Below are 53,460 nucleotides of genomic sequence, written 5' to 3'. Positions count from 1 at the left end.
GGCGGGGCGACTCACCCGGGGGACGAGCGGCGCGGCGGGGCTTCCACGGAGCAGAATGGGCACATGATCCCGCCGCTCGCAGACCTGATCGACTCGGCCAGGGTCGTCGCCCTCCCGATGCACAGCCGCTTCCGCGGCGTCGAGGTGCGGGAGGCGCTCCTCTTCGAGGGCCCGCGGGGGTGGGCGGAGTTCTCGCCGTTCACCGAGTACGAGGATGCGGAGGCCGCGACCTGGCTCGCCGCCGCGATCGACTTCGCGTGGCGCGAGCAACCGGCGCCACTGCGCGACCGGATCGGCGTGAACGCGACGATCCCCGCGGTGGATGCCGCCCGCGTCGCCGAGGTGCTGGACCGGTTCCCCGGATGCCGCACCGCCAAGGTCAAGGTCGCCGAACCGGGTCACAACCTCGCCGACGATGTGGCGCGAGTCCGCGCCGTGCGTGAGGCGATGGGACCGGAGGGACGCATCCGCGTGGATGCCAACGGCGCCTGGAACGTCGACGAGGCCGAGCACGCCGTACACGCCCTGGGCGAGTACGACCTGGAGTACGTGGAGCAGCCCTGCGCGACCGTGCCGGAGCTCGCGGATCTGCGCAAGCGGGTCAAGTACATGGGCATCCCGGTCGCCGCCGACGAGAGCGTGCGCAAGTCCTCCGACCCGCTCGCCGTCGCCCGCGCCGGTGCGGCCGATCTGCTCGTCATCAAGGCGCAGCCGCTCGGCGGCATCACCCACGCGCTGCAGATCGTCACCGCGGCGGGGCTCCCGGTCGTGGTCTCGAGCGCACTCGACACCGCGATCGGCCTGTCGCAGGGTGCCGCACTGGCCGCAGCCCTCCCGACGCTGGATTACGACTGCGGGCTCGGTACCGCGTCGCTCTTCCTCGACGACGTGGCGGACCTGCGTCCCGTCGACGGCTCGATCCCGGTGGGTCGGGTGACGCCGGATGCCGATGCGCTCACCCGTCTCGCGGCCTCAGATGAGCGCCGTGAGTGGTGGGTGGCACGGCTCGCCCGCTGCCACTACGAACTGACGTCCGCCGCGAACTGAACCGATACGGCGCGCGACATCCCACCGGTGGTCAGTGCGTCTCCACCTGCTCGCCGAGCATCTCGGCGAGGTGACGCGTCGCAAGGTCAGCGCCCCGCGGGCCATGGTCACCATCCGTGCCGAAGATGGTCAGTATCTCCGCATCCTGTTCGCCGTCGGCGCCGAACCAGTGCGGGGTGCGCGTGTCGAACTCCGCGACCTCGCCGGCTTCCAGAATCACGTCGCGGTCGCCGACGATGAGCCGGATGCGGCCGGTGAGCACGTACATCCAGGACGAACCTTCGTGCGCGGTGAGCTTCGGCTCCGACGCCTCCCGCGGCACGATGATCTTCCACGCATGCCTCTCCCCCGGCTGGCGAGTGAGCGCCACCACGGTCCGACCGTTGACGCGTCGCGGGCGCAGCCGGACACGGGGATCTCCGGTCTCGGGAGCACCGACGAGGTCGTCGAGGGAGACCCGATACATCCGCGCGAGGGGCAGCAGCAGCTCCAGGCTCGGCCGCCGCTGACCGGTCTCCAGGCGGGAGAGCGTGCTCTTCGAGATCCCGGTGGCCGTGGCGACCTCGGCGAGCGTCAGGCCTCGGCGAGCGCGCAGCGACTGGAGACGGGGGCCGATCTGTTCCAGTGTCGCGTCGAGCACCGATTCCTGTTCTTCCATGACTTCATAGGACCACAGGCGTCCCGGTTTCGGCAACACGAGTTGCTGGTGGGACGTTCCGCGATCGATGCTGACGGCATGACGGAGACTTCCACCCCCACACCCCTCCTTCGCGCGGGCACGGCCGGGCTCGCCCTCAGCGTCCTGGTCGCATCGCTGGGGACGAGCGCCGCGAATGTCGCGCTCCCCACGATCGCCGTCGAACTCGACGGCACCTTCGCGCAGGCGCAGTGGGTGGCCCTCGCCTACCTGCTCACGATGACGGCGACGAGCCTCACGGTGGGGCACCTGGGCGATCTGATCGGGCGCCGTCGGGTACTGCTGCTCGGCATGGGTGTCTTCACGATCGCGGCGGCACTGAGTGCGATCGCGCCGTCGCTGTGGATGCTGATCGCCGCCCGCGCACTGCAGGGCATCGGTGCCGCCGTCATGATGGCACTCCCCCTGGCGCGCGCCCGCGACCTGGTCCCGCCGGATCGTCTCGGCCGCGTCATGGGCCTGCTCGGCACCACGGCCGCGGTGGGGACCGCCTCCGGTCCGGTGCTCGGCGGGCTCCTGATCACGGTGGCCGGTTGGCCGGCGATCTTCGCCGCCATGGTGCCGCTCGGACTCCTCGCCGCAGCCCTGGCGGCGGTGACCGGAGCGGAAGCACGGCAGGCAGGCAGCCCCCGACGCGGCTTCGACCTTCCGGGCATGGTCCTGCTGACGGTGGCGGTCGCCCTCTACACGCTCGGCGTCACCGCACCGGGCGATCAGGCCTCGTGGCCGACGCTGCCCCTCCTCGGCGGAGCGGTCGTCGCCACCGGACTGTTCGTGATGCGCGAGCGTCGCGCGAAACACCCGTTGCTGCCGCCGACCCTGCTCAGGAACCGCCGCGTCTCGCTCGGCGCAGTCCTCAACCTCATCGTGGGCACCGTCATGATGAGCACCCTCGTGGTGGGCCCCTTCTTCCTCGCGGGCGCTCTGCACCTGCCGCCCGCGGCGATCGGCGCCGTCATGGCGGCCGGTCCGCTCGCATCGATCTGCACCGGCGTGCTGGCCGGACGCGCGGTCGACCGGTTCGGCACGCACCGGATGACATCGGTCGGACTCGGCGGCATGCTCCTCGGGGCGCTCGCGCTCGCCCTGCTCCCCGGGTGGTGGGGGCTGCCGGGATACATCACGGGCACCGTGCTGCTCGCTCCCGGTTACCAGCTGTTCCTCGCCGCCAACAACACCGGCGTTCTGAACTCGACCCCCGCCGACCGTCGCGGTGCGGCCTCGGGCCTCCTGGGACTCTCCCGCAATCTCGGTCTCGTCACCGGCGCCTCCGTGCTCGCCGCGCTTTTCGCGGCAGCATCCGGCTCCGGCGAGATCGCAGCCGCCTCCCCGGACGCGTTGACCTCTGCGTTGCGGACGACGTTCCTCGTGACGGCCGCGCTCCTGGCAGCCGGCGCCCTGCTGTCGCTCGCGCCGAACCGCGCACGATCGAGCGATTCCGCGACCGATGCTCCGGCGACGCGCGCTACGACTCGATGATCAGCTGCACGAGACGGCCGAGCTGCTCGCTGCCCGCCTGGCGCAGCTGCGCGTCGTCCTGGCCGGCCATCGCCCCGCGCACGGTCATGCCCTCCCAGAGGATCATGAGCATGCGTGCCGCGGTCTCGGCCGGCAGGCGCAGCTTCAGCGCACTCACCGAGACGATGTCGTCGATGATCTGCGCGATGCTCGCGACCATCTCGCTCTCCTGCGCGAGGTACGCCTCGCCGAACTTCGCGTCGCGCAGAGCCCGGATGCGGATCTCGCTCAGCAGCATCACGCCGAGGCGGTCATCGCCGCCGAGCTCCATGATCTGCTGCACGAGCTCGATCGGATCGCACCCTTCCACCAGGGCACCCTCCGCCGTCAGTTCCTCGACGCGGGTGCGCACTCCCCTCACGCGCACGTCGGAGACGCTCGCGGCGAGCATCAGGAACAGCTCGTCCTTGGATTCGAAGTTGGAGTAGAACGCACCGCGGGTGAATCCGGCTCGCTCGCACACGGCCTCGACAGAGGCGCCGTCGAGACCGACCTCGGCGAAGACCTGCGCGGCGGCCTCGAGCAGACGGGCACGCGTGTTCTCACGGCTGCGGGTTGCGGGTGTCGACATCGAAACCTCCTGACCCTTCACTCTCGCACGATTCACACCCGGCACACAGATTCCGACGTGCCGGTCAATTTACGATACATGTATGTATCGGATACACCTGTGTATCCAATCAGTACCCCTCGGAGGAACGCGTGTCCACACTCCTGTCCTCGCTCGGCCGCTGGTCCTTCCGGCACCCCTGGCGAGTCCTCGTGTCCTGGCTGCTCGCGCTCGGCATCGCCGGAGCCGGAGCACTCGTGCTGGGAGCGGGCACCGACAACACGTTCTCGATCCCCGGCACTGAATCGCAGGCCGGCCTCGAGCAGCTCTCGCGGTCGTTCCCGCAGGTGAGCGGCACGAACGCGCAGTTCATCGTCGTGGCAGCCGACGGCGACGAGATCACCGCCGACGACTACCGCGACCACATCGAGGATGCCGTCGACGAACTCGGCGACCTCGACGGCGTGCTCGCCGCCACCTCGCCCTACGACGAGATGGTCGAGGGCATGATCAACGACGACGACACCGCCGCCATCGTGCGCGTGCAGTTCGACGGCGAATCCACCGATGTCTCGGACGAGACGAAAGACGCGCTGCGCTCCGTCGTGAGCGACCTCGACGCCGAGCTCCCGGACGGCGCAGAGACCTCGCTGGGCGGCGACCTCTTCGCGATCTCGATCCCCGGTGTCACGCTCACTGAGGCGGTCGGCCTCCTGATCGCACTGCTCGTGTTGATCGTCACCTTCCGCTCCTTCGTCGTGGCCGGTCTGCCGCTGCTCACGGCCATCCTCGGTGTCGGCATCTCGATGGCGGGCATCTTCACCGCGACGGCCTTCGCGACCGTGTCGTCCACCACCCCGCTGCTCGCACTCATGCTCGGGCTCGCGGTCGGCATCGACTATGCGCTGTTCATCATGGCGCGACATCAGGATCAGGTCCGCGAGGGCGTCGATCCCGAAGAGTCCGCCTCGCGTGCCGTCGGAACGGCCGGATCCGCGGTCGTGTTCGCCGGCGTCACGGTGCTCATCGCACTGATCGGCCTCGGCTTCGCCGGCATCCCGTTCCTGACGACCATGGGCATCGCGGCCTCCGTCTCGGTCGCCGTCGCGGTCGCGATCGCGGTCACGCTGACCCCGGCATTCCTCGGCTTCATGAAGGGCAAGGTGGTGGGTCGCCCGAGGCGCGCGCCGAAGGCGAAGAAGAACGCAGACAGCGATGATGCGCCCGCCGCTCCGGTGCGCGCGAAGGGCAGCGCGCGGTGGGTGAACGGCGTCACCAAGCGCCCGATCCTCGTCTCGCTCGCCATCGTGATCGGCCTCGGCATCGTGGCCATCCCCGCGCTCAGCCTGAACCTCGCGCTCCCGAACGCCGGCGTGCTGCCGAAGGACTCGGAGGCGCGTCAGACGTACGACCTCGTGGCTGAGGAGTTCGGACCGGGGTTCAACGGACCGATGATCCTCACCGGCACGATCGTCACCTCGACCGACCCGCTCACCCTGATGGAAGACCTCGGGGATGCCGTCGCCGAGGTTCCCGGAGTCAAGGAGGTCGCGCTCGCGACCCCGAACGAGACCGCCGACACCGGGATCGTGCAGATCGTCCCGGAGACCGCCCCGGACGACCCGGCCACGGCAGACCTCGTGCGCGAGCTGCGGAGCCACCACGACGAGTGGCTCGATGAGGTCGGGATCGACCTCAAGGTCACCGGCTTCACCGCCGTCGGCATCGACATCTCCGACCAGCTCGGCAACGCGCTGCTGCCGTTCGGCATCTTCGTGATCGGGCTCTCGCTCATCCTGCTCACCATCGTCTTCCGCTCGCTGTGGGTGCCGATCACCGCAGCCGCCGGCTACCTGCTCTCGATCGTCGCCGCGTTCGGCGTGGTCGGCGCCGTGTTCGAGTGGGGCTGGTTCGCCGATCTGCTGCATGTCGCCAAGGTCGGTCCGATCATCAGCTTCATGCCGATCATCCTGATGGGCGTGCTGTTCGGGCTCGCGATGGACTACCAGGTGTTCCTCGTCTCGCGGATGCGCGAGGACTTCGTGCACGACCCCGACTCGAAGAGCCCTGATCGGGCCACGCGACGCGCTGCCGCGCTGCGCACCGTGCGCAGCGGCTTCACGGGATCGGCCAAGGTCGTCACCGCCGCAGGGCTCATCATGTTCGCGGTCTTCGTGGCGTTCGTCCCCGAGGGCGACTCGTCGCTGAAACCCATCGCCCTGGGCCTCGCGGCCGGCATCGCGATCGACGCCTTCCTGGTGCGGATGACACTGATCCCCGCCCTCATGGCGATCCTCGGCGAGCGCGCCTGGGAGCTGCCCGCGTGGCTGGAGAAGATCCTCCCGCGCGTCGACGTCGAAGGCGAGGCCGTGGAGCGCGAGCGTCACCTGGCCGAGTGGCCGGGAGACGGCTCGATCGTCGCCGCGGATGATCTCGACATCAGCGCCGATGCGCCGATCGTCGAGAACCTGTCGCTGCGCGTCCCCGAAGGCGGAGCGCTCGTCGCGACCGGTGGCGACGTGCGGGCACGACGGGCACTGGCGCTCACGATCGCGGGCCGGGTGACACCTACCGACGGTCGACTCCGCGTCGCAGGCCATCTGCTCGCCGGACGCGGCGCCTGGGTGCGCGCACACGTCGGCTGCGTGCTGGTCGACGACGCCGACGCCGCCCTCGCCGATCTCGCCGAGGCGCTGCGCGGAAAATCGCAGATCGTCGTGATCGACGGGATCGACCGCCTGACCGCCGGCCAGCGCGACCAGGCGGCCGCGATGCTGCGAGATGCCGCAGCTTCCCGCACGCTCGCGGTGTTCGCCACCGCCTCCGATGCCGACGAGGCACAGACCACTCTCGCGGAGGCCGGTTGGCCCGACGCACAGACTCTCGACACGCGCGCTCCTCGCCGGAGCGCCGCAGAATCCACCGAGGTGACCGCATGACCCTCCCCATCGAGCGTGCGCGCTCCCGCAAGCCCATCACGTGGCTGACCATCCTCGGCGTGCTGCTGCTGCCGGCGGCGGTCGGCGGCATCCTGGTCGCGGCCCTGCAGAACCCGACCGAGCGTCTGGATTCGATGACCGCGGCCATCGTGAACCTCGACGAGCCGGTGACCATCGACGACCAGGTCACCCCGCTCGGACGCCAGCTGGCCGCAGGTCTCGTCGAGGGCTCGGACGACCTCGACTCCAACCTCACGTGGGTGATCTCGAACGAGGACGATGCGGCCGACGGTCTCGCCGACGGTTCGTACCAGGCGGTCATCACCATCCCCGAAGAGTTCTCCGCGGCGGCCACCTCGGCCGGTCAGGCGATCTCGGACGGCGGCGGTGAGGCCGAGCAGGCCACCATCACCGTGACCACTCCCGACGACGGCCTCGTCGCCGACGACCTCATCACCGGCCAGATCGCCGATGTCGCGGCCTCGACGATGGGCACCATGCTGTCCGAGGCGACGACCGAGAACATCCTGGTCGGCTTCACCACCATCGGCGACCAGATCGGCGAAGCCGCCGACGGGGCGCTGAAGCTCGCGAACGGTGCGCGGGACGCCGCGACCGGAGCGGCAGCCATCCCCGACGGTGCCACGAAGCTGGCCTCGGGCGCGGGCGAGCTCGGGACGGGTGCGTCGTCGCTCGCCACCGGCCTCGACACGATCGCCGGGAAGACGCGGGAGGCTGCGGCGGGTGCTGCGCAGATCGGTTCGGGGCTGACCGGCGGCGGCAACCAGCTGCAGCAGAGCGTCGGTCAGACCCAGCAGCTCGTCGGAGCGATTCAGGGGGCGTCGACATCGGCGAAGAGTGCAGCGAGCGGATCGGCCGCTCTCGCGCAGAAGCTGGGCGGGCTGGCGCAGACCGCCTGCACGCCGCCGGTCGCCGACCAGGATGAGTGCGACCTCCTGACCTCGCTCGCCACGGATGCGGGCGCGGTCGCGACCTCAGCTGGAACCGCCTCCGGTGTGCTCAACAGCCCGAAGGTCGCCGGCGGAATCGCCGCCCTCCCCGGCTCGCTCAGCACGATCGCCTCGAGCATGACCCAGGCGGGTGCGGGCGCCACCCAGCTCTCCGGCGGACTCACGCAGCTCGCCGACCAGGGCATCGCCGCATCCGCGACCGGAGCCCGCGGCATCGCGACCGGTGCGACCCAGCTGTCCACCGGTGCGACCGCACTGGCCGACGGCACGACCGAGCTGGCGACCGGGATCGACACCCTGGCGACCGGGACCGGCGACCTGGCGGGCGGGCTGCGCACCGCATCCGACTCGCTCCCCTCGTTCAGCGACAGCGACTCGAAGTCGCTCGCCTCGGTGATCGCCGACCCGGTGTCGTCGAACTCCTCGATGGACACGATCTTCGGTCCGACCGCCATCCCGCTGCTCGCCGCCGTCGTGCTGTGGTTCGGCGGACTCGCCACCTTCATCGTGATGCGCGCCCACACCGCCCGCACTCTCACGTCCCGGCGCTCATCCGCCGCGCTGACGCTGCGTGCGTTCGCACCCGCCGCCCTGATAGGCGCGGGACAGGGGCTGCTCGTGTCACTGATCGTGCAGATCGTGGCGAGTTACGACGCCGCCACCTGGTGGGCGTTCGCCGGAACAGCGGTGCTTGCCGGCGTGGCGTTCGCAGCCGTGAACCAGGCCCTCGTGGCCCTGTTCGGTGGCGTCGGGCGCTGGATCTCCGCCCTCGTCGGTGTGCTCGCCGTCGCGACAGGTCTCATCTCGACCGTGCCAGGGTGGCTCTCCAGCATCGGCGCAGCGCTCCCCACCGCTCCGGCGTTCGCCGGCTTGATCGCGGGAAGCGGCTCGGCCGTCGCTGCCCTGGTGGTGTGGGGCGTGCTGTCTCTGGTCGCGACCACGCTCGCGGTCACCCTCCGTCGGACGACCTCGGCCAAGGCGGTCCTCGCCACCGCCTGACCCGCCCCCTCCCCCTGGACCCCTGCCAAAACGGAGACCATCCGCTCCCGGCCCGGCGCGTCGAAGTATGACGCGGCGCGCCGTGCGTGTTTCGGTCTCCGTTTCCGCACAGGAGACGCGCGACCCTAGGCTCTCGGCATGCGCCGACCGTTCATGGACACCACCGAGCAACTCACGAGCCTGGAGGGCCAGCAGTACCTCGTGCTCCGGCCCACCGCGGGCGTCGACGAGGTCTACCGCGAAGTCCAGGATGCTGCGCTCGCGCGCCTCGGCATCCCGACACGGCATCCGCACACCGGGCACGTCACGCTCCGAGGGTTCTACGAACCTGAGCGGCGCGCGGAGCTGGCCGAGCTGATCCGCTCATGGGCAGCACGGCAGTCTCCGATCGAGGTCATCGCCGAGGCCGTCGACGAGTTCCCCGTGCCCTGGCAGATCCTGATCGTCCGCCTGGAACGCACCGACTCCCTCGTCTCGGCCTACTCGACCCTCACCACCGCCCTGGATGCCACGGACTTCCGCCGTCTCGGCGAGCTCCCGCTCGAGGACTGGACGTTCCACCTGTCCGTGCTCTACGGCAAGACCCTCGATGCCGCCGAGTGGGGCGCTCTCGCGCAGGCCGAGTCCCGCGTGCTCCGGCCCGCACCGGCCGAGGTCATCACCGAGGCCGAACTGGTCTGGTACCAGGACGGCATCGAGCACGCCGAGGTCCTGCCACTCGGCGGCTGACCGGCCGCCGGACCGGCGAACCCCTCGGCGACCCCGTCCCCGGCCGTGCAGTCAGGCCTCAGGATGCCGGCGCGAAGGTGCGCGCCGTCTCCAGCAGCAGCCGCGCCCCGAACCCGGTGGCTCCGGCGGTGCGCCAAGAGTCGTCCTTCTCGGTCTGCATCGTGCCGGCGATGTCGAGGTGCGCCCAGGGAGTGCCGCCGACGAAGTGCTCCAGGAACAGCGCCGCCGTCGTCGCCCCCGCGAACGGACCGCCGAGGTTCGCGATGTCGGCAATCTCGGAGTCGAGCTGTTTGCGGTACTTCTGCTCCAGCGGCAGCTGCCACACCGACTCGTCGACGGCCTCGGAGGCCGCGCGCACCAGGTCGACCGTCGCCTGGTCATTGCCGAAGACCGGCGCGGTCGCGGCGCCGAGCGACACCAGCGCGGCTCCGGTGAGCGTCGCGATGTCGACGATGGCATCCACCTCGTCTTCGTTCGCGAGCACGAGCGCATCGCTCATCACGAGGCGCCCCTCGGCGTCGGTGTTCTTCACCTCGATCGTGGTGCCGCCGCGCGCAGTCAGCACATCGCCGAGCTTGTACGCGGTGCCCGAGGGCATGTTGTCGGTGCACATCAGCCAGCCCGAGACCTTGGCCGTGACCCCGGCGTCGCGCAGTCCGACGAAGGCACCGAGCACGGCGGCTGCGCCGCCCATGTCCATCTTCATGAGCAGGTGCATCGGGTCGCTGGGCTTGAGGCTGATGCCGCCCGAGTCGTACATGATGCCTTTGCCGACGAGGCCGAGATGTCCCGTGCCGCCGCCGCCGGGGGTGTAGACCAGCTTGATCATGCGCGGCTCCTCCACCGAGCCCTGGTTCACGCCGAGCAGCCCGCCGCAGCCGAGATCGATGAGCGCCTGCTTGTCGAAGAGCTCGACCTCGAACCCGAAGCGCGCGCCGAGCTCGACGGCGATCTCGCCCATGTTGACCGCCGTCAGATGTCCGGGAGGGGTGTTCGCCAGGTCGCGGGCGACGACAGCGGCACGCACGGCGGTGAGGGCAGCGGCGACGGGCTCGGTCGTCCCTCCGGGGACGTCGATCGTGAACGCCGCGAGCGGGACGTGCTTCGACGACCCGTTCAGCACCGTGTAGCGGTAGCGGGCGAGCAGCGCCCCTTCGGCGAGCGCGCGCACGGCAGCTGCGGCATCCACTCCCGCGAGGTCGTCGATCCGCAGGCCCAGCGTCTCCCGCCGCGAGGCGGCCCTGGCGAGAGTCGCGGCGGCGTCGCGCAGGCCGCCCGCCCCGGCATCGGCCTTCGCCCCGAGACCGACGGCGACGAGGTCGGGTTCTCCCGCGCGCGGAAGCACCATCGTGGTACCCGGCTTCGCCGTGAAGCCGGCGTTCTCGAGTGCGTCGCGATCGAACCCGAGGTCTGCGGGCACCTCACCGTCGGAGTACACCCCGATCCCGATCGCCCCGACATCGGCGGCGACCTCACCCACCCGGATCCGGACCGCATCGACGGCGTCCAGTCCCGGTGTGGTCTTCAGATCGGCGGGGATCAGCTTGTTCGGCCTGCGGTCCATGAGTCTGCTCCTTGTTCTGCGATGCGGCGTCGAGATCCGTCCCTGCACCCTGCGGGACGGGAGACGGGTCAGCCGACCATGTCGACCGGTGAGCCCGGGCCCCAGGGGATGCCGAGGAGGAACCAGACCACGTACAGGGCGGTCCAGGACAGCAGCATCCACACCGCGTACGGGATCATCAGCGCGATGATCGTGCCGATGCCGGCCTCCTTCTTGTAGCGCTGTGCGACCGTGACCATGAACGGCAGGTAGACCATGAGCGGGGTCAGCACGTTCACCGGCGAGTCACCGACGCGGTAGGCGGCGAGCAGCGTCTGCGGTGCCACATCGAGCGACGCGAAGATCGGGATGAAGACCGGGGCGAAGATCACCCACTTCGGCACCAGGCCGGGAAGGATGAAGTCGAGGATCACGATCACGACGATGAACGCGAGCAGCAGCACGATCGCAGGCACGTTCGCCTGCTCCAGCAGTTCGGCGGCCGAGATGGCGGCGACGGTGGGGAGGTTGCTCCAGTTGAACAGCGCGATGAACTGGGCGATCATCAGGAACATCACGAGCAGGCCGCCCAGGCTCCCGAACGTCTTCGCGATCGCACCGACCGCGGCCGAGCCACCGCGCAGCGTCTTCGCCCCCGCCCCGTACGCGAGGCCGCACACGAGGAACGCGAGCGAGATGATGAAGACCAGGCTGGCCATGAACGGCGTGGTGCCGATGATGTCGCCCGTCTCCGGGTCGCGCAGCGGTGCGCCCGGCGGCAGGGTGAGCACGAGGATCACGGCGACGAAGCCCAGCAGCGCCCAGAACGAGAACTTCAGCCCACGGGCCTCGGCGTCGTGGTCGACGTTCTCGGCCTCGTCCGCGATCGTCATCTCTTTGCGATCGTATTTTCCGAGCCGTTTCTCGGTGACGAGGACGGTCACGAGCAGCGCCACCGTCGTGAGCAGGAACGTCGACACGATCCCGAAGTAGAAGTTCTGCGTCACCTCGATCGGCTGCATCCCGGCACTGGTGAGCACCTCGTTCGTGATCTCGGTGAGCATGCTGTCGCTCGGTGTGATGAGGAGGTTCGCGCCGAACGCCGCCCCGACGCCGGCGAACGCACCGGCGAGACCCGCGAGCGGATGCCGCCCCACGGTGAAGAACGCGGCGGCAGCCAAGGGAACCAGGATCAGGTAGCCGGCATCCGTCGCCACCGAGGAGAGCACACCGACGAAGATCAGGATGAACGCGAGCCAGCGACGCGGCGCGACCTTGACCACGCGGCGGATCATCGCCCCCATGAGTCCGGCGTGCTCGGCCACGCCGACACCGGCCATCGCGATGAGCACCACCGCGACGACGCCGAAGCCGGCGAAGTTGTCGACGAAGGACGAGAAGAAGAAGCGGATGCCGTCGATGGACAGCAGGTTGCGCACCTCGAAGGTCTGCTCCTCGATCGTGTAGTCGGGAACTTCCGCGGGCATGCCGGTCGTGGTGTCGTAGATCTCCCAGTTGCCACCGAACTGCTCGTTGACCTGGGAGAACTCGTCCTTCGGGACCGGGATCACGACGTCGTCCGTGACCGACACCCCCACCCAGGACAGGATGGCGGAGAGCACCGCGATCAGACCGATCAGGTAGACGAACATGATCGTCGGATCCGGCACCTTGTTGCCGACCTTCTCGATCCAGTTCAGGAACCCCTTGCTCTCGGCATCCGAGGCACTCACCGACTTCTCCGCAGCCATAGCCCCCATGATCGTGTCGAGCGAGAAGCTCCTGCAAGCACACCCCCTAGAACTAGGGGGGTCGCCGTGATCCGGGGCGCGCCCTATCGTGGGGCCGTGGACCCGATCGTCGCGACCCTCGTCATCCTGCTGTGCGCGGTGATCGCCTTCGTCTCCAACCGCATCCCCCTCGGTGTCGTGGCCGTCGGTGTCTCGGTCGCTCTCTATCTGACCGGCGTGCTCGACCTGGGTTCGGCTCTCGCCGGATTCGGCGACCCGACGGTGCTCTTCATCGCCTCCCTGTTCGTCGTCAGCGAGGCGCTGGAATCGACCGGCATCATCGCGTGGGCCGGGCAGGAGGTGGTCGCCCACTCCGGCACCGGCCGTCGGCGGCTGCTGCTCACGATCGGGCTGCTGACCGCCGCGATGACGGCGGTGATCAGCGTGAACGGCTCGGTCGCGTCGCTCCTGCCGCTCGTCGTCGTGGTCGCCGCCCGCGCGGGGATCCGCCCCTCGCAGATGCTGATGCCGCTCGCCTTCTCAGCCCACGCGGGGTCGATGCTGACCCTCACCGGCACGCCGGTGAACATCATCGTGTCCGAGGTCGCCACCGACAACGGCGCCCGACCGTTCGGCTTCTTCGAGTTCGCGCTCGCAGGGCTCCCGTTGCTCGTCGGCACGCTCGCGATCATCCTGCTCCTGGGCAACCGGCTGCTGCCGGAGCGCACTCCGGCATCCGCACCGATAGACCTCGAGCGCCTCGCGTCCCTGCTGCGCACCGACTATGCGCTCTCCCCGGACCGGGCGCTGGTGTCGGCCTCGCGCGGAGTCGCCGAGGTCGTCGTGCCGCCGCGCTCCAGCCTGATCGGCCTGCACGTGTTCCCCGGCATGTGCACACCGTCGGGCGACCTCGTCGTGCTCGGTGTGCGGCGCGGGCAGGAGGCGCTGGACGAGTCCGGCACCGACCTGCAGGCCGGCGATGCCCTGCTCCTCGACGGCTCCTGGGACGACCTCCAACGGCACACGTCCCAGCGCGACGAGGTCCTGGTGGTCGACGCGCCACTCACCCTCCGCCGCTCCGTGCCGCTCGGTGCGGGGGCCAAGCGGACGGCGGTGATCCTGCTCGCGATGATCGTGCTCCTCGCGACAGGGATCGTGCCGGCCGCGATCGCGGGGCTGCTCGCCGCGGGAGCGCTGATCCTCACCCGTGTCGTCTCGATGACCCAGGCCTACCGCGCGATCTCCTGGACGACGGTCATCCTCGTGGCGGGAATGATCCCGCTCTCCACGGCATTCCAGGAGACCGGTGCCGCGCAGCTCATCGCCGACGGGCTGCGCTCGTTCCTCGGTGACGCGGGTCCGCACGCGGCCGTGGCGGTGATCGTGCTGATCACGCTGGTGCTCGGGCAGCTCATCAGCAACACCGCGACCGTGCTCATCGTGGCTCCGGTGGCCGTCGCTCTGGCGGCCGCGATGGATGCGTCGGTGCTGCCGTTCCTGATGGCTCTCACGATCGCCGGGGCGGCGTCGTTCCTCACCCCCGTCGCGACGCCGGCGAACCTCATGGTGATGGAGCCTGGCGGCTACCGCTTCGGCGACTATGCGCGCTTCGGCTGGCCACTGACGGTCCTGTTCTTCGTCGTCGCGGTGTTCTACGTGCCGCTGATCTGGCCGTTCGCGGGCTGAGCGAGTCCGGCCTCCCTCACCGGTTCTGCAGGACCAGCCCGTCTTCCACGGCCCGCCGGAACAGGTCGACCTTGGTCGGTGCGGCGCGATCGACCGCCGCGTACTTCGCTCGGATGCGACGGATGTGATCGAGCACGGTCTCACGGGACAGGAACAGTGCCTGCGCCACCCTCTCGGCCGTCTCTCCCGAAGCGTAGAGCGACAGCACCTCGGATTCCCGGCGGCTGAGATGCGCAGCGACGAACTGGTGATCCGCGTCGAGGGCGGCCGCCCACTCGGTCGTGGCGAGGATGTGGCCCTGCGCCGCCCGTCGCACCGAGGAGGTGATCACCTCGAGGGAGTCGGACTTGTTGATCATGCCCACGGCACCCGCTCGCGCCGCTTCGCGGAGATGATGCGGCTGATCGCCTGCGGTGTAGGCGACGACGCTCGCGCCGAGGGGTTCGAGGGTGCGCAGATTCTCAGCCGGAGTGGAACCGTCGGACAGCGAGAGATCGAGCAGGATCACGTCGAGCCGCCGAGCGCGGCTCGCGACCTCGGCAGCCGTCGCACCGCTGGCCGCGACCCGGATGCCCCCGCTGCGATTGAGGATCGTGGCGATGCCGAACAGCATCGCAGGGTGATCTTCGACGATTCCGACGAGTACGGGCATGTGGGCTCCTGCCTCCGGCGCGCTCCCCTGCGATGAGCATACAACCGCGTATCCGCGGTTTCGGCGGCATGTTTGCGCACGTGTCGGACGCACGAGACCCGTCCGCGCGGATCGTGCCGCGGACGGGTCTCGGGTGTGCGAGCGGTCGGGACTCAGCTCAGGCCGGAGTAGGCGTGCAGACCCTTGAAGAACACGTTCACGATGGTGAAGTTGAAGATCACGGCCGAGAAGCCGACGATCGCGAGCCACGCCGAGGGGTTGCCGCGCCAGCCGCGGGTCGCGCGCGCGTGGATGTACCCCGCGTAGATGACCCAGATCACGAAGGTCCAGGTCTCCTTGACGTCGAAGCCCCAGAAGCGGCTCCAGGCGTAGTAGGCCCAGATGGATCCCGCGATCAGCGTGAACGTCCAGAGGATGAACCCGATGATCGTGAACATGTACGCCAGGCTCTCCAGGCGCACCGCATTCGGGAAGGTGCGGAGGAAGCCCGGGCCGGTCTTCGCCGCTCCTTCTGCGACGAGACGCTCCCGACGCGATTGCATGAGCTGGATCACCGAGAGCGCGAAAGCGAGGGCGAAGAACGCCGTGGCGAGCGAGGCGACGAACACGTGGATGACGAGCCACACGCTCTTGAGCGGGTCCATGAGCGGCGAGACGTCGACATAGAAGTTCGTCGCTCCGAGGCCGAGCAGCACCACGACGAGCCCGGTGATGAAAGTGCCGAGGAAGCGCAGGTCGAGGCGCGTGAGGACTACGAGGAAGACCGCCACGATGAGCAGCGTGCCCATCATCGCGAACTCGTAGAGGTTCGCCCAGGGCACGCGACCGGCGGCGATGCCACGGGTGACCGCCGCCGCGAGGTGGAAGACGAATCCGAGCACCGTCAGCGAGGTGCCGATCCGCGCCATCACGAAGCGCTGCGGCGGTGCCTCCGCGCCGGCAGCGCCCGAAGCCATGATGGTGGCTCCCCCGCCGGCTCCGACGAGCACCGACTCGCGGACGGTCTGTGCGTCGGCCGTCGCCTGCGAGCGCCGTGCGAGATCGAAGGCGTAGGCCACGAAGGCCGCCGCGTAGATCGCGATCGCCGTCCACAGCAGGACCGGCGAGATCACGTTGAGCTCGAGCATGGTGTCAGTCTACTTTCCGGGTGTCGGGAGCCGGGGCGTCCGGCGCTGCGGGATCCTCCGCGATGTCGTCGTCGGCGGCATCCGTCTCGGCGCGCACGACGGTGCCGCCCGCCGCGTCGAGGAGTCGGGCGTGACCGGCGACGAGATCGTCTACGGCGGCCGCGAGGGTCGGGTCCTCACCGCGAGCGAGCGCGGCGTATTCCAGCGCGATCTCCCCGTCGTGCGCGGTGGCCTTGACCCACACGCGCCGACGCGGCACGAACAGGGCGATCATGAGCCCGCCGAGCGCCAGCAGCGCGAAGCCGAGCACCCACACACCCGACTCGTCACGGTGGATCTGCAGCGACGCGAATCTCTTCACCGATTCGGAGGAATCCGTCGCCCCGGCCGGAGACTCGTCCTCGAAGGTGACCGAGCCGAGGCCGTTCGGCAGCTGGGCCGTCTGTCCGGGGACGAGCTCGATCGATTCGACGTCGGTGCTGCGACCGGTGAGCTTGGTCATGCCGGTGGTGTCGAGCACGTACACAGAGCGCGGCACGCCCTCGTTGATGCCGAGGTCGCCGGTGTACACATCGAGCGTGAGAGTCGGGTTGGTGAGGTCGCCGTAGGCGGAGAAGAAGGCCCCGCTCTCGAGCACACCCGTCGTCGGGTAGAAGAACCCGACCAGGCCGACCTGTTCGGCGAGGCCGTCCGGAATCTTCAGCACACCGAGCGAGGTCATGTTCGTGTCCTGCGGGAGGAACGGCGTGCTGTTGGTGAAGACCACATTGCCGTCCGGGTCGCGCACGGTCACGGTCGGCGCGTAGCCGTTGCCCAGCAGGAACACGTCGTCGTCGGCCACCCCGAGCGGCTCGTTGACCTTGACGGCCCCCGTACGCTCCTCGCCGTTCTCCTGCACCGTGACATTTGCCGAGAAGTCGCCCGCCTGGCCGGAGCCCGGTTCCCCGAAGGGCTGGTAGGTCACGTCGAACGAGTCGAGGCGCATGGAGTAGGGCGAGAAGGCGTCGTCGGCGACGAAGCGGCCGCGGTTCATCGAGTCGTAGTCGAGCAGGGTGTTCGCGAAGGTCTCGCCTTCGACCAGCACGCGCTGGCCCGTGTAGGAGAAGCCGCCGCCGACACCGACAGTGACCAGCACCCCGACGAGCGCGAGGTGGAAGAGCAGGTTGCCGGTCTCGCGCCAGTATCCGCGCTCGGCGGAGACCGAGAACGTGCGGCCGCGGTCGTAGCGCTCCACGCGGTAGCCGAGAGCCTTGAGCTGCTGGGTGGCGACGTCGATCGACGCGGCGGCTTCTGCCTCGGCGTCGCCCGTCTTCGTTCCCGAGTCGGCAGCGGGATCGCGCGTGACGGCACGGTAGTCCTCGAGCCGCTGCAATCGCGCGGGAGTGCGCGGGGGACGGGCGCGCAGCGCCTTGGCGTGGTGCTTGATGCGCGGGATCACGCAGCCGACGAGCGAGGCGAACAGCAGCAGGTAGATCGCCGAGAACCACGGCGACAGGTACACGTCGAACATCTTGAGTCCGTCGAGCACCGGGAAGAGATCCGGGTTGTCGCGTTCCCACTGCGTGACGCCGTTCGGGTCGGCCATGCGCTGCGGGAAGATCGAGCCGGGGATCGCCGCGATCGCGAGCACGAGCAGCAGCACCAGCGCCGTGCGCATCGACGTCAGCTGCCGCCAGCCCCAGCGCAGCCAGCCGACGAAGCCGAGACGCGGCTGGGTGATCGAGTCGTCGCCGTCGACGTGGTCGGACGGGCGGAGCGGATCGCTGGAGTCGCTGTTCACGGCACCCTTGTTCTTCGTGGTGGTCTTCTCGGGGCGGGTCTTCTCGGAGTGGTCAGAGCGGGAGGATGACACTGCCCATCACCGCCGTCAGTCGAGACATGATGTCGGTCCACAGGCCGGTGACCATCAGGATGCCGAGCAGGATCAGCAGCACCCCTCCGATGACGTTGACCACGCGGATGTGGCGGCGGAGGAAGCCGATCGCCTTCGTCGCCCAGCCGAAACCGAGTGCGACGAGCAGGAACGGGATGCCGAGCCCGAGCGAGTAGGCGAGCCCGAGGAACCCCGCGCGCACCGGGTCGCCGGCGTTGAACGACAGCGCGAAGATCGCCGTGAGCGTCGGGCCCAGGCACGGCGCCCAGCCGATGCCGAGCGCGATGCCCAGCAGCGGAGCGCCGATGATGCCGGCCTTCGAGTCCACGTGGAAGCGCAGCTCGCGCTGCGCGAAGCCGAACAGGCCGAGGAAGACCAGGCCCATGGCGATGATCACGACACCGAGGATGCGCGTGATGATCTCGCCCCACTGCAGCAGGAAGACGCTCGCCACGCCCCCGAGAGCGGTGATGGAGACGAAGACCAGGCTGAAGCCGAAGATGAAGAGCAGCACGCCGAGGACGAGCCGGCCGCGAGTCGCGGTCTCGGCCGTCTGCGTCGTGGCGCGCCCTTCGCCGTCGGCGGCGACGGCCGGACGGGGGGCCACGGCCCCCCCGAGGAAGCCGAGGTAGCCGGGCACGAGCGGCAGCACGCACGGAGACAGGAACGAGACGAGTCCCGCCAGCATCGCGACCGGGATCGCGATCCACAGGGCCCCGGAGCCGATGATCGCTTCGGGGTTCACAACGCTACCGGGGTGTTCACGAGTCCTCCGCGAGCGCGTCCTTGACGAGCGTCGAGAGGATCGAGGGGCCGTCGATCGGGCCGATGATGCGCGCGGCGACACGGCCCTGCTTGTCGAGCACGAGCGTGGTCGGGGTGGCAGCGATCGGCGTGACCTTCGCGAACGCGAGCTTGGCCTCGGCCGTGTCGACGTCGATCAGGCTCGGGTACGTGATGTCGTACTCGTCGGCGAACGCGACGGCGGTGTCGGCCTGGTCGCGGGTGTTGATGCCGACGAACGAGACGTCTTCGTCGGAGAAGTCCTGCCACACGGCCTCCAGATCGGCGGCTTCGAGGCGACACGGCGCGCACCCGGCGTACCAGAAGTTGACGACCGTGACGTTGCCGGCGATGTCGGCACTGTCGAACTTCTCGCCGGTCTCGGTGACGCCACCGAACTCCACGGGTTCGTCGCGCTCGGCGACGGGGATCTCGACGATCGCGCCGTCGGCCGCGACGTAGCCGGTGTTCTCGCCACTCAGGAAGGATTGGCTGACCGGATCAGGAGCGCAGGCGCTCAGACCGATGGCGAGCACCGCAGCGAGCGCGGCACCGACCGCACGGCGTGAACGCCGGGTGCGGGAGGAGCGGCCGCTGCGGATCTGACGGACCGTCGAATCGCGTGGCACGACTCCGAGTTTACGCAGAGGATCCTATGCACGAGGTGGATGCGGAAGGGCCTGAGACCCCGGTCAGAACCGCGCCAGGACGTCGTCGACGCCGGCCCGGAACCGCGGACAGGTCGCGATGTCATGAGCCCGGCAGCCCATCGCATGCTCGGTCATCTCGCGTGACCGGCGCATCTCCTCCATGCGCCGATCGAGGTCGTCCAGATGCTGTTGCAGCACCTGATGCCGCCCCGCACTTCCGTCGTCGAGCAGCACGGCGATCTGGTCGAGCGTCATCCCGGCGGCCTTGCTGCGCTGGATCACGGCGATGCGGACGACCTCGTCCTCGCCGTAGCGGCGGCGACCGGCAGAGTCACGCGGCGGCCGCAGCAGACCCACCGACTCCCAGTGCCGCAGCACGTTCGTGGGTAGCTCGAAACGGGCAGCGACATCGCCGACGGACCACGGATGCTCAGCGCTTGACTTCATGGTGACATGAAGTCACAGACTGGCGGAGAACGCAACATCCATCGGGAAGGACCACCATGTACGACGCCATCGTGATCGGCGCAGGACCGGCAGGACTGCAGGCTGCTCTGACCCTCGGACGCATGCACCGCTCGACGCTGCTCCTCGATTCGGGCGAGTACCGCAACGGCACCGTCCTGCACATGCACAACATGGTCGGCGAAGACGGTGCCCCGCCGGTGGAGTTCCGCGCCACCGCCCGCGCCGAGCTCGCCGCCTACGCCGACGTGGAGGTCCGCGACACCGGTGCGACCGGCATCTCCGGAAGCACGGAGGCGTTCCAGGTCGCCCTCGCCGACGGCTCGACCGTCGACGGGCGTCGGGTGATCCTCGCCACGGGCGTCGCGGACGATCTGCCCGCCGTCCCCGGATTGCACGATCTGTGGGGCACGCTCGCGTTCAGCTGCCCGTTCTGCGACGGGCACGAGCACGCGGGCAAGGCCATCGGCATCCTCGGCGCCGCTCCTCGAGCCGAGCACCTCATCGGGCTACTCGGTCGCTTCGTCGGCGACATCACCGTCTTCCCCGTCGACGAGGCGTTCGCCGACGAAGACGTGAGGGGGCTGGAGTCGAAGGGCGCACGGGTGAGCAGCACCCCGGTCGTCTCGGTAGAGAAGGACACCGAGGGCGTGCGGATCCGCACGGACGACGGCGAGCGCGTGGTGGCCGGCATCTTCGTGGCCGCGGGATCGATGCGTCAGCGGGCGCCGTTCGCCGCGGACCTCGGGCTGGCGATGCTCGAGTCCGGCTCGATCGAGATCGACGAGTTCGGCCGCACCTCGATCCCGGGCGTCTTCGCCGCCGGTGACCTCGCCCACCGCGCCAGCCTCCCCGGCCCGATGGCGTCGGTGCTGCTCGCGGCCGCCGCCGGTCAGCTCGCGGCGGTCGGCATCATCCAGTCACTCGCCTGAGCGGGACGTTTCGTCTCGTCGCTGCGCTCCTCGCTCAACGACCGATTCGGTCGTTGAGCGAGCGCAGCGAGACGAAATGCCCACGCGAACGAAAGTCAGACCGCGCCGACGTCGACGGCGGAGCCCGTCGCGGCGGGCTCCGCGTAGGCCACCTCGCGCCACACATCACCGACCCGCTCGAACGAGGTGACGCTCGACAGCGCGCAGCGACGGGTGCGCGGGTCGTGCCGCAACGGCAGACCCGCGACCCGGAGGTGCGTGATCCAGATCGGCGCCTGGTGCGAGACCATCACGAGGTCCCCCTCCGGCGCCGCATCCCAGGCCTCGTTCATCACGCTGAGCATCCGCTCCGCGATCGAGGTGTACGGCTCGCCCCAGCTCGGCACCGAAGGCTGGCGCAGATGCCACCAGTTCATCGGGTTCATCAGGGAGCGACGCATCTGCGTGCCCTCGAACACGTTGGCCGGCTCGATCAGGCGGATGTCCGTCTCGGGCACGAGGCCGAACCGCTCGGCGAACGGCTCCGCCGACTCCTGCGCCCGCTCGAGAGGCGAGGCGTACAGCGCGACGACGGGACGATCGAGCGATCCCACGTGATCGGCCGCAGCCGCCGCCATCCCCCGGCCGGCCTTGCTCAGGTGATAGTCGGGAAGCCGCCCGTAGAGCACGCGAGCAGGGTTGTGCACCTCACCGTGTCGGACGAGGTGCAGACGAGACGCCGTCATGTCACGCCTTGCGGTAGCGGGAGTCGCCGAAACCGAGGATGAAGTATCCGATGAACGAGAACACGAAGAGCAGGAAGAACGAGAAGACCCCGCCCTTGCCGAAGCGCGCGCCGACCTTGACGGCGACGACGATCGCGAGCACCACGTTGGCGATCGGCACCAGATAGAGCAGCACCCACCAGCCCGACATCCCGGCGATCCGCAGCAGGAAGATCGCGTTGACGATCGGGATGAGGGCGAGGATGCCGGGGTATCCGGCCTTGGTGAACACCTTCCACCACGCGACGGCCAGGAGGATGTAGAAGATCAGCGCCACCACGCCGGAGGTTCCGGAGAAGATCTGGCTGACGAAGTCGGGGACGACCGGGACGTCGGCCGCGGGGACGAGGGCGAGATTCATGGGGCACCTTCCGTTCACAGCCACCCTACTGATCGATCGCCCACCCCGCCGGGAGGAGCCGCGCACCCCCGTAGAATGGCCGGGTTCCCCATTTCCCAGATCAGAAGGAATACTCCGTGCTTCGCACCCACTCGGCAGGCTCTCTGCGAGCCGAGCACATCGGTCAGACCGTCACCCTCTCGGGTTGGGTCGACCGCCGTCGTGACCACGGAGGAGTCGCTTTCATCGATCTGCGGGATGCCTCGGGCATCGCCCAGGTCGTCATCCGCGACGAGGAGATCGCCCACCCGCTGCGCAACGAGTTCGTCCTGAAGGTGACCGGCGAGGTGTCGCGACGCCCCGAGGGCAACGCGAACCCGAACCTGCCGACCGGCGAGATCGAGCTCATCGCGACCGACGTCGAGGTGCTCAACGAGTCCGCGCCGCTCCCCTTCCAGGTCTCCACGGCTGTCGCCGACACCGAGACCGTCGGCGAGGAAGCCCGCCTCAAGTACCGCTACCTCGACCTGCGTCGTCCTGCCCAGGCAGCGAACCTGCGCCTGCGCTCGAACGTCTACAAGGCGATCCGCGACGTGCTGCACGCCGAGGACTTCACCGAGGTCGAGACGCCGACGCTCACGCGCTCGACCCCGGAGGGCGCCCGCGACTTCCTGGTGCCGGCACGTCTGAGCCCGGGCAGCTGGTACGCCCTGCCGCAGTCGCCGCAGCTGTTCAAGCAGCTGCTGATGGTCGGCGGCGTGGAGAAGTACTTCCAGATCGCGCGCTGCTACCGCGACGAGGACTTCCGCGCCGACCGCCAGCCCGAGTTCACGCAGCTCGACATCGAGATGAGCTTCGTCGACCAGGAAGACGTCATCACGCTGATGGAGTCGCTCATCGTCGCGATGTGGAAGACGATCGGCGTCGAGGTCGCGACCCCGCTCCCGCGCATCACGTACGCCGACGCCATGGCCAAGTACGGCTCCGACAAGCCCGACCTGCGCTTCGGCCTCGAGCTCGTCGAGGCGACCGAGTACTTCCAGGACACCCCGTTCCGCGTGTTCCAGGCGGAGTACGTCGGTGCGGTCCGCATGCCCGGTGGTGCGAGCCAGCCGCGCAAGCAGCTCGACGCCTGGCAGGACTGGGCGAAGCAGCGCGGTGCGCGTGGCCTCGCCTACGTGCTGTTCAACGAGGACGGTTCGCTCGGCGGCCCGGCCGCGAAGAACCTGTCCGAGGCGGAGCAGGCCGGACTCGCCGCCTTCGTGGGCGCTGAGCCGGGCGACTGCGTGTTCTTCGCCGCCGGTTCCACCAAGGAGAGCCGCGCGCTGCTCGGCGCCGCCCGCGTCGAGATCGGTCGCCGCCTCGGCTACCTGAACCCGGACGAGTTCGCGTTCACCTGGGTCGTCGACGCTCCGATGTTCGAGCCGGCCGCCGACGCCGTCGCCTCGGGCGACGTGGCCGTGGGCGCGGGCGCCTGGACTGCCGTGCACCACGCGTTCACCGGTCCGAAGCCCGAGTTCCAGGACACGTTCGACACCGACCCCGGATCGGCCCTCGCCTACGCGTACGACATCGTGTGCAACGGCTCCGAGCTCGGCGGCGGCTCGATCCGCATCCACCGCGAAGACGTGCAGAAGCGCGTGTTCGAGGTCATGGGCATCAGCGATGAGCAGGCCGACGAGCAGTTCGGCTTCCTGCTCGACGCGTTCAAGTTCGGCGCTCCGCCGCACGGCGGGATCGCGCTCGGCATGGACCGCGTGCTGCAGCACCTGTCCAAGACCGAGTCGATCCGCGAGGTCATCGCGTTCCCGAAGTCCGGCAACGGCTTCGACCCGCTGACGTCCGCTCCCGCGCCCATCACCGACGCGCAGCGCGCCGAGGCCGGCGTCGACTTCGAGCCGGAGGACGACGAGGCCTGACGACCGTTTCGTCTCGCTCCGCTCGCTCAACGACCGGGTTCCTCCCAGGGGCCTCGGTCGTTGATCGAGGAGCGCAACGCCCAGCCAACGCCAACCTCGGTCGTTGAGCGAGGAGCGCAGCGACGAGACGAAACGCCGTTCAGCCGAGGAGCGCGAGCACGGGGACGATGTTCTCGTTCCACACGTCGACCCCGAGCTTGGCGATCAGGCCGACCACGACCACCAGGAAGACGACGCGGATGAAGGTCGTCCCCCGCGAGATCGCCATCCGCGACCCCAGGTAACTGCCCGCGACGTTCGCCACCGCGAGGATGCCGCCCAGCAGCCACAGCACCGCCCCGTGCGGGATGAACAGCATCAGCGCGCCCGCGTTCGTCGCGAGGTTCACGATCTTCGCCTTCGCGCTCGCCTGCAGGAAGTCGTAGCCGAGCAGGGCGACGAGCGTGATGACGAGGAAGGTGCCGGTGCCGGGGCCGATCATCCCGTCGTAGAACCCGATGCCGAGCCCGGCGGCACCCGCCATGATGTGGTGTTTGTGCCCGTGGTACCGCAGCTTCGTCGCCGCGCCCATCTGCGGCCGGAACGCGGTGAACAGAGCGACGACCAGCAGGGCGATCACGATGATGGGCTTGAACGCGGCGGGCGGCAGTACGGTCGCGACGGCCGCGCCCCCGAACGAGCCGAGGAACGCGATCGCCGCCATCGGCAAGGCCGTGCGGATGTCGGGTTTGGCGCGGCGGTAGTAGGTGACGCTGCTGGTCGCGGTGCCGAAGACGGAGGCGAGCTTGTTGGTCGCCAGCGCCTGCACGGGCGAGATGCCGGGGATCAGCAGCAGCGCCGGCAGCTGCAGCAGACCTCCCCCGCCGACGACCGCATCGATCCAGCCGGCGCAGAACGCGGCGATGACGACGAGGAGGAGCATCCCCCAGGTGAGCTGCTCCAGTCCGAGCACGGCGCCGATATCCACTCGGCCATGATTCCAGAGAGTCGGCCGCACGCCGGCATCCGCTCCGCCCGCTGGCAGACTGGTCGCATGCTCGACGCCCTCCCACTGCCCCACTCGTTCGACTCGCGCATCGGGACGGCCGTGCTCCGCCGTGCGGTGGTCGATGACGCGGATGCCGTGATCGCGTTGCTCGCGGACGACCCGATCAGCGCGGCGCGGGGCGATGTGGCATCCGACGAGGATCGCCCCGTGTACGCTCAGGCCCTCACCGAGATCCTGGCCGAGCCCTCGAACGATCTGCTCGTCGTCGAGCTCGACGGCGCGGTCGTCGGCACGCTGCAGCTCACCTCGATCCCCGGGATGTCACGCCGCGGCGCGCGGCGACTGCTGGTCGAGGCGGTACGCGTGCACAGCGGTCTGCGGTCGTCGGGCATCGGATCCGCGGTGATGCGCTGGGTGGGTGAGGCGGCGGCCCCCGCTGTCGGCGCGTCGATGGTGCAGCTCACCTCGGATGCCGCCCGCACCGACGCCCACCGCTTCTACGAGCGCCTCGGCTACGTGGGCTCGCACCGCGGCTTCAAGTACAACGTCCCGCAGGCCTGACCCGCGCTTCCCTCGGCCGATCGCAGCGTCCTCGGCCTGATTCTCGGATTCTGGCCGAGCGCAGCGCGGAAGGCCGAGCGAACCGCGCCCCGCACCCGTCCCGCCACCGCAACGACACTCGCCGTTCACCCGGCCCGGGATGGTCGGCAACCTGCGCCTCATAGTGTCCTCTCGCAACCCGAAACCGGCGCACCCCCGCCGGACACCGAGAGGACACTCATGGCTCGCTTCACCCGCCGCGCGCGCATCGGCGCCGGCATCGCCCTGGCCACCACGGCCGTACTCGCGCTGACCTCCTGCGCGTCCGCCACCGACGCACCGGCTTCGAGCAGCGAGGGGGTCGATGCCGCCGCGGCCACGTCCGTGGAGGACTTCGGCACGTTCGCCGATCTCGAGGCCGCTGCCAAGGAGGAGGGGTCGCTCAACGTCATCGCCCTTCCCCGCGACTGGGCGAACTACGGCGAGATCCTCGACCTGTTCGCCGAGAAGTACCCCGAGATCACGATCAACGAGGCCTCGCCCGACGTCTCCAGTGCCGAGGAGATCCAGGCCGCCGAGACCAACAAGGGCCTCGACACCGCGCCCGACGTGTTCGACCTCGGTCTGACCGTCGCACTGCAGAACACCGACACGTTCGCTCCCTACAAGGTGCAGACGTGGGACGAGATCCCCGACGAGCTCAAGGAGCCGACCGGACTCTTCGTCGGCGACTACGGCGGATACATGTCGATCGGCTACGACTCGTCGAAGTTCGATGCGCCCGCCGAGCTCGCCGACCTGCTGTCGCCCGACTACAAGGGCGCCGTCGCGATCAACGGCGACCCGACCCAGGCCGGCGCCGCGTTCGCCGCCGTGGGCCTCGCCACCGTGCAGTCCGACGGCACGCTCGATGACTTCCAGCCCGGCATCGACTTCTTCTCGGACATGCAGAAGGCCGGCAACCTGCTCAAGGTGGATGTCACCACGGCGACCATCGCGAGCGGCGAGACCCCGGTCGTCTTCGACTGGGACTACCTGAACGCCTCGCACACGGCCGACAACGAGGACTGGAAGGTCGTCGTGCTCGACGGCACCGGATACGCCGGCTACTACAACCAGGCCATCAACGTCGACGCCCCGAACCCGGCGGCGGCCCGCCTGTGGCAGGAGTTCCTCTACAGCGACGAGGTGCAGAACCTCTGGCTGAAGGGTGGCGCGCGTCCGGTGCGCATGGAGGCCATGACCGAGGCGGGAACGATCGACGCCGACCTCGCGGCCGCGCTCCCCGAGGCTCCCGAGGAGACCGTGGTGCCGACCGAGGAGCAGTCGACGAACGCCGGCACGCTGCTCGGTGAGAAGTGGGCCGCGGCCGTCCAGTGACGACCATCTCCGCACCGGGGGTGGATGCTGCGGCATCCGCCCCCGCCACGGCCGCCGGGCCTTCGCCACACGCGAAGGCCCGGCGGTCCGGCCCGTCCCCCGCGTGGCTCGGGCTCGTCCCGTTCGCGGCCTACGTCCTGCTGTTCCTCGCCGTGCCGACCATCCTCGCGATCGGCTCCGGCTTCTTCGACGGCGACGGCGCCTTCACCTGGACCAACGTCGCGGCCCTCGCCGACCCGGTCGTGCTGAACACCTTCGCGAACTCCGCCTGGCTCTCCCTGGTCACGGCCGTCGTCGGCGCGGTCGTCGGCGCGCTCGTCTGCTACGCCCTCCTCGGCATGAACCCCGACGGGGCGATGCGCCAGTCGGTGGATGCTGCGGCCGGCGTGCTCGCGCAGTTCGGCGGGGTCATGCTGGCGTTCGCCTTCATCGCCACGATCGGCATCCAGGGCGTCGTCACCCTGTTCCTTCAGGACTCGTTCGGCATCGACATCTTCGCGAACGGCGCCTGGTTGTACGAGCTGCCCGGGCTGATCCTGCCCTACATCTACTTCCAGATCCCGCTCATGGCCATCACCTTCATGCCCGCCCTCGCCGCGCTCAAGCCGCAGTGGGCCGAGGCCAACCTCACGCTCGGCGGTAGCCGCTCCAGCTTCTGGCTGCGCATCGGCTTCCCCGTGCTCGCCCCCTCGTTCCTCGCCAGCCTGCTGCTGCTGTTCGCCAACGCCTTCTCCTCTTATGCGACGGCCGCCGCTCTCGCGAGCCAGGGTTCGCAGATCGTGCCGCTGCAGATCCGCACCGCACTCACGAGCGAGACGCTGCTCGGGCGGGAGAACCTCGCCGGAGCCCTCGCACTCGGCATGATCGTCGTGGTGGCGGTCGTGATGTCCCTGTACTCGCTCATCCAGCGCCGCGCCGCCCGGTGGCAGTCATGAATCGCTTCGGTCCCTCTCGCACGACTCGGTGGGTCATCGGCATCCTCGTCGGCGCGTTCTTCGCCATCCCCCTCGCCTCGACCTTCCTGTTCACGCTCCGCGGGAAGGAAGGACCGACTCTCGAACACTGGGCCGCCCTCTTCGATCCGGCCGCCTCCGCCGCGATAAAGCCGATCTGGACGGGCCTGGGCAACTCGCTCATCCTCGCCGTCGTCACGGTCGTGATCGTGCTGCTCCTGTTGGCGCCGACCATGATCCTGGTCAACCTGCGCTTCCCGAAGCTCAAGCCCGCATTCGAGTTCGCGGCGCTGCTGCCGATCTCGATCCCCGCGATCGTACTCGTCGTCGGGCTCGCGCCCCTCTATCTGCAGATCGGGCGGACGCTGGGCACGGGCACCTGGACCCTCGCGTTCGCCTACGGCATCACCGTTCTCCCCTACGCCTCCCGATCGATCCAGGCCTCGATCGATGCCGCCGACCTGCGCACCCTCTCCGAAGCGGCGCGCTCACTCGGCGCGAGCTGGCCGACCGTGATCCTGAAGGTGCTGGCGCCGAACCTCCGGCAGGGACTCCTCGCGGCATCGCTGATCTCGATCGCCGTCGTGCTGGGCGAGTTCACGATCGCCTCGCTCCTGAACCGCCCGGTGTTCCAGACCGCCATGGTCGTCGTGCAGAAGCAGGATCCCTACGCGCCGGCGATCTTCACCCTGCTGGCGCTGGCGTTCGTCTTCCTTCTGCTCCTCCTCATCGGCCGCGTCGCCCGCGGCACCGGAAAGGCCCGCTCATGACCCTCGATCAGGCGCTGCCGCGCACCAAGGACAACCTGCTCCTGGCACGAGCCGGTGAGGGGACCCGCGTCGAACTGCAGGGCATCGTGAAGAGCTACGCCGGCACGCGCGTGCTGCACGGGGTGGACCTCGACATCGCGCCCGGCGAGTTCGTCTCGCTGCTCGGCCCGTCGGGATGCGGCAAGACGACGCTGCTCCGGGTGCTCGCCGGGCTCGAGGGCGCCGACGAGGGTGCGGTGCTGCTCGGGGGCGGTGACGTGTCGCGTGTGCCGACGAACAGACGCGACATCGGCATGGTCTTCCAGTCGTACTCGCTGTTCCCGCATCTGCGGGTGGTCGACAACACGGCATTCGGTCTGCGGCGGCGCGGCATCGGCAGGCAGGAGGCGCAGAAGCGCGCGCTCGATGCCCTCGCGCTGGTCGGCCTGGCGGACTTCGCCGACCGCTTCCCGCACCAGCTCTCCGGCGGGCAACAGCAGCGGGTCGCGCTCGCGCGGGCTCTCGTGACCGAGCCCAAGGTGCTTCTGCTCGACGAGCCGCTGTCGGCACTGGACGCCAAGGTGCGCGTGCAGCTGCGCGATGAGATCCGCCGCATCCAGCTGCGCCTCGGCATCACGACGGTCTTCGTCACGCACGACCAGGAGGAGGCGCTGGCCGTCTCCGACCGGATCGCCGTGATGAACGCGGGGCGGATCGAGCAGATCGGCTCTCCCGAGCAGTTGTACACGACCCCTTCGACGGCGGGGGTCGCGGCCTTCGTGGGGCTCTCCAGCGTCGTCTCGGGTGTTGCCGAGGGCGATCATGTGCTGGTGTGGGGGCAGCGCCTGCCGCTGCAGTCGCCGGCAGACGGCCCGGTCGATGTGTACCTCCGACCGGAGAACGTCCACTTCGCGTCGGAGGCGGATGCCGCCACCGACGCCCTGGTCGAGGAGAGCACCTTCCTCGGCAGCATGCGCCGCACCCTCGTCCGCACCGAGTCGGGCGAGCTCGTCCGGGTGCAGCACGCCCCCGGCATCCATCCCTCATTCGGCGACCGGGTGCGCATCGCCGTCGCCCCGGAGCCGGTCGCGGTGCACCCGCGCGGGTGAAGCCGCCCTTCCCACCGATATACCGGGACCGCTAGCGTGAGCCGCGAGGGCGGGTTCCCTCCATCCGAAAGAGAAAGGACGCCTCATGGCAGGCACGTTCGAGCTGTACACCGACAAGTCCGGTGAGTACCGGTTCCGTCTGAAGGCCGGCAACGGCGAGGTCATCGCGACGGGTGAGGGCTACTCGTCGAAGTCCGGCGCGCTGAACGGCATCGACGCCGTCCGCCGCAACGCCGCCGACGCCGAGGTCGTCGAGGTCGACTAGCTCGAGAGCCCACTTCACGACGAGACCCCCTGGTGCAGACGTCTGCACCAGGGGGTCTCTTCGTGAAGGCGGGGCCTCGGCGGACCGTGCCGCCGCAACCTCAGAGCACGCGCGCCAGGAAGTCCTTCGTGCGCGGATGCTGCGGGTTCGCGAGCACCTCGCGCGGGTCTCCTTCTTCGATGATGTGTCCGCCGTCCATGAAGATCAGGCGCGAGCCGACCTCCCGCGCGAAGCCCATCTCGTGCGTGACGACGAGCATCGTCATCCCCTCGTCGGCCAGTGAGCGCATGACCTGCAGCACCTCGCCGACCAGCTCGGGGTCCAGTGCCGAGGTCGGCTCGTCGAACAGCATCATGTCCGGGTTCATGCACAGCGCACGCGCGATCGCGACGCGCTGCTGCTGCCCGCCGGACAGGTGTCCGGGGTAGGCATCCGACTTCTCGGACAGTCCCACGCGCTCGAGCATGGCGCGCGCGATCAGCTCTGCTTCCTTCTTCGAGCGCTTCTTCACCCGCTGCTGGGCGACCGTGAGGTTGCCGAGCACATCCAGGTGCGGGAAGAGGTTGAAGCTCTGGAACACCATGCCGATGCGCGTGCGCACACCGTCGATGTCGACGTCGGGATCGGTGATGTCGATCCCCTCGATCAGCACCTTGCCGGCGGTCGGCTCCTCGAGCAGGTTCACCGACCGCAGCAACGTCGACTTGCCGGAGCCCGATGGTCCGATCACGCAGACGACCTCGCCCCGGGTGACGGTGAGGTCGATGCCCTTGAGCACCTCGTTGTCGCCGAACGACTTCACGAGCCCCTGCACATCGATCGCGGGGGCATGCACATCGATCAGTTCGGTGATCATCGCTGCCTCGCCATCCGACGCTCCAGCCACGCGCTGAAGCGCGTGAGCGGGATCGTCACGATCAGGTACAGGATCGCCGCCATGATCAGCGGCGTTCCGTTCGCGTTCTGGGTGCTCGCGTCACGCACGAAGTTCGTGAGCTCTTTCGACCAGATGAAGGACCCGGCGATGAACAGCAGCGAGGTGTCCTTCAGCAGCAGCACGAACTCGTTGGTGAGCGGCGGGATGATGATCCGGAACCCCTGCGGCACGACGATCCAGAAGGTCGTCTTCATGGGCGACATACCCAGCGACCGCGCGGCCTCCGTCTGCCCCTTCGGGACCGCCTGGATGCCGGCGCGGATCGTCTCGGCCATGTACGCCGAGGCGACGAGGATGAGACCGACGAGACCGAGCACGACCGGTCCGCCGAGCTTCGACCCGGGAACGCCCACGGCGATCGGCAGGATGTAGGCGATACCGAAGATCGTGAGGATCGCGGGGAGTCCACGGAACAGCTCGATCCAGCACGTCGCGATCCAGCGGAACGGGGCGATGACCGACAGCTTCATCAGGGCCAGCAGCACACCGAGCAGCAGGCCGCCGACGAACGCCACGGCCGTGAACCACAGGGTGTTCACGAGTGCGGTCGTGATGATCCCGGGGAACATCTTCGCCGCGACCGCGGGGTTGAAGAACAGCGGTCCGATCTTCGCCCAGTCGGTGGTCACGATCGCCCAGACGGCGATCACGATCAGCACCGCATAGACCGAGTACCGATACAGCTTGCTCTTGGTGGTACGCCTCAACGCCATCGTCGAGGTCCTCCCGCTCTACCGACGCCGCCGGTCACTTGGCCGCGAGGTACTCGTCGTAGATCTTCTGGTAGCCGCCGTCGTCCTGGAGCTCCTTGAGCGCCTTGTTGATGGCTTCACGGAGCTCGTCCTTCTCGCCCTTGGCGAAGGCGAAGCCGTACGACTCGTCGGTCGGGTAGGTCTCGACGATCTTGTAGTCGGAGTCAGCCTGCTCGTGCTCGTAGTTGACGGGCTGGTCCTGCAGGATGGCCTCGATCTGCCCGGCCTGCATGGCCGGCCACAACTCACCGTCGCCGCCGTACTGCACGAGCTGGGCTCCCTTGGCGTTCTCGGTCGCGTAGGTCTCACCGGTGGTGCCCTGCTGCACGCCGACGTTCTTGCCGTCGAGGTCGTCGATGGACTTGATGTCCGAGTCGGTACGCACGAGCAGCGACTGCAGAGACTCGACGTACGGGTCGGAGAAGTCGATGTTGGCCTTGCGCTCCTCGGTGATCGTCATGGCCGACGCACCGATGTCGCACTGGCCCGAGACGAGGATCGCACCCGACTGCAGCGGGTCGAAAGCCACGTCCTGCACGGTGACCTTGAGATCGAGCTTCTCGGCGATCGCGGTGAGGAGATCGATGTCGAAACCGATGATCTTCCCGTTGTCGTCCTCAAACTCGAAGGGCGGGTAGGGAACGTCGGAGCAGACCGTGAGCGTGCCGGCCTCGATCAGACCGTACTCATCGCCCGCGGCGGGAGCGTCACTGCTTCCCGCATCGGACGAACCGGTCGCGCAGCCGGCGAGCGCGAGAGTGGCGGTCGCCACGAGGGCGAGACCGGCGATGAGGTTACGACGAGGCATGTCGGCTCCTGTAAGACGAGGGCGGGGTGTGCCCACGGACGGGTAGGAGAACATCTAAACATGCGGCCCGTCGCGTGACCAATGACATCAGTCGGTCGACGTATCACGTTTGCGTTGCAAGTGCACGTCAGTGGCGACGTGGAACCGAGTGCCGAGAGTTCTGGGACCGGGCGCCACGATTCAGCATTCACGGAGGAAGCGGTGCGCGGCTACCATCCGAGTTCGCTCGCGCACCGCGTATCCACGGCCATTGCCTTACGACCCTTATTCCGCTACCACGCGGCTCCAAAGTATGCGTACTTGTTCAACGGCTTGTACACGGTTACCTTCATCTGGCCCCCGGGAACACTCGGGCACACTTTGGACTTTGTCGTACCCGTACCCTCAAGGGTGCACGTGTAGTTGTACGGACCGAAAAGCGTGACCTTCACTGTCGAGGTCGCGTTGGTGTTGTGCCAGTTGATCGTGACGCTTCCCGATGTCGTATGAGTCTTGATCGTCAGCACGCACGTCGTGACAGTCCCCCCGCAGGACGTTCCTACCGAATCTGCTGCTTGCGCCGGGAGGGCGATTCCCACCGTCAACGCCACGGCGGCAATCGCGCCAAAAGCTACCTTTTTCCACCTGTTCATCGCCGTTCGCCTTTCGCCGTTGGCCACTCTGAGCGGTGGCCGTTCAGCGGAGAACGTAGCCAAGAACTACGCTGCCAGACGGCAAGTGCTCCAGGTATGTGGAAAACACCTACAAGCCGAATGCAACGAGACGCGGTCTCAGACCTCGAAGTCGACCGCTGCGCGTGAGGCGACCACCGAGCGGATGTAACCGGCGACCTCCTCGTGCGCGGGATGCACCTGGTACGCGTCGATGTCGGCGACCGAGTCGAAGTCGGCCACGAGCGTCACGTCCCAGTTCGTCTCCGGGTAGGCCTCGTTGGCACCGGCGGAGATCGACAGCAGCTGCGGCACGACACCCTCCAGGGCGTTGAGGCGACGAGCGACCTCGGCCGCCTGCTCGGCACGCACGGCGGCGTCTTCGGCCGCGAGCTTCCACATCACGACATGGCGGATGGTCACAGGGATTCCTTCGTCTCGGTTCGCGCCTCACCGCGGACCGCGGCCTCCAGCGCCTCACGCAGTCGTTCGGGCGATACGCGCCAGTGCGCGTGCAGATCGCCGTCGATCAGGACGACGGGGATCTTCTCCCACCACAGCTCATACAGTGCGGGGTCGTCCTGGATGGACGCCTCGACGATCTCGATCTGCTCCGCGGCGGCGTCGGGCAGCTCGGCGACGACAGCGTCGATCACGTCGGAGGCCACCTCGCACAGATGGCAGTCAGGCTTGCGGATCAGGGTCAGCGTGGTCACGCCGACGGCACCTCGACAGCGCGCCCCTGGGAGATCCACTCCCCCGTGCCGCCCTCGACGTTGGTGGCATCGAAGCCGCGTGACTCCAGCGCCTCGACGACGCGGGCGGAGCGACCGCCGGCCTGGCAGATGACGTCGAACGACTCCGCCGGCAGTTCATCGAGCCTGTTGCCGATCTCGGACATGGGGATGTTGACGGCGCCGGGCACATGGCCTGCGGCGAACTCGTCCACCTCCCGCACGTCGATGAGCGGAACACCCGACCGCTCGGCGAGTTCGGCGACGGTGATCGACTTCATGACATCCTCTCGGCGGTACGGAGCTGCGGGCAGAGACACAAAGCGCCCGTCCGAAGACAGGCGCTCGTGTCTGGTCGCTTACTTCTTGTTGCGACGCTGGTGGCGAGTCTTACGAAGCAGCTTGCGGTGCTTCTTCTTCGCCATGCGCTTGCGGCGCTTCTTGATGACAGAACCCACGGAAACCTCACTAAGTCAGTGGCTGGGTGTCGCCGAAATCGGACACCCGGGTACGGGCACGGAAAATGCCTCGGGTCAGTCTAGCAAACCCGACGGGCTCCGCCGCGCGCGCCTCAACCGACGTCGGCGATGGGCCGCTGCAGCGCATCGGCCACGGCGGACTCGGGCACGCGATAGCTGCGGCCGAAGCGAACGGCCGGCAGCTCCCCGGCGTGAACCAGCCGGTACACGGTCATCTTGGACACGCGCATCAGCTCGGCGACCTCGGCCACCGTGAGGAATCGGACATCTGGAACCTCGGGCATCCCACGTACCCCTTTCTCGATGTGCACACTCTATGGGGTAGCTGGGACGCATGTAAACCCATGTGGCCCGTGTGATCAACGGGACGCATGCGCGGTCACTGACCCGTGACGAGGGTACGCACTGAGCCCGGGACGCGGGTCAGGCCGGCTTCTTCGCCTTGGCCAGTCGTTCGCGCGCCTCGCGAAGCGCCTGCCGCTCGATCTTGTGGGCCGCGCGCAGAGCCTTCTCCGCTTCGCGCACCGCCCTCTGCGCCTCCTTCAGACGACGGTCCCCCGCGAGTTCTACGGGCTCGAGGTCGACCCAGTCGGTCGCCACGGATCGCGGCTCACCACGCTCGAGGGCGGCGATGTACGCAGCAACGCCGTCGAGCGTCCGCTCGACCCCGAAGCGGAAGGGGTCGGCCGCGGAGAGGAACACGTCGTCTTCGATCGCGCGACGCAGAGCAGGGAATTCCTCCGCGGTGATCACCCGATCGAAGAGCTCGGCCTCGCGCGCAGAGACCTCGTCGGGAGTGAGGCCGCTGCCGCGGGCCTGCTCCGTGTAGCCGGCCAGCACGATCCCGCACCAGCGAGCATGCCCCGTCATGGCGAGCGCGACGGCCAGCCGCTCCTCGGCGGTCAGCGGGGTCTCTTCGAGCGCGGCGAGGCCTGCATCGAGCCAGGCGGAGCTGTTCGGAGTGATCGGCGATCCGGTGATCGGCAGCGAGAGCATCCAGGGGTGGCGCAGGTAGAGCATGATCTGCGCCTCGTACAGCGCCAGCAATCGTGCGCGCCATCCGTCGACCTCGAGGTGGCTCGCCGGCGGAAGCCCCGTCGCCTGCTCCTGCATGAGCAGCAGCAGATCGTCCTTGGCGGTCACGTACCGATAGAGGGACATCGGCGTGAAGCCGAGCTTCGCCGCCACGGCCGCCATGGAAACGGCGCCGATCCCCTCGGCATCGGCCAGCTCGACGGCCGCATCGACGATCTTCTCGACGCTCATCTCCCGCTTGGGTCCGCGCTGCGGGTTCGCGGCGACACCCCAGGCGAGCGCGATCCCCCGTGGCAGCTCCGGCGGCTCGGTCTCAGTCATGCGCTCATCCTACTTCTGTTTATTTAATAAACAGTGTGTTACGGTCATACACAGTTGCGTTGCTCATACACAGTTTCCTTCATACACAGAAAGGGTCACCTGATGGACACAGCCATCGAGGTGCGCGGCCTGCACAAGGCCTTCGCCCAGAAGACCGTCGTCGACGGCCTGGACTTCACCGTCGGACGCGGAGAGGTCTTCGCCCTGCTCGGACCAAACGGGGCGGGAAAGACGACCACGATCAACATCCTCACCACACTCACCCGTGCCGACGCCGGTGCGGTGGCCGTCGCCGGGTGGGATGTGCACACCCACGCGGTCGAAGTGCAACGCCGCATCAGCCTCACCGGTCAAGCGGCCGCCGTCGACGACGCCCTGACGGCGACGGAGAACGTGGTCATGTTCGCCCGGCTCGCCGGGCTCGGCCGCGCAGCCGCCGCGCGTCGTGCGACCGAACTGATCACCCAGTTCGATCTGACCGAGGCCGCCGCCCGCACCGTGCGCACGTTCTCCGGGGGGATGCGCCGTCGACTGGACCTCGCCCTGAGCTTCGTCGTGACCCCCGAGGTACTCTTCCTCGACGAACCGACGACCGGCCTCGACACCCGGAGCCGCCGCGACCTGTGGGACATCATCCGGACGCTCGCGGCGTCAGGCACCACGGTGTTCCTCACGACGCAGTACCTGGAGGAGGCCGATCAGCTCGCCGACCGGATCGCCGTGCTGCACGACGGCCGCATCGCCGCACTCGGCACACCGGCGGAGCTGAAGGCGCGCATCGGCGGAGACACGGTCGAGCTCCATGACAGTGACGGCGCACTCAGCCGACAGATCCCCACCGACGGCACGGTCGCCGACCTGCGGCGAGCGCTCGACCTGCTCGATGAGGAGGGAGCCGACGGCGTCGTCACGCTGCGCCGCCCCACCCTCGACGACGTCTTCCTCGCCGTCACCTCGCCCACCTCGACTTCTCGCCCCGTGAAGGAGAACGCATGAACGCCACCCTGGCCACGCCTCGACCGACGGCATCCACCCCCTCCGCGCCCACTCCGCGTCCGAGGCTGCGCGGGTTCGCCGCCGAAGCCGTCTTCGTCGGACGGAGCCTGCGCCATTCTGTGCGCGACGGCGAATCGCTGCTGATGGCGATCATGCTGCCGGTGATGCTCATGCTGATGTTCACATGGGTCTTCGGCGGCGCCATCGACCCTTCGGGCGCATACGTCGACTACGTCGTGCCGGGCATCATCCTGACCTGCGCCGGCTTCGGAGCATCGTCCACCGCCGTGTATGTCGCGAACGACATGCGCACCGGCATCATCGATCGGATCCGCACCATGCCCCTGCGTGCAGGCGCCGTGCTCACCGGGCACGTCGTCGCCAGTGTGCTGCGGAACCTGGTCGCCACCGCGATCGTGATCGGCGTCGGCGTGCTGGTCGGGTTCCGACCCACCGCGGACCTCGGGGAATGGATCGCGCTGGCGGGCCTCATCACCCTGTACATCCTCGCGATCACCTACCTGTTCGCGGCGATCGGTCTCGCCGCAGGAAGCCCGGAGGGCGCGAACGGCTACGGGTTCGTCCTGCTGTTCCTGCCCTATCTCTCCAGCGCGTTCGTGCCCGTCGCGAGCATGCCGGAGTGGCTGCAGCCGATCGCGGGCAACCAGCCGATCACGCCCATCGTCGAGACGATCCGCGCCCTCCTGATGGATACGCCCCTGCAGGGCGAAGCCTGGTGGGCGATCGGCTGGTGCCTGGTCATCCTGCTGATCGCGGTGACGTGGGGCGCGTGGCTCTTCCGCCGCAAGGCGGGACGTCGCTGAGGATGCCTCAGGCGCCGAGGCGCTTGAGTGCGTTGGCGACGGCATGCTTCGCGGAGGCCGCGGCGCGACCGACGACCTCCGCGGCGTGCGCGGCGCTGTCGTTCACGGGGTAGTCGATGTCGGGGGCCTCGTCGCCGTACGCATCGACGAGGAAGGGGACCAGCCAGTCGTCGACGACCTCGAGCGGCTCGACGGCGAGACTGTAGAAACGACGCTGTCCGTCTTCGCGCACCGAGACCAGCTCGGCATCGCGCAGCACCTTCAGGTGCTTCGACACGGTGGGCTGGCTGATGCCGAGGTCGGCGACGATCTGGCTGACGCTGGTGCCCGTCTCTCCTTCTTCCGTGCGTCGCAGCAGGAGCTGGAGGATGTCGCGCCTCGTACCGTCTGCGATCACGTCGAAGATGTCCGTCATGTGATCAGGGTAGTCGGCTCCGGCACGGAGTACCATGACGAAGGCTCGGCGACAGGCGCCGCGTGTCCGCAGCGCGCGGGCAAGAGAGAATCACGAGGGGGCAGCGATGTCGGGCATCGTTTCGGCGTCGTCCCCACGACAGGCCCTCAAAGGCGCCGCCGGACGGGTGAAGCACCTCGTCACGTCCTCGCCCTCCCGCTTCGCGATCGTCGTGTTCGCGCTCCTGATCCTCGTGTTCACGGTGCTGCTGTCGCTGCCGATCGCCTCCGCGAGCGGCACGGTCACACCGCTGAGCGATGCGCTCTTCACCGCCGTGTCGACGATCTGCGTCACCGGCCTCGCCACCGTCGACATGGCCAACCACTGGTCACCCTTCGGCCACGTCCTGATCTTCCTCGGGGTGAACATCGGCGCCCTCGGCGTCCTCACGCTCGCGTCTCTCATGGGGATGCTGATCTCGAAGCGGCTCGGGCTGCGGGCCAAGCTCTTGGCGGCGGGCGACACCAATCCTCTGCGGGCACACGGCGGCGTGGTGAACGAGAGCCAGACCGTGCGACTCGGCGAGGTCGGGCAGCTGCTGACCACGGTCGCCGTCTCGGCCCTCATCATCGAGGCATCGCTGGCAGCCCTGCTGTACCCGGCGCTGGTGATGGCGAAGGTCGACCCCATCGCCGCACTGTGGGAGGCCCCCTACTTCGCGGCCATGGCGTTCACGAACACCGGGTTCGCACCGAACGACGGTGGCGTCGCGGTGTTCGCGGACGACTATCTCGTGCTGTTCCTCCTCATGGTGGGTGTGTTCCTCGGCAGCATCGGCTTCCCCGTGATCTACACCCTCGCGAAGCACGTCTGGCACGTGAAGCGGTGGTCGCTGCACACCAAGCTGACACTCGTCACCACGGTGCTGCTGTTCATCCTGGGCGCCGCGGTCTTCGTCGTCCTCGAGTTCAACAACCCGAAGACGTTCGGGTCGATGGATGCGGCCGACACCACCTTCCAAGCCTTCTTCCTCTCCGCCATGACCAGATCCGGCGGCTTCAACGTGATCGAGATGGACGATCTGAACGGCTCGTCCCTGCTGGCCGCCAGCATGCTGATGTTCGTCGGCGGCGGCTCCGCCTCGACCGCCGGCGGCATCAAGGTCACCACTCTGGCCGTGCTCGCGATCGCCGTCTGGTCCGAGGCCAAGGGCCGCCAGTCGGTCGAGGCCTTCGGCCGCCGCATCCCCAGCGACGTGCAGCGCGTGGCACTCAGCGTCGTCGCGTGGGGCGCGACCATCGTCGCGCTCTCGACCATCACGATCTCCCAGATCACCAAGGACGACATCAGTCACGTGCTGTTCGACGTCATCTCGGCGTTCGGCACCGTCGGCCTGTCCACGGGGCTCACCGCAGAGCTCCCTGATTCGGCCTCGTACGTCATGGCCGCGACCATCTTCATGGGGCGCGTTGGTACAGTGACACTCGCCGCGGCGGTCGCCGCGACATCGCGAACGCAGTACTACTCACTGCCCGTGGAAAGGCCGATCGTTGGTTGAAGTCCTCCGGGGCGACGCTCCCGTCCTCGTCATCGGTCTCGGCCGGTTCGGCGCTGCCTGCGCCGGAGAGCTCGACCGCCTTGACCGCGAGGTGCTCGCGATCGACGACAACCTCGAACTCGTGCAGAAGTGGTCCGACCGCGTCACCCACACGGTGCAGGCCGACGCGAAGAACATCGACGCCCTCCGCCAGGTCGGCGCCCAGGACTTCCAGGTCGCCGTCGTCGCGGTCGGGTCCTCGATCGAGGCGTCCGTGCTGATCACCGCGAACCTCGTCGACCTGAAGGTGCCGCAGATCTGGGCCAAGGCGGTCTCGCAGTCCCACGGCAAGATCCTCGCCCGTGTCGGTGCGAACCACGTCATCTACCCCGAGCGCGAGGCCGGCGAGCGCGTGGCGCACCTCGTGAGCGGGCGGATGCTCGACTTCATCCGCTTCGACGACGACTTCGTCCTCGCCAAGATGTACCCGCCGAAGTTCATCCGCGGCGTCGGCCTGAACGAGTCGGGCGTGCGCTCGAAGTACAAGGTCACGGTCGTCGGTGTGAAGAGTCCCGGCAAGCCGTTCCGCTACGCCGAGGCGAACACCATCGTCACGAACCACGACCTCATCATCGTGTCCGGCACCAACAGCGACATCGAACGCTTCGCCGGCCTCGACCGCTGACCTCGGACACGTCCGGATACCTCGACTCCCCCTCACGGCGGATGCATCGTCGTGCACGGCCGTGGTGGGATGGGATGCATGACCGACAACGCAGCGGCCCCTCCCGTCCTCGCCCTCCGCGGGCTCCGCAAGCAATTCGGGCAGAAGATCGCGGTCGATGACCTCTCCCTCGATGTGCCGGCCGGATCCATGCTCGGGCTCCTCGGCCCCAACGGCGCGGGCAAGACCACGACGCTCGCCATGACCACGGGTCTGCTGCGGCCGGATGCCGGCGCCGCGTGGGTGCTGGGCGCGGACGTATGGCAGAACCCCGCCGACGCGAAGGCCCGGATGGGCGTGCTCCCCGACGGCATCCGCATGCTCGACCGCCTCACCGGTGCCGAGCTGCTGCGCTACACCGGGTTGCTGCGCGGCATGGCCGAAGCCGAGGTGGTCTCGCGCAGTGACGAGCTCCTCGCCGCACTCGGCCTCACCGATGCTCGGGACCGGCTCGTGGTCGACTACTCGGCGGGCATGCGCAAGAAGATCGGCCTGGCGTGCGCGCTGATCCATGCACCTCGTCTGTTGATCCTCGACGAGCCGCTCGAAGCCGTCGACCCGGTGTCCGGCGAGACGATCCGGCAGATCCTCCGGGCGTTCGTCGACGGCGGCGGCACCGTGGTGCTGTCCAGCCACGTGATGGAGCTCGTCGAGTCGATGTGCGATCGGGTCGCGATCGTCGCCGAGGGACGCCTGCTCGCGAACGGCACTCTCGACGAGGTGCGCGCCGGACTGTCGCTGCAGCAGCGGTTCCTCGCCCTGGTGGGGGCGCATGACCTCGGGACGGAGACGCTCGCATGGTTGCGCTCCTCGTAAGCCTGCGCTGGCGCCAGCTGCGCCACCAGTTGTCGCGCAATCCCTGGATGGTCGTCACCCTGATCATCACCGGACTGATCGCCCTCGGATTCCTCGCCGCACTGACGGCGGGACTCGTGGCGCTGCGGTTCGCCGCCCCTGACGCCGCCGTCACCGCGATCGTGCTGGCGGGCACCGTCATCGTCCTCGGCTGGTGGGTCGGGTCGATCCTGGTCAGTGCCGATGACTCGCTCGCGCCGGAACGGTTCGCGTTGCTCCCCCTGACCGCAAGCTCCCTGCTGCCGGGCTTCGTCGTCGCGGGGGCGACGACGGTGGGCGGCATCGGCACCACCGTCGCACTCCTGCTCATGCTCCTCGGCTGGTCGGTGAGCCTGCCTGCGCTGCTGACCGCCCTGATCATGATCCCCGTCGCCGTGGCCACCTGCGTGCTGGGCGCGCGCGTGGTGAGCGGTGTGCTGGCCGGCTGGCTCGCCCGACGCAGCGCCCGCGACCTGGTGGTGATCGTCGGCGTGGTGCTTCTCTCCTCGTCCGGTGTCCTGCTCAACGTGGGGATCGGCGCGCTGGTCCGGGTGAACGATGTCGGCGGAGCCTTCACGACCATCGCCGACATCGCCGCCTGGACTCCGATGGGCGCCGTCTTCGGCGTCTCCGGATCCGTGGCTCAGGGCGACTTCCTCACGGCGGCGCTCCGGCTGCTCATCGCTCTCGCCACAGTCTCAGCCCTGTGGTTCGCGGCACAGGGCCTGCTCGCTGCGCGCCTGGTCGCCCCCATCCAGGACGCCGGCGGCGGACGCGTGCGCTCGGCCGGGCTGCTCGACCGGATACTGCCGGCCAGCCCGGTCGGGGCGATCGCCGCCCGCACGCTGCGATACTTCCGGCGCGACCCCCGGCAGATCGTGAACATCGTGATGCTCCTGCTGCTGCCCGCGATCTTCATCGGGCTCTCCCTGATGAACGGGCTGCAGGACGAGTCCATCGGGTTCGGTCCGGCCATCATCCTCATCCCGACGATCAACGCGCTCCTCACCGGCACGATCGTGCAGATGGCGATCGCCTACGACAACGACGCGGTCGCGGCCCACATCCTGAACGGCGTCAGCGGCGCCGCGGATCGGGCAGGGCGACTGCTCGGATTCGGGCTGATCGCGATCCCCGTGACGCTGCTGCTGTGCGCGGCCACCTGCCTGATCGCCGGCCGATGGGACCTGCTCCCCGCAAGCATCGGGTCGGCCTTCGGCCTGACGGCGATCTCGGCAGGCGCCGGGGCCTGGGTGGGCAGTTTCCTTCCTGGCCGCGCGCCCGCACCCGAGGCGAACCCGCTCGGTCGTGGCTCGTCCGGCGGCGTGCAGTCGCTGCTGGCGATGATCATCATCGGGCCGATCACGCTCGTGCTCGGGGCGCCGGCGCTCGGGTTCGCCATCGCCGGCATCTGGAATCCTGCGCTCGGCTGGGTGAGCCTCGGCTGCGGCGTCGTGCTCGGCGCCGCGGCCCTGTGGGGCGGGGCGGTGCTGGGCGGCAGCATCCTGAACCGGCGCTGGCCGGAAGTTCTCGCCGAGGTCTCCAGCGAGAGCTGAGCGGAGGTCGGGCGGTCAGGCGTCGATGTCGAGGACGAGTTCGACCACGTCATCGACGCCCAGGCCCTCGCGGTCCTGGAGCACCTTCTTGATCGGCACGATGTAGCCGCCGTCCTTCGGCCAGAGGGCCGTGGTCACGGTGGTGGAACCGATGGTGACGGATGCGGGGATCATCCCCCACCCGTAGGTGACGATCGACGCGACCTCGTGGATCAGCTCGCTCTCGGCAGGCGGCACGGTGACGAAGTGGAACGGCGCCGGCCCGCGCCAGTACCAGATGACTCCCTCGATCCGCAGCTGCATGGATCAGGCCCCGGCGGCGAGTTCCTTCGCCCGCGCGAGGGCTGCGGCCGCGGCATCCGCGAAGGTGCGGTCGAGCTGCGCGTCCTGCAGAACGGCGACCGCACGCTCGGTGGTTCCCTTGGGGCTCGTGACACGACGACGCAGCTCGGCGGGGTCCTCCCCCGACGCGTCGAGCAGCGCGGTCGCGCCGATGAAGGTCTGCTCCACCATCAGCCGGGCGTCGGCCTCGGCGAAGCCCATGCCGACAGCGGCCTTCGTGAACTCCTCGATCAGCAGGTACACGTAGGCGGGCCCGGAGCCCGAGATCGTGGACAGCGCGTCGATCTGCGACTCCGGAACCTCGACGACCGCGCCGACGGTCTCGAACAGCCGTCGGACGAGGGCCAGATCCTCGGCCGTGGCGGCGGAACCGGCAGCGAGACCCGTGACGCCCTTGCGCACGGTCGACGGCGTGTTCGGCATCGAGCGGATGACGCGGGCGTCGGCGCCGAGCACGTCGGCAAAGGTCTGGAGCGTGACGCCGGCGGCGACGCTCACCACGATCGCGTCGTCCGTCAGGTGCGGAGCGATCTCGCGCAGCAGGTCGGGCACCATCGCGGGCTTGACGCCGACCAGCACGATCCGCGCGCTTGCGGCGGCCTCGGCGTTGCCGTCCGGCCGTTCGGCGAGCGCGATACTCGTGACCCCGTCGAGGCCGGCGAACGCCTCGGCCTTCGCCGCGGTGCGGTTCGTGGCGGTGATCCCGCCGTCGATCCGGATGCCGGAGGCGACCACACCCCGGAGGATCGCACCGCCCATCGAACCGGCACCGAGAAAAGCGAGAGAAGGAAGCGAGTCAGCCATGTCGTCATCCTACGGCGGGCACTCCCGCAACCTCGGGCGGGCGGTTCTAGACTCGTCCCATGAGTGCATCCGGAGGCAACAAGGCCATCGTCGCGGCGTTCCTGGCGAACCTGGGTATCGCCATCGCGAAGTTCATCGCCTGGGCCCTCTCCGGCTCCGCCTCGATGCTCGCCGAGGCCATCCACTCCGTCGCCGACTCGGGCAACCAGCTGCTCCTGATGCTCGGCGGACGCAAGGCCCAGCGGGAGGCCGACCGCGCACACCCGTTCGGCTACGGCCGGGAACGCTACGTGTACGCGTTCGTCGTCTCGATCATCCTGTTCTCGGTCGGTGGCCTGTTCGCGATCTACGAGGGCATCGACAAGCTCACGAACCCGCACGAGCTGGACAAGACCTGGTGGTGGCTGCCCCTGGTCGTCCTCGCCGTCGCGATCGGGCTGGAGTCGTTCTCCCTGCGCACGGCCGTGCGCGAGAGCAACCTCGTGCGGGAGAAGGGGCAGTCGTGGGTGTCGTTCGTGCGCCGTTCGAAGGCCCCCGAGCTGCCGGTCGTGCTGCTCGAAGATGTGGGCGCTCTGACCGGTCTCACCTTCGCTCTGCTCGGCGTCGGGCTCACACTGCTCACCGGAAACCCCGTGTTCGACGCATTCGGCACCGTGATGATCGGTGTGCTGCTCGTGCTGATCGCGATCGTGCTGGGCATCGAGACCAAGAGCCTGCTGGTCGGTGAGGGCGCGACCCAGGCCGACCACGACCGGATCGTCGATGCCATCAACGCGGGCGACGAGATCGAGAAGATCATCCACATGAAGACCCTCTACCTCGGCCCGGACGAGCTGATGGTCGCCGCGAAGATCGCCCTCAACGCCGACAAGCCGCTGCGCGAGGCCGCCGATGACATCAACGCGATCGAGGCCCGTATCCGCGACGCCGTGCCGGTCGCGCGCATCGTGTACATCGAGCCGGATGTGTACCGCCCGGCGATCGACCCCGAGCCATCGACCGATGTCTTCGTGCTGAAGTCGTCGGACTGATCACGGGGTCCGACATGACGCAGGCGGGAAAACTCCTCGGTCTCCTGGGCGCGGCCGGTCTGGCCGTCCTGCTCTCCGGTTGCTCCCTGAACACGATGCTCTGGGGCGACGACGGAGCAGGGGTGATCGAGACTACCGAGGGCCTGATCGACGCAGCGACGGAAGGCGAAGCCGACTCGTACATGTGCGAGGGTCACGACCCGGAGCTTCGCGAACCGGCGGACTGGGAAGGGCTGTCCGCGGAGGAGCCCGAACGCTTCGTGGCGGACTACTGGCCGGATCAGGTCCCCCTGGAGCCACGCTGGAACATCGGCCTCTCCCTGCCTACGGAGCGCGTGGCCGGTGGCGTGGAATTCCCCGGCTACGTCTTCTACCAGGAGACCGACGACGGGCTGTGCGTCGTCGACGTCACCTGGTGGACCGTCGAATCCGAGGGCTGACGAGCCCGACACGCGTGCGCTGCGGCGGCGGCTCAGCGCCGCTGCTCGAAGAACGTCCGCAGCAGTGCCGTCGCCGCCTCCGCCTCGATGCCGCCGATCACCTCTGCCCGATAGGGCAGCCGCCGATCACGCAGCACGTCGTACATCGAACCGGCCGCACCCGCCTTGTCATCCCAGGCACCGAAGACCACCCGACCGACGCGTGCCTGCAGGATCGCGCCGGCGCACATGATGCACGGCTCAAGGGTCACGACCAGCGTGTGCCCCTCGAGATTCCAGGACCCGACGGATGCCGCCGCACGCCGCAGCGCCTCGATCTCGGCATGCCCGGTCGGATCGTTCGTCGCCTCGCGGGTGTTGCGCCCCTCGGCGATGATCCGCCCGGCGGGGTCCAGGACCACGGCGCCGACGGGGATCTCCGACGCTGCCGCGGCCTCGGCAGCGAGCTCGAGCGCACGCCCCATCGCGAGGTCGTCGGCAGCGGTCATGCGTCGAGCCTACGACAGCCGCCGGCCGCCGCCGGTGCCTCGATGTCGTTCCCGGAGGCGCGGCGCATTACCCTGTATCCATGCGCGTTCACGTGGCCGACCACCCTCTCATCACTCACAAGCTCTCGGTGCTGCGCGACGTGCGCACCCCTTCGCCGGTGTTCCGGCAGCTCACGGAGGAGCTCGTCACGCTGCTCGCGTACGAGGCGACCCGCAACGTGAAGGTGAGCCCGGTCGAGATCACCACGCCGGTGACGAAGACGATGGGCGTCAAGATCTCCGAGCCGCGACCGATCGTGGTGCCGATCCTGCGCGCCGGCCTCGGCATGCTCGAGGGCCTCGTCAAGCTGCTCCCGACCGCCGAGGTCGGGTTCCTCGGCATGGTCCGCGACGAGACGACGTTCGAGCCGACGACCTACGCCGAGCGCCTCCCCGACGACCTCAGCGACCGCCAGTGCTTCGCGATCGACCCGATGCTGGCCACCGGCGGCTCGCTCGCCGCGGCGATCCAGTTCCTGTTCGACCGCGGCGCGAAGGACGTCACCGCAATCTGCCTGCTGGGCACACCGGAGGGCGTCGCCGCGATCGAGGCCATGGCCGGTGACCGCGATGTGACCCTCGTGCTGGGTGCGCTCGATGAGCGTCTCGACGAGAAGGGGTACATCGTGCCCGGGCTCGGCGACGCCGGCGATCGGCTCTACGGCACGGTCTGACCGGCCGACTGCACTCCGCGACGCGGTCGTCTCACAGAGCCCGTCGAAGCGGGGGCACTCAGTCCGCCGCGCCGACCAGACGGGCGAACGCGCTGAGACGAGCGACTCCCTCCGGGGTGTACGGCAGATCGTCGAGCAGTGCGGGCGAGTGGATCAGGTAGGCGACAACCTGCGCGCGGGAGATCGCCACGTTCAGTCGGTTCTGCAGCAGAAGGAACTCCGGGCCGCGCGGAGCGTCCCGCCCGCTGGAGGCCGCGAGCGAGGTGATCGAGACGACCGCCTCCTTGCCCTGGAAGTTGTCGACCGTGCCGACCGGGACGTCGTGATAGCCCGCCGTCGCGAGTGCATCGAGCACGAGCTGACGCTGTGCGTTGTACGGCGTGACCACGATGATGTCGGCGGGCACGAGCGGCCGGGTGGACCGGGACTCGTCGTTGTCGGTGAAGGAGCGACCGACCAGGTCACGGACCAGCCGGACGACCTCGGCTGCCTCCTCGGGCGACTGCGTGGAGTTGCCGCGGTGCCGCAGGGGGATGACGTGCAGACCAGGTTCGATCCCCTGGACCGAACGCAGCTCGGTGCCGGGGGCTGACGCCAGCTGCCCCGCGTAGGCGAGCTTCGACACCGGGGCCGCGACGAACGGATGCATGCGCCAGGAGCGCGCGAGGAAGTAGCCGTACTCCGGCCGCACGACCGGGTCGCCGTCCATCACCCAGCCGAGCGCGGAGGCATCGACCGGTTCGGGGTGGGCTCCCTGACTCACCTGCGGAAGCTGCTGCGGATCGCCGAGGAGCAGGAGCCGCTTCGCCCCGGCGGCGACCGCGATGGTCGAGGCGAGCGAGAACTGCCCCGCCTCGTCGATCACGAGCAGGTCGAGCCCGTCGCGGTCGACCCGCTGGGTGTTGCTGAAGTCCCAGGCCGTCCCGCCCACGACGGCACCCTCGGAGGCGTGCTCGGCGAGGAAGGCCGCCATCCCGGGCTTCGGGATGGCGGTATACGAGTGCGTCGCATCCGGATCCTTCGGAGCCTTGGCGACCTGAGCCGGTGCGACCCCATCGGCCACGACCCGCTCGAGCAGCGTCTCGATGATCGCGTGCGACTGCGCCACGACGCCGACCTTGAAGCCGTGCTCGTTCACGAGGCGTGCGATGACCCGGGATCCGGTGTAGGTCTTGCCCGTTCCCGGAGGGCCCTGCACCGCCAGATAACTGTGGTCGAGGTCGAGCACCCCCGTCACGATCGCGTCGACCGTGTCGTCGCCCGGGGCGGGCAGCGGCGCGCCCGATACGGTGCGCGGGGGGATCCGACGGAGGATGTCGGTCGCCGCATCGTCGGGGAACCCCGGAGCCGCGGCGTGCACCGCATCGGCCCACTCGTCGATCGCGCCCTGGAGGGACACGACGCGTGGCGGTGCGGCCGGGGTGAGGGCGAGCGGCAACTCGTCCCACGTCTGTCCCTGGACCGCCGACTCGGTGATGAGGTAGCCGTCGTCGAGCACCTCCGCCACCGTGACCGTGTGCGGCACATGCACCGCACGCGACGGGACCTCGGTGTCGAACGGCGCCGGAACTCCGTAGAGTGCGAACGGCTGCGACCCGGCGCCGAGCGTCGTGCCGGGCGAAACCTCGCCGCGGATCTCGACATCGCGGGACATCACCCGCCGCCCCTCACCGATGCTCCAGTCGCGACGGACGGTCGAGGACGGACGGTCGACCCGCACCACATCGCGCGTGCCGTCCCACATGGTCACCGGTTCGCGCAGCCGCTGGAAATGCGACACCCAGAAGCTCTTCGCCTCGCGCGGGAAATAGTCGATCGCGGCGGCCGCGAGTCGATGGACGAGCCCGTCGTCACCCGCCTCGACCGCGCGCTCGGCATCTGCGAGCAGTGCGACCGAGCGCGGGGACGGCTCGTAGATGACCTCGTCGGCTGCGTCGGGCGGAGCCGGGGTGACGCCCTCTTTGCGCGCGATGTCGATCAGCCAGTTGCGCAGACGCCTGGTCGACACGCAGTCGTAGCGGTTGTAGTCGGCGAGGTCCGCCAGGACCGCGTCGGCCCCGGCCTGCTCCCCCGCAGCGGCGAGCTCACGAGCCGCGACGTACTGCACGATCGAGTCGTCGCCCTTCTGCACGTCGCTGGTTCGCACGTCGTCGCCCATGTACAGCGGCTCGAGCTTCTTGATCGAGTACGAGCGCGAACCGACGCGCACCGTCCGCAGCACGAGCGGGTACAGGTCGACGAACACGCCCTCGCGCAGCAGCCGATCGACCTCCCCCTCGCGCACCCCGTGCCGTGCCGCCATCGCCACCAGGTGCGAGGTCTCGTAGGGCGCGTAGTGGTAGATGTGCATGCCGGGGTGGGCGATCCTGCGCGCATTCACGAAGTCGAGGAACGTCTCGAGCGCGCGCTTCTCGTCGGCGAAGGTATGCGCCCAGAGGGCCGAATACTGGTCGGCGTTGTCGACCCACCCGAAGAGGTAGTCGATTCCCCAGTGCCCCTCGCCGTCGGCAGCCGGCTCCGTGTAGAGGGGGTCGCCCTCGAAGTCGAAGAAGATGTCGCCGTGGCTGGGCAGCGGGAGGGTGTGGATCGCCGGCGCGTAGTGCACGTCGTAGGTGGGCCGCCCCTCGGCATCGGCGCGCAACTGCAGTCGCGCCTGGTCGCGGAGCGTCTCGAACGTGTCGATGTTCATCCCCGCTGGCGGCCCCGATGCCTCCGCCAGGGCATCGATCGTCTCGATCCCGGACGCACGCAGTCGCGCACGCTGCACCGGGCGCATCCTCGCGACCATCAGCAGGTCCCGGTGCGCCAGCACCTGTTCCTCGCAGGTCGCGCAGCGTCCGCAGGCCACGATCTGCAGGTCGCCGCGATCGTCTCCCCAGGCGAGCGGCGCACCCGCCGCCCCATCGGCGATGCGCCGGTCGGCGATGAGGGCCCGCAGCCGAGCGCGCCGCACCTGGAAGAGCGGAAGGAGATCATCCACCTGATGGGTGCTGAGCGTGCCGTCGCCGAGGATCAGGTCGACCTCGTCGGACCGGGGGATGCCGAGGCGGTCGAGCTGGTCGACGTATGCCGCGAGCTGCATGAGGGCAGTGACTCGCGCCTTGCGCGCGAGCTTGGAGTCCTGAACGCGCCACCGGCCGTCGTCGTCCTTGCGGAGGAAGTCGGCGAATCCGACGAACTCGTCGGTGGAGAAAGCCGCCTGGAACACCACGAGCGCATCGGAGCGCAGCGCCGCGACCGTCTCGTCGATCGCGGCCGCCAGCGCCTCGGCATCAACCGACGAGACCTTCTCGATGCGGTGGACACTCGCGTCGCCGAGTTCATCGATGTACCGGGCGAGCACGTTCTGCTCGTGCACGTCGCCGAGCTCGGCGGCACGCTTCAGAGTCGCGTCTTCGGGCTCTTCGACGGCCGGGACTCGCCCCAGCTTCGCGTCGATCGCCCGACACCACGCGAACTCGCACTCGGCGGCCGCCTTGAGGTCGCTCGCGCTCCAGATGACGCGCTGCGCCTGAGTGTCGATCCGCACGATGCTCCCGTTCTGTCGGATGCTTCGACACTATCCGCGGCATCCGACACGACGCGAAGCGGCGCCTCCGCAGATGCGAACGTGCGGTCAGCGCCACCAGGTGTCGTCGGGGGTCACCGGGAGGTGCCGCTTGTGCTGCGTGGCGAGGTATCGTGCCTCGATGCGACCGGCGACCTCGGGATCGACGGTGCGCCCCTCGAGGAAGTCGTCGATCTGCTCGTAGGTGAGACCCAGCTCGTCCTCGTCGGCACGACCGGGCTGGCCGTCGAGCAGGTCGGCGGTGGGCACCTTGAACGCGAGACGATCCGGAGCATCCAGGAACTGCAGGAGCGAGCGTCCCTGGCGCTTGGTGAGACCGGACAGCGGGAGGATGTCGGCCGCGCCGTCGCCGAACTTCGTGTAGAAGCCGGTGACCGCTTCGGCGGCGTGGTCGGTGCCGATCACGAGGAGCCCGTCGTGACCTGCGAGCGCGTACTGGGTGACCATGCGGACGCGTGCCTTGATGTTGCCGCGGTTGAAGTCGCTGATGTCGCTCGTGACCGCGAACTCGATGTCCTCCTCGACACCGTCGACGCCGTTCTGGATGTTGACCTCGACCGACGAGTCCGGGGCGATGAAGGCGAGTGCAGCCTGGGCATCGTCGGCATCGTGCTGCACGCGGTAGGGCAGACGCACGGCGAGGAACTTCGCCTCGCCGCCCTCGGCCCGCACCCGCTCGACCGCGAGTTGGGCGAGGCGACCGGCGAGAGTCGAGTCCTGCCCGCCGGAGATCCCGAGCACATAGCCCTTCGCCCCCGTCGTGCGCAGGTAGTCGGCGAGGAAACCGATGCGACGCTCGGTCTCGGCTTCGGGGTCGACCTCGGACCTGACACCGAGGTCCTCAGAGATCTGCTGCTGCAACGACATGTGATCCTCCGCTCGTTTCCTCGAATCAGTATCGCGCTTCCGTGTTACGTCGGGGTGACGCCGCGGCGTTCGGATGCTCCTGCCAGTCACGACCTGAGAGAATGGGGCAGTGAAACTCCTCGTCGCCGCGCTCGCATCCGAACTGTCCGCATTCCCCGAGGAACTCGAGGGCTTCGACCGTCTCGTGACCGGCCCGGGCAAGCTCCAGGCGACGTACGGCCTGACGCGTGCGCTCGACGCCACCGTCTACGACGAGATCGTGGTCGTCGGCACGGCGGGCGCGATCGATCCCGACCTAGAAGCGACCGTCCACGAGGTCGGCACCGCGTTCCAGCACGACGTCACCGACCTCGACGGCGTCGCCGGCCAGCACGTGTCGCTGCCGGCGCGGGTCGCCACCGGACGCGACGGCGTGCTGATCGCGACGGGCGACCACTTCGTCGAGGATGCCGAGGTCACCGCCGTGATCCGTCCGTCGGGGGCGGCACTGGTCGACATGGAGACCTACGCGTACATCTGGGTCGCAGGACAGTTCGGCGTGCCCATCCGCGTGTTCCGCGCCGTGTCCGACCAGGCTGAAGACGGCGCATTGACCGACTGGCGCGAGGCGGTCGCCCGCTGCAGCGTGCAGCTTCGCGACTTCATCCGCGCCGAGTACGGCGTCTGAGGCGGCGGAGGCCGTCGGCGTTCGCGCGGCTCAGCGGGCCTCGATGATGCTCGGACCGTTCGGCAGCGCCCGCACCGTGAGCTGCGCCGGGATCTGCTCCTGCATGGCCTCGACATGGCTGATGACTCCGACCGTCCTGCCCCCCTGTCGCAGCTCGTCGAGCGTGCGCATGGCCACATCGAGCGTGTCACCGTCGAGCGAGCCGAATCCCTCGTCGATGAACAGCGTGTCGAGGCGGATGCCGCCGGCCCGGGCCGTGACCACCTCGGCGAGACCGAGTGCGAGCGCGAGTGAGGTGAGGAAGGTCTCGCCGCCCGACAACGACTGCGGCGGCCGCGTCTGCCCGGTGAAGGCATCGGAGACCACGATCCCGAGCCCGGATGCTGCCCCTCGAGCCGCGAGCGCGTCGGAGTGCTGCAGCTGGTAGCGGCCCGTCGACATGTCGTGCAGGCGCCGGTTCGCCGCGTCGACGATCTCTTCCAGCTCGGCCGCGAGGACGAACGTCTCCAGGGTCATCTTTCGGGTGTTCGCGCCTCGCCCGGCGATCGTGTCGGCGAGGTTCTGCAGCACCTCGAATTCGGCCGCATCGGCGGCGGTGCGGGCATGCTCGGCGGTGGCGGAATCGATCAGTCCCCCGAGCCGCTCGGCCGTGCCCGTCGCCCGAGCCGCCGCGTCGACCGCCTCGGTCCAGGTCGCTCGGGCAGCCGCCGAGGCCTCTTCGACGGGCGCGAGGTCGATCGGCTCTTCGGGGAGCGTCCGCAACTCCAGGTCGAACAGGATCGCCCGTTCCTTCTCCCGCTGCACGGCGTGCTCGGCGATGCGCGCGTCCAGTGCCTCCTGCGTCGCGACGGAGCGGAGGGCGTGTTCAGCGGCGGTCACATCGTCGAACGGCGAGTCGGCGATCGCCTCATCCCGCTCGGCCTCCGCCTCGGCCAGCGCCTGCGTCCTGCGCAGACGTTCTGCCATCGCCCGGGCGACCGCGCGGGCGGCGGAGATCCTGGTGGCCATGTCGTCGAGACGCTCGGCGACCGTGTCGAAGGAGCCGCGCGCCTCGGCGATCAGTGTGTGGGCCTCCGTGCTCCGCTGCTGCAGCAGAGCGTGCTGCTCCCGCGCCCGAGCGAGCGCCGCCATGCCCTCGGTCTTCTCGGCCTCGAGCTGATCGACCCGGGCGACGAGGCCGCTCAGTTGCACGTCGAGCACCGTCAGCTCATCGGCTGCGGCCAGGCTGAGCGCGTGGGCTGCGGCGGCTGCTTCGTACTCCGTCTCGGCCTGGTCGACGCTCCGCCCGTCCGCGCGGGCGGAGACAGCAGCGAGTTCAGCCCGCAGGCTCGAAGACGCCGCGGAGCGTTCGCGCTCCCGCTGCGCCGCGACGTCGCGGGCCTTCTCCGCTTCAGCGATGTCGTCGGGCGAGACGAGATCGGCGTGCGTGGCCGGAGCCGGATGCTCGAGTGAGCCGCAGACCGGACACGGATGCTCGGGGCGCAGGCTCGACGCGAGTTCGCCGGACATCCCGTCGATGCGGCGCTGCCGCAGCTGTGCGAGGTTCGTCTGCGCGGCGGCGTGCACAGCAGTGGCGTCGGCGAGTTCGATCTCGGTCGCGGCCTGCGCTCTCTGCAGCCGCTCCACCTCGCGGGCTGCCGCGCGTCGAGCGTCTGCCTCTTCCTGGGCCGCTCGGGCATCGCCCACCCGGTCGGCCAGGCGGCGTTTCTCGTCGCGTTCCGCGGTCAGCGCGGTGATCGCGGCGGGGAGAGTGGCACGTTCGGCTTCTCCGGCCTCCAGGCGTGTGGTCGCCACCGCCACGGCCTCCTCGGCCGACTGCAGCTCGGCATCGAGCGCCGGTGCCTGCCCCTCGAACTCCCGCGCGCGCTCCCAGGAACCGCTCTCCCTGGTGCGTGCAGCCGCCCACTCCTCGAGGTCGCCGGCGACGGGGACCTCGAATGCCTCCCACACTTCCCGTGACCGCTGCTCGTCTTCGGCCGCGACGGTGACGGCCGTCTGTGCTCGGGCTGCGGCAGCGATCGTCGACCGCACCGCCTCGGCGGCACGCGCGGCCGCGAGCTC

General features: G+C 69.1%; 53 protein-coding genes (1 of these 53 cut by a window edge). 24 read left to right on the top strand and 29 right to left on the bottom strand.

The annotated features are described in order from the left end of the window. The first annotated feature begins 63 nt into the window (after positions 1-63). Entirely contained in the window at positions 64-1,047 is a 984-nt protein-coding gene (locus CQ034_RS11700; protein ID WP_105711166.1) for an o-succinylbenzoate synthase, read from the top strand. A 31-nt stretch (positions 1,048-1,078) separates the two neighbouring features. Here the strand turns inward: CQ034_RS11700 and CQ034_RS11695 are convergent, their stop codons facing one another. Then, the gene (locus tag CQ034_RS11695) at positions 1,079-1,705 is read right to left on the bottom strand and encodes a helix-turn-helix domain-containing protein (protein WP_105711165.1); all 627 of its coding nucleotides are present in this window, start codon (positions 1,703-1,705) and stop codon (positions 1,079-1,081) included. A 78-nt stretch (positions 1,706-1,783) separates the two neighbouring features. On the opposite strand from CQ034_RS11695, the gene CQ034_RS11690 reads away from it, so the two are divergent. Next, complete coding sequence (locus tag CQ034_RS11690; RefSeq protein WP_146114836.1) at positions 1,784-3,223, top strand: MFS transporter; 1,440 nt, start codon at positions 1,784-1,786, stop codon at positions 3,221-3,223. Here CQ034_RS11690 and CQ034_RS11685 read toward each other — a convergent pair. After that, positions 3,210-3,833 (bottom strand): TetR/AcrR family transcriptional regulator, encoded by a 624-nt coding sequence (locus CQ034_RS11685; protein WP_029263884.1) that lies wholly within the window; start codon positions 3,831-3,833, stop codon positions 3,210-3,212. The two genes, CQ034_RS11690 and CQ034_RS11685, sit on opposite strands and share 14 nt — an antisense overlap. Positions 3,834-3,964: 131 nt before the next feature. Here CQ034_RS11685 and CQ034_RS11680 point away from each other — a divergent pair, with 131 nt between their 5' ends. The 3 genes from CQ034_RS11680 to CQ034_RS11670 all read left to right on the top strand — a co-directional run bounded on the left by CQ034_RS11680 (position 3,965) and on the right by CQ034_RS11670 (position 9,450). Next, the gene (locus CQ034_RS11680) at positions 3,965-6,751 is read left to right on the top strand and encodes an efflux RND transporter permease subunit (RefSeq protein WP_105711163.1); all 2,787 of its coding nucleotides are present in this window, start codon (positions 3,965-3,967) and stop codon (positions 6,749-6,751) included. Then, positions 6,748-8,721 carry a YhgE/Pip family protein gene (locus CQ034_RS11675; RefSeq protein WP_105711162.1) on the top strand — a complete coding sequence of 658 codons (1,974 nt, stop codon included), beginning with the start codon at positions 6,748-6,750 and terminating at the stop codon, positions 8,719-8,721. The genes CQ034_RS11680 and CQ034_RS11675 overlap by 4 nt, the downstream gene beginning before the upstream one ends. Before the next feature lie 138 nt (positions 8,722-8,859). Then, positions 8,860-9,450, top strand: coding sequence for a 2'-5' RNA ligase family protein (locus CQ034_RS11670; protein WP_258134188.1), 591 nt, complete (start codon positions 8,860-8,862; stop codon positions 9,448-9,450). Positions 9,451-9,508: 58 nt separating this feature from the next. Here CQ034_RS11670 and CQ034_RS11665 read toward each other — a convergent pair whose 3' ends face one another. Next, entirely contained in the window at positions 9,509-11,014 is a 1,506-nt protein-coding gene (locus CQ034_RS11665) for a M17 family metallopeptidase (protein WP_105711161.1), read from the bottom strand. Positions 11,015-11,082: 68 nt separating this feature from the next. Further along, entirely contained in the window at positions 11,083-12,744 is a 1,662-nt protein-coding gene (locus tag CQ034_RS11660) for an AbgT family transporter (RefSeq protein WP_105711160.1), read from the bottom strand. Positions 12,745-12,840: 96 nt separating this feature from the next. Here CQ034_RS11660 and CQ034_RS11655 point away from each other — a divergent pair, with 96 nt between their 5' ends. Continuing rightward, positions 12,841-14,409 (top strand): SLC13 family permease, encoded by a 1,569-nt coding sequence (locus CQ034_RS11655; RefSeq protein ID WP_105711159.1) that lies wholly within the window; start codon positions 12,841-12,843, stop codon positions 14,407-14,409. A 16-nt stretch (positions 14,410-14,425) separates the two neighbouring features. Here CQ034_RS11655 and CQ034_RS11650 read toward each other — a convergent pair whose 3' ends face one another. The 6 genes from CQ034_RS11650 to CQ034_RS11625 form a co-directional block, all read right to left on the bottom strand. Next, positions 14,426-15,061 (bottom strand): response regulator transcription factor, encoded by a 636-nt coding sequence (locus CQ034_RS11650; RefSeq protein WP_105711158.1) that lies wholly within the window; start codon positions 15,059-15,061, stop codon positions 14,426-14,428. A gap of 152 nt (positions 15,062-15,213) precedes the next feature. Then, positions 15,214-16,188 carry a c-type cytochrome biogenesis protein CcsB gene (gene ccsB, locus CQ034_RS11645; protein WP_105711157.1) on the bottom strand — a complete coding sequence of 325 codons (975 nt, stop codon included), beginning with the start codon at positions 16,186-16,188 and terminating at the stop codon, positions 15,214-15,216. A gap of 4 nt (positions 16,189-16,192) precedes the next feature. Continuing rightward, positions 16,193-18,040 (bottom strand): cytochrome c biogenesis protein ResB, encoded by a 1,848-nt coding sequence (locus CQ034_RS11640; RefSeq protein WP_105711156.1) that lies wholly within the window; start codon positions 18,038-18,040, stop codon positions 16,193-16,195. Beyond that, entirely contained in the window at positions 18,021-18,806 is a 786-nt protein-coding gene (locus tag CQ034_RS11635) for a cytochrome c biogenesis CcdA family protein (RefSeq protein ID WP_105711155.1), read from the bottom strand. The genes CQ034_RS11640 and CQ034_RS11635 overlap by 20 nt, the downstream gene beginning before the upstream one ends. A gap of 16 nt (positions 18,807-18,822) precedes the next feature. Further along, complete coding sequence (locus CQ034_RS11630) at positions 18,823-19,473, bottom strand: TlpA disulfide reductase family protein (protein ID WP_105711154.1); 651 nt, start codon at positions 19,471-19,473, stop codon at positions 18,823-18,825. A gap of 63 nt (positions 19,474-19,536) precedes the next feature. Further along, a complete protein-coding gene (locus CQ034_RS11625) occupies positions 19,537-19,941 on the bottom strand; it encodes a MerR family transcriptional regulator (protein ID WP_029263873.1) in 405 nt (134 codons plus the stop codon). A gap of 56 nt (positions 19,942-19,997) precedes the next feature. On the opposite strand from CQ034_RS11625, the gene CQ034_RS11620 reads away from it, so the two are divergent. Continuing rightward, positions 19,998-20,891, top strand: coding sequence for an NAD(P)/FAD-dependent oxidoreductase (locus CQ034_RS11620; RefSeq protein WP_105711153.1), 894 nt, complete (start codon positions 19,998-20,000; stop codon positions 20,889-20,891). A gap of 95 nt (positions 20,892-20,986) precedes the next feature. Here the strand turns inward: CQ034_RS11620 and CQ034_RS11615 are convergent, their stop codons facing one another. Both CQ034_RS11615 and CQ034_RS11610 read right to left on the bottom strand, forming a co-directional pair. Next, positions 20,987-21,616 carry a histidine phosphatase family protein gene (locus tag CQ034_RS11615; protein WP_105711152.1) on the bottom strand — a complete coding sequence of 210 codons (630 nt, stop codon included), beginning with the start codon at positions 21,614-21,616 and terminating at the stop codon, positions 20,987-20,989. 1 nt (position 21,617) lies between these two features. Beyond that, positions 21,618-22,016, bottom strand: a complete 399-nt coding sequence (locus tag CQ034_RS11610; RefSeq protein ID WP_205828997.1) for a DUF5684 domain-containing protein — start codon at positions 22,014-22,016, stop codon at positions 21,618-21,620. A 116-nt stretch (positions 22,017-22,132) separates the two neighbouring features. Between CQ034_RS11610 and aspS the strand changes: the two genes are divergently transcribed. Then, positions 22,133-23,914: an aspartate--tRNA ligase gene (gene aspS / locus CQ034_RS11605; protein WP_105711151.1), complete on the top strand. Its 1,782-nt coding sequence runs from the start codon at positions 22,133-22,135 to the stop codon at positions 23,912-23,914. A 139-nt stretch (positions 23,915-24,053) separates the two neighbouring features. Here aspS and CQ034_RS11600 read toward each other — a convergent pair whose 3' ends face one another. Then, complete coding sequence (locus CQ034_RS11600) at positions 24,054-24,881, bottom strand: TSUP family transporter (protein WP_029263868.1); 828 nt, start codon at positions 24,879-24,881, stop codon at positions 24,054-24,056. 66 nt (positions 24,882-24,947) lie between these two features. On the opposite strand from CQ034_RS11600, the gene CQ034_RS11595 reads away from it, so the two are divergent. From CQ034_RS11595 to CQ034_RS11570, 6 genes are all read left to right on the top strand, one after another. Beyond that, positions 24,948-25,463, top strand: coding sequence for a GNAT family N-acetyltransferase (locus CQ034_RS11595; protein ID WP_105711183.1), 516 nt, complete (start codon positions 24,948-24,950; stop codon positions 25,461-25,463). A gap of 219 nt (positions 25,464-25,682) precedes the next feature. Continuing rightward, entirely contained in the window at positions 25,683-26,822 is a 1,140-nt protein-coding gene (locus tag CQ034_RS11590; RefSeq protein ID WP_105711150.1) for an ABC transporter substrate-binding protein, read from the top strand. Beyond that, positions 26,819-27,757: an ABC transporter permease subunit gene (locus CQ034_RS11585; protein ID WP_105711182.1), complete on the top strand. Its 939-nt coding sequence runs from the start codon at positions 26,819-26,821 to the stop codon at positions 27,755-27,757. The genes CQ034_RS11590 and CQ034_RS11585 overlap by 4 nt, the downstream gene beginning before the upstream one ends. After that, positions 27,754-28,545, top strand: a complete 792-nt coding sequence (locus tag CQ034_RS11580; RefSeq protein ID WP_105711149.1) for an ABC transporter permease — start codon at positions 27,754-27,756, stop codon at positions 28,543-28,545. Before CQ034_RS11585 ends, CQ034_RS11580 begins: the two co-directional genes overlap by 4 nt. Continuing rightward, positions 28,542-29,633: an ABC transporter ATP-binding protein gene (locus CQ034_RS11575; RefSeq protein ID WP_105711148.1), complete on the top strand. Its 1,092-nt coding sequence runs from the start codon at positions 28,542-28,544 to the stop codon at positions 29,631-29,633. The genes CQ034_RS11580 and CQ034_RS11575 overlap by 4 nt, the downstream gene beginning before the upstream one ends. Before the next feature lie 85 nt (positions 29,634-29,718). Next, entirely contained in the window at positions 29,719-29,898 is a 180-nt protein-coding gene (locus CQ034_RS11570; RefSeq protein WP_029263862.1) for a YegP family protein, read from the top strand. A 100-nt stretch (positions 29,899-29,998) separates the two neighbouring features. Here CQ034_RS11570 and CQ034_RS11565 read toward each other — a convergent pair whose 3' ends face one another. From CQ034_RS11565 to CQ034_RS11525, 9 genes are all read right to left on the bottom strand, one after another. Beyond that, positions 29,999-30,754, bottom strand: coding sequence for an amino acid ABC transporter ATP-binding protein (locus CQ034_RS11565; protein ID WP_105711147.1), 756 nt, complete (start codon positions 30,752-30,754; stop codon positions 29,999-30,001). Next, positions 30,751-31,548, bottom strand: a complete 798-nt coding sequence (locus CQ034_RS11560) for an amino acid ABC transporter permease (protein ID WP_105711146.1) — start codon at positions 31,546-31,548, stop codon at positions 30,751-30,753. The genes CQ034_RS11565 and CQ034_RS11560 overlap by 4 nt, the downstream gene beginning before the upstream one ends. Positions 31,549-31,582: 34 nt before the next feature. Next, positions 31,583-32,395 (bottom strand): basic amino acid ABC transporter substrate-binding protein, encoded by an 813-nt coding sequence (locus tag CQ034_RS11555; RefSeq protein WP_105711145.1) that lies wholly within the window; start codon positions 32,393-32,395, stop codon positions 31,583-31,585. A 770-nt stretch (positions 32,396-33,165) separates the two neighbouring features. Then, entirely contained in the window at positions 33,166-33,468 is a 303-nt protein-coding gene (locus CQ034_RS11550; RefSeq protein WP_029263858.1) for a Dabb family protein, read from the bottom strand. Continuing rightward, the gene (locus CQ034_RS11545; protein WP_029263857.1) at positions 33,465-33,761 is read right to left on the bottom strand and encodes a glutaredoxin family protein; all 297 of its coding nucleotides are present in this window, start codon (positions 33,759-33,761) and stop codon (positions 33,465-33,467) included. The genes CQ034_RS11550 and CQ034_RS11545 overlap by 4 nt, the downstream gene beginning before the upstream one ends. Beyond that, complete coding sequence (locus CQ034_RS11540) at positions 33,758-34,060, bottom strand: rhodanese-like domain-containing protein (RefSeq protein WP_029263856.1); 303 nt, start codon at positions 34,058-34,060, stop codon at positions 33,758-33,760. The genes CQ034_RS11545 and CQ034_RS11540 overlap by 4 nt, the downstream gene beginning before the upstream one ends. A 78-nt stretch (positions 34,061-34,138) precedes the next feature. Further along, the gene (locus CQ034_RS11535) at positions 34,139-34,237 is read right to left on the bottom strand and encodes a 30S ribosomal protein bS22 (protein WP_003792170.1); all 99 of its coding nucleotides are present in this window, start codon (positions 34,235-34,237) and stop codon (positions 34,139-34,141) included. A 113-nt stretch (positions 34,238-34,350) separates the two neighbouring features. Continuing rightward, positions 34,351-34,542, bottom strand: a complete 192-nt coding sequence (locus CQ034_RS11530; RefSeq protein ID WP_017204627.1) for a helix-turn-helix domain-containing protein — start codon at positions 34,540-34,542, stop codon at positions 34,351-34,353. 139 nt (positions 34,543-34,681) lie between these two features. After that, on the bottom strand, positions 34,682-35,614 hold the full coding sequence (locus tag CQ034_RS11525; protein ID WP_105711144.1) for a TetR/AcrR family transcriptional regulator: 933 nt from the start codon (positions 35,612-35,614) through the stop codon (positions 34,682-34,684). Positions 35,615-35,716: 102 nt separating this feature from the next. Here CQ034_RS11525 and CQ034_RS11520 point away from each other — a divergent pair, with 102 nt between their 5' ends. Together CQ034_RS11520 and CQ034_RS11515 are read left to right on the top strand one after the other, a co-directional pair. Next, positions 35,717-36,610 (top strand): ATP-binding cassette domain-containing protein, encoded by an 894-nt coding sequence (locus CQ034_RS11520; RefSeq protein WP_181156297.1) that lies wholly within the window; start codon positions 35,717-35,719, stop codon positions 36,608-36,610. Next, positions 36,607-37,434: an ABC transporter permease gene (locus CQ034_RS11515; RefSeq protein WP_105711143.1), complete on the top strand. Its 828-nt coding sequence runs from the start codon at positions 36,607-36,609 to the stop codon at positions 37,432-37,434. Before CQ034_RS11520 ends, CQ034_RS11515 begins: the two co-directional genes overlap by 4 nt. Before the next feature lie 7 nt (positions 37,435-37,441). On the opposite strand, the gene CQ034_RS11510 is transcribed toward CQ034_RS11515, so the two are convergent. Beyond that, positions 37,442-37,849, bottom strand: a complete 408-nt coding sequence (locus CQ034_RS11510; protein WP_029263852.1) for a helix-turn-helix transcriptional regulator — start codon at positions 37,847-37,849, stop codon at positions 37,442-37,444. 106 nt (positions 37,850-37,955) lie between these two features. On the opposite strand from CQ034_RS11510, the gene CQ034_RS11505 reads away from it, so the two are divergent. From CQ034_RS11505 to CQ034_RS11490, 4 genes are all read left to right on the top strand, one after another. Continuing rightward, positions 37,956-39,386 carry a TrkH family potassium uptake protein gene (locus CQ034_RS11505; RefSeq protein ID WP_029263851.1) on the top strand — a complete coding sequence of 477 codons (1,431 nt, stop codon included), beginning with the start codon at positions 37,956-37,958 and terminating at the stop codon, positions 39,384-39,386. Then, positions 39,379-40,050: a TrkA family potassium uptake protein gene (locus CQ034_RS11500; RefSeq protein ID WP_029263850.1), complete on the top strand. Its 672-nt coding sequence runs from the start codon at positions 39,379-39,381 to the stop codon at positions 40,048-40,050. The genes CQ034_RS11505 and CQ034_RS11500 overlap by 8 nt, the downstream gene beginning before the upstream one ends. Before the next feature lie 78 nt (positions 40,051-40,128). After that, positions 40,129-40,905, top strand: coding sequence for an ABC transporter ATP-binding protein (locus CQ034_RS11495; protein WP_029263849.1), 777 nt, complete (start codon positions 40,129-40,131; stop codon positions 40,903-40,905). After that, positions 40,887-42,479 (top strand): hypothetical protein, encoded by a 1,593-nt coding sequence (locus tag CQ034_RS11490; RefSeq protein WP_105711142.1) that lies wholly within the window; start codon positions 40,887-40,889, stop codon positions 42,477-42,479. The genes CQ034_RS11495 and CQ034_RS11490 overlap by 19 nt, the downstream gene beginning before the upstream one ends. Positions 42,480-42,494: 15 nt before the next feature. On the opposite strand, the gene CQ034_RS11485 is transcribed toward CQ034_RS11490, so the two are convergent. Both CQ034_RS11485 and proC read right to left on the bottom strand, forming a co-directional pair. After that, on the bottom strand, positions 42,495-42,782 hold the full coding sequence (locus CQ034_RS11485) for a DUF1905 domain-containing protein (protein WP_029263847.1): 288 nt from the start codon (positions 42,780-42,782) through the stop codon (positions 42,495-42,497). Positions 42,783-42,785: 3 nt separating this feature from the next. Continuing rightward, positions 42,786-43,625: a pyrroline-5-carboxylate reductase gene (gene proC, locus CQ034_RS11480; protein ID WP_105711141.1), complete on the bottom strand. Its 840-nt coding sequence runs from the start codon at positions 43,623-43,625 to the stop codon at positions 42,786-42,788. Positions 43,626-43,684: 59 nt separating this feature from the next. On the opposite strand from proC, the gene CQ034_RS11475 reads away from it, so the two are divergent. Together CQ034_RS11475 and CQ034_RS11470 are read left to right on the top strand one after the other, a co-directional pair. Next, entirely contained in the window at positions 43,685-44,656 is a 972-nt protein-coding gene (locus tag CQ034_RS11475) for a cation diffusion facilitator family transporter (protein ID WP_105711140.1), read from the top strand. 14 nt (positions 44,657-44,670) lie between these two features. Then, complete coding sequence (locus CQ034_RS11470) at positions 44,671-45,096, top strand: hypothetical protein (protein WP_258134186.1); 426 nt, start codon at positions 44,671-44,673, stop codon at positions 45,094-45,096. A gap of 32 nt (positions 45,097-45,128) precedes the next feature. Here the strand turns inward: CQ034_RS11470 and CQ034_RS11465 are convergent, their stop codons facing one another. Continuing rightward, positions 45,129-45,584 carry a nucleoside deaminase gene (locus CQ034_RS11465; RefSeq protein WP_105711139.1) on the bottom strand — a complete coding sequence of 152 codons (456 nt, stop codon included), beginning with the start codon at positions 45,582-45,584 and terminating at the stop codon, positions 45,129-45,131. Between the two features lie 80 nt (positions 45,585-45,664). Here CQ034_RS11465 and upp point away from each other — a divergent pair, with 80 nt between their 5' ends. Further along, positions 45,665-46,297 carry a uracil phosphoribosyltransferase gene (gene upp, locus CQ034_RS11460; protein WP_105711138.1) on the top strand — a complete coding sequence of 211 codons (633 nt, stop codon included), beginning with the start codon at positions 45,665-45,667 and terminating at the stop codon, positions 46,295-46,297. Between the two features lie 58 nt (positions 46,298-46,355). On the opposite strand, the gene CQ034_RS11455 is transcribed toward upp, so the two are convergent. After that, complete coding sequence (locus CQ034_RS11455) at positions 46,356-49,826, bottom strand: bifunctional RecB family nuclease/DEAD/DEAH box helicase (RefSeq protein WP_105711137.1); 3,471 nt, start codon at positions 49,824-49,826, stop codon at positions 46,356-46,358. An 87-nt stretch (positions 49,827-49,913) separates the two neighbouring features. Next, on the bottom strand, positions 49,914-50,732 hold the full coding sequence (gene nadE, locus CQ034_RS11450) for an ammonia-dependent NAD(+) synthetase (RefSeq protein ID WP_105711136.1): 819 nt from the start codon (positions 50,730-50,732) through the stop codon (positions 49,914-49,916). A 109-nt stretch (positions 50,733-50,841) separates the two neighbouring features. On the opposite strand from nadE, the gene CQ034_RS11445 reads away from it, so the two are divergent. Then, entirely contained in the window at positions 50,842-51,399 is a 558-nt protein-coding gene (locus tag CQ034_RS11445; RefSeq protein ID WP_105711135.1) for a nucleoside phosphorylase, read from the top strand. A 30-nt stretch (positions 51,400-51,429) separates the two neighbouring features. Here CQ034_RS11445 and CQ034_RS11440 read toward each other — a convergent pair whose 3' ends face one another. Next, positions 51,430-53,460, bottom strand: partial view of an AAA family ATPase gene (locus CQ034_RS11440; RefSeq protein ID WP_105711134.1) — the 3' portion only. 957 nt of this gene lie beyond the right edge of the window; 2,031 of the gene's 2,988 nt are visible here — the last part of the coding sequence; the start codon falls outside the window, past its right edge; the stop codon is at positions 51,430-51,432.

The sequence above is a fragment of the Microbacterium sp. MYb45 genome, from assembly GCF_002979655.1.
In the GTDB taxonomy this organism is placed as follows: domain Bacteria; phylum Actinomycetota; class Actinomycetes; order Actinomycetales; family Microbacteriaceae; genus Microbacterium.
This window is presented reverse-complemented; position numbering and strand designations above follow the sequence as displayed.

What these genes read in the sequence shown, in the direction of transcription:
- CQ034_RS11530 (WP_017204627.1), bottom strand. Translation starts at nt 34,542, where the DNA reads ATGCCCGAGGTTCCAGATGTCCGATTCCTCACGGTGGCCGAGGTCGCC.
- CQ034_RS11615 (WP_105711152.1), bottom strand. Translation starts at nt 21,616, where the DNA reads ATGACGGCGTCTCGTCTGCACCTCGTCCGACACGGTGAGGTGCACAAC.
- CQ034_RS11595 (WP_105711183.1), top strand. Translation starts at nt 24,948, where the DNA reads ATGCTCGACGCCCTCCCACTGCCCCACTCGTTCGACTCGCGCATCGGG.
- CQ034_RS11465 (WP_105711139.1), bottom strand. Translation starts at nt 45,584, where the DNA reads ATGACCGCTGCCGACGACCTCGCGATGGGGCGTGCGCTCGAGCTCGCT.
- CQ034_RS11670 (WP_258134188.1), top strand. Translation starts at nt 8,860, where the DNA reads ATGCGCCGACCGTTCATGGACACCACCGAGCAACTCACGAGCCTGGAG.
- CQ034_RS11520 (WP_181156297.1), top strand. Translation starts at nt 35,717, where the DNA reads ATGGACACAGCCATCGAGGTGCGCGGCCTGCACAAGGCCTTCGCCCAG.
- CQ034_RS11515 (WP_105711143.1), top strand. Translation starts at nt 36,607, where the DNA reads ATGAACGCCACCCTGGCCACGCCTCGACCGACGGCATCCACCCCCTCC.
- CQ034_RS11690 (WP_146114836.1), top strand. Translation starts at nt 1,784, where the DNA reads ATGACGGAGACTTCCACCCCCACACCCCTCCTTCGCGCGGGCACGGCC.
- CQ034_RS11575 (WP_105711148.1), top strand. Translation starts at nt 28,542, where the DNA reads ATGACCCTCGATCAGGCGCTGCCGCGCACCAAGGACAACCTGCTCCTG.
- CQ034_RS11555 (WP_105711145.1), bottom strand. Translation starts at nt 32,395, where the DNA reads ATGCCTCGTCGTAACCTCATCGCCGGTCTCGCCCTCGTGGCGACCGCC.
- CQ034_RS11675 (WP_105711162.1), top strand. Translation starts at nt 6,748, where the DNA reads ATGACCCTCCCCATCGAGCGTGCGCGCTCCCGCAAGCCCATCACGTGG.
- CQ034_RS11590 (WP_105711150.1), top strand. Translation starts at nt 25,683, where the DNA reads ATGGCTCGCTTCACCCGCCGCGCGCGCATCGGCGCCGGCATCGCCCTG.
- CQ034_RS11525 (WP_105711144.1), bottom strand. Translation starts at nt 35,614, where the DNA reads ATGACTGAGACCGAGCCGCCGGAGCTGCCACGGGGGATCGCGCTCGCC.
- upp (WP_105711138.1), top strand. Translation starts at nt 45,665, where the DNA reads ATGCGCGTTCACGTGGCCGACCACCCTCTCATCACTCACAAGCTCTCG.
- CQ034_RS11490 (WP_105711142.1), top strand. Translation starts at nt 40,887, where the DNA reads ATGGTTGCGCTCCTCGTAAGCCTGCGCTGGCGCCAGCTGCGCCACCAG.
- CQ034_RS11475 (WP_105711140.1), top strand. Translation starts at nt 43,685, where the DNA reads ATGAGTGCATCCGGAGGCAACAAGGCCATCGTCGCGGCGTTCCTGGCG.
- CQ034_RS11700 (WP_105711166.1), top strand. Translation starts at nt 64, where the DNA reads ATGATCCCGCCGCTCGCAGACCTGATCGACTCGGCCAGGGTCGTCGCC.
- CQ034_RS11650 (WP_105711158.1), bottom strand. Translation starts at nt 15,061, where the DNA reads ATGCCCGTACTCGTCGGAATCGTCGAAGATCACCCTGCGATGCTGTTC.
- CQ034_RS11620 (WP_105711153.1), top strand. Translation starts at nt 19,998, where the DNA reads ATGTACGACGCCATCGTGATCGGCGCAGGACCGGCAGGACTGCAGGCT.
- CQ034_RS11505 (WP_029263851.1), top strand. Translation starts at nt 37,956, where the DNA reads ATGTCGGGCATCGTTTCGGCGTCGTCCCCACGACAGGCCCTCAAAGGC.
- CQ034_RS11470 (WP_258134186.1), top strand. Translation starts at nt 44,671, where the DNA reads ATGACGCAGGCGGGAAAACTCCTCGGTCTCCTGGGCGCGGCCGGTCTG.
- CQ034_RS11610 (WP_205828997.1), bottom strand. Translation starts at nt 22,016, where the DNA reads ATGAATCTCGCCCTCGTCCCCGCGGCCGACGTCCCGGTCGTCCCCGAC.
- proC (WP_105711141.1), bottom strand. Translation starts at nt 43,625, where the DNA reads ATGGCTGACTCGCTTCCTTCTCTCGCTTTTCTCGGTGCCGGTTCGATG.
- CQ034_RS11660 (WP_105711160.1), bottom strand. Translation starts at nt 12,744, where the DNA reads ATGGCTGCGGAGAAGTCGGTGAGTGCCTCGGATGCCGAGAGCAAGGGG.
- CQ034_RS11685 (WP_029263884.1), bottom strand. Translation starts at nt 3,833, where the DNA reads ATGTCGACACCCGCAACCCGCAGCCGTGAGAACACGCGTGCCCGTCTG.
- CQ034_RS11495 (WP_029263849.1), top strand. Translation starts at nt 40,129, where the DNA reads ATGACCGACAACGCAGCGGCCCCTCCCGTCCTCGCCCTCCGCGGGCTC.
- CQ034_RS11665 (WP_105711161.1), bottom strand. Translation starts at nt 11,014, where the DNA reads ATGGACCGCAGGCCGAACAAGCTGATCCCCGCCGATCTGAAGACCACA.
- CQ034_RS11570 (WP_029263862.1), top strand. Translation starts at nt 29,719, where the DNA reads ATGGCAGGCACGTTCGAGCTGTACACCGACAAGTCCGGTGAGTACCGG.
- CQ034_RS11580 (WP_105711149.1), top strand. Translation starts at nt 27,754, where the DNA reads ATGAATCGCTTCGGTCCCTCTCGCACGACTCGGTGGGTCATCGGCATC.
- CQ034_RS11695 (WP_105711165.1), bottom strand. Translation starts at nt 1,705, where the DNA reads ATGGAAGAACAGGAATCGGTGCTCGACGCGACACTGGAACAGATCGGC.
- CQ034_RS11560 (WP_105711146.1), bottom strand. Translation starts at nt 31,548, where the DNA reads ATGGCGTTGAGGCGTACCACCAAGAGCAAGCTGTATCGGTACTCGGTC.
- CQ034_RS11625 (WP_029263873.1), bottom strand. Translation starts at nt 19,941, where the DNA reads ATGAAGTCAAGCGCTGAGCATCCGTGGTCCGTCGGCGATGTCGCTGCC.
- CQ034_RS11565 (WP_105711147.1), bottom strand. Translation starts at nt 30,754, where the DNA reads ATGATCACCGAACTGATCGATGTGCATGCCCCCGCGATCGATGTGCAG.
- CQ034_RS11540 (WP_029263856.1), bottom strand. Translation starts at nt 34,060, where the DNA reads ATGAAGTCGATCACCGTCGCCGAACTCGCCGAGCGGTCGGGTGTTCCG.
- ccsB (WP_105711157.1), bottom strand. Translation starts at nt 16,188, where the DNA reads ATGCTCGAGCTCAACGTGATCTCGCCGGTCCTGCTGTGGACGGCGATC.
- CQ034_RS11485 (WP_029263847.1), bottom strand. Translation starts at nt 42,782, where the DNA reads ATGCAGCTGCGGATCGAGGGAGTCATCTGGTACTGGCGCGGGCCGGCG.
- CQ034_RS11510 (WP_029263852.1), bottom strand. Translation starts at nt 37,849, where the DNA reads ATGACGGACATCTTCGACGTGATCGCAGACGGTACGAGGCGCGACATC.
- nadE (WP_105711136.1), bottom strand. Translation starts at nt 50,732, where the DNA reads ATGTCGTTGCAGCAGCAGATCTCTGAGGACCTCGGTGTCAGGTCCGAG.